Raw genomic sequence first — 49574 nt, 5'->3', positions numbered from 1 at the left:
TGCAAGTCTTTTTTACAGATTTTTTTAATTTATTTTTTAATTGATGTTTTTTACAACAGTTTATCTATTCCATACTTTAGAAACAAAAGCCATATCTCCAACGAAAAACATTGAATTATATGGCTTAAACTTTTTTATTTTCAATTAGTTATTCTTTAGGTAATCGTTTAATGGAAATTAATAAACCACCCCAAATGATCACAAGCGAGATAATCATCATAATGATTGCTGTCGTACTCATTCTGTGTCCTCCTCAAATTTTTCTTCATTTTTCCAAGGTAAATGTGTTAATAGGAAGGCGACTACCACCAATCCGAATGCCATTCCCCAACCGAATATATCTACAAACCAGTTTGGATAACCTTCATAACCTTCGCGGAACACTTTTGCACCTTCAGTAAATAGCATAAACGCTAAAATACCTGTTGTAACAACGATACACAAACGCCAAATAAAGCCAACTTTGAAAGAAGAGGTTTTGTTAAGATGGTTTCCTAACAATCCTAATTTTTCATTGGACACAATAATAACCAATGAACAAAACGCTACCGCAACAATACCGAAGTAGTTAACAAACTTATCCATCACATCCAACATTGGTAACCCTGTTGTTGTACCGAATAAAGAAACAGAAAGAACCATCATCGGAATACCTACAATGAAGGTTGAAACAACACGTCCAAGTTTTAATTTATCTTGCACTGACGCAATAATCACTTCAATAACTGAGATAAAAGAAGTCAATGCGGCAAAAGTAAGTGAACCAAAAAATAGCACACCTAGTATTGAACCAAATGGTGCATTATTAATAATCGTTGGGAACGCAAAAAATGCTAAACCAATTCCGCCTTTTGCTACTTCGTGCACTTGTTGTCCACTTGCTACAGCCATAAAACCTAAAGCTGCAAAAACACCAATTCCAGCCAATAATTCGAAACTACTATTTGCAAAGCCAACCACCAATCCAGAACTGGTTAAATCTGAATCTTTCTTCAAATAGGAAGAATAAGTAATCATAATGCCGAAACAGATAGATAAAGAAAAGAAAATTTGTCCGTAAGCTGCAATCCAGACACTCGGATCGGATAATTTATCCCAATTAGGAGTAAATAACGCATCCAAACCTTTACTAGCTCCCGGCAAGAAAAGCGCTGAAATAACCAAAATCACAAACATTACCACCAAAAGTGGCATTAAAATGCTGGATGATTTAGCTATACCTTTTTGCACACCCAATGCTAATACGGCTAACGCCACCAACCATACCGCAATTAAAGGACCAACAACCATACCAACAAATTCAAAACTGACGCCTTGTGTAATATCGCCCATTTTAAGGAACTCACCAATAAAGAAATCTATCGGCTTATCCCCCCAAGCACCATTTATAGAAAAATAGGTATAACACGCTGCCCAACCAAGTACTACCGCATAATAGATTCCAATGATGACATTAACTAATACCTGCCACCAACCAAAAATCTCAAAGTTCTTATGCAAACGTCTAAACGCTAATGGCGCAGAACCACGGTGTCTATGTCCGATGGCATAATCCAAAAAAAGTAAAGGAATCCCTGCCGTTAACAATGCGATAATATAAGGTACAATAAATGCACCACCTCCATTTTCATAAGCGGTATAAGGAAAACGCCAAATATTCCCCAATCCTACTGCCGAACCAATAGCCGCTAAAATAAACGCTTTACGCCCCGAGAAAGTTTCTCTTGTTGTTTTTGCTGTATTACTACTCATTCCGCCCTCCTAAAGGACTTATCTTTATTTTGTTATAGGAAACCTTAATATAATCGAATAGTTATATTAGTCAACGCTATTTATTTGATAATAAAAGTAAAATCTTAAATATGATTTAAATTTATCTAGTAGAAAACACTAAAATAAAGTGGTAATTTTAGTGAAATAAACTACAAGTAGTTTCAATTAAGAACATATCACTATTTAAACCTGCTCTTTTTAGTGAAAAAAACTAACATAAAGTTAATTTTTTTTTATAAAAAAGATCAAGATAATTGTATTACCTTGATCTTTAACAACGCTAAAATCAGTAATTTTATTTTGCTTTACGTTGTGCTCTTAAGCCTAATAATAATGTTAGTGAGAAAGTGATCACAAATGAAATCAACATACCAATACAATATACAGCGATACTATCTGGTTTAATTGAAATAATGCCGGGTAAACCAGCTGCACCTAATGCCTGTGCTTTCGCATTAAACAAAGCGATAAACGCACTGGAAACACCAGAACCTACCATTGCCGCAATAAAGGGGTAACGATATTTAAGATTCACTCCAAACATTGCCGGTTCAGTAATCCCTAATAAAGCACTGATCCCGGATGGTAATGCAATTCCCTTCACTTTTGCATCTTTAATTAAGAACATCACCCCTAAACAGGCAGCTCCTTGCGCTACATTTGACATTGCTGCAATAGGAAAAATAAAAGTACCACCGGTATGAGCCATATCCGCCAATAATTGGGTTTCAATTGCAATAAAAGTTTGATGCATACCGGTGATCACAATTGGCGCATAGAAAGCACCAAAAATAGCACCACCAATAAAACCAGTTGTGTCATATAACCAAGTTAAGCCATCTCCAATTAAAAAGCCAAGTTTATGTGTAATTGGTCCGACAAAAGTAAAGGTTAAAATGCCGGTGATAAACAAGGCTAATAGCGGTGTTAATAAATTATCCAATACGGATGGAATAATTTTACGGAAACCATTTTCCAATCTAGCCAAAATCCACGTTGCCGCCAACACCGGTAATACTGAGCCTTGGTATCCCACTTTTTCGATATGAAAGCCGAAAATATCCCAATACGGAATATCACCTGAAAGACTCGCCGCGCTAAAGCCCCAGCCATTTAATAGATCCGGATGAACCATCAACATTCCCAATGCCGCACCTAAAAACGGATTACCACCAAATTTTCTGCTAGCCGAAAATGCCAATAAAATTGGCAAATAGACAAACGGTGCATTGGCAAAGGTATTAATCATTGCCGCAAGATCCGCCAAATTCGGATAAGCATCAATTAAGGATTTATCATCAATAAATAAACCTTGTGCGGTAAAAACGTTCGCTAACCCCATTAGCAAACCGCCAGCCACAATAGCCGGAATAATTGGCACAAAAATATCCGCCAATCCTTTTACTAAACGCTGCAACAACCCCTGTTTTTCAGCACTTAAATTAGCGACATCACTTTTTGTCATATCGCCTAATCCTAAAATTTCTGTCATTGCGGCGTGAACTTTGTTCACCGTACCTGCACCAAAAATAATTTGGTATTGACCTGCTACGGCAAATTGACCTTTCACACCTTCAATTTGTTCAATGCCTTCCTTATCCGCCTTACTTTCATCATTAAGGACTAAGCGTAAACGAGTGGAGCAATGTGCCGCGCCACTGATATTCTCTTTTCCGCCCAACTTCTCAATGAGCTCTTTTGCAATTTTTGGAAAATCCATAGGTTTTCTCTCCGGGTAGATTGGTTAAGTAATCAACAGCACGCATTATAGCTAAAACGTTTTAGTAAAATCCATTTTATTCATAAACCAGTTTTCATTTTTGTGATCCAGTTAACACTTTTTAATAGAAATCAACAAATAGAATTGCTCAACTAAAACGGTTTAGCTACAATTTTACTGTTCAAAAAACAACAGAGGATTTTACCGATGAATAGAGTATGGGTTTTAGGCGATGCCGTTGTCGATTTATTACCGGATGGAGAACAACATTATTTACGCTGTCCAGGTGGTGCGCCAGCAAATGTTGCCGTTGCCATTGCACGTTTAGGTGGTAACAGTGCTTTTATTGGCAGAGTTGGAAATGATCCTTTAGGTCTATTTCTGAAAACTACTTTACAGCAAGAACAAGTAAATACTGATTTTATGCATCTCGATGATAATCATCGCACTTCAACCGTGATTGTTGATCTCGACGAAACCGGTGAAAGAACCTTTACTTTTATGGTCAATCCAAGTGCGGATCAATTCTTACAACAATCAGATCTTCCACATTTCTCTGCCGGTGAATGGCTACATTTCTGTTCCATAGCTTTAATCAACCAACCATCACGCCACACCACACAACAAGCAGCACAGCAAATTAAACAAGCCGGTGGATTTGTTTCTTTTGATCCAAATCTTCGCCCTAGTTTATGGCCTTCACAACAACAAATGATTGATGAAGTGAACAAAATGATTGCTATCGCCGATGTCATTAAATTTTCAGAAGAAGAAATTTGTCTACTAAGCGGTGAGCCTGATCTGGGCTTGGCTATCCGTAAAACCCGTCAACAGTATCCAGATAAATTAATTTTAGTTACTCTCGGAGCAGAGGGTGCATACTATTTTTATCAAGCTATTGAAGGAAAAGTTGCCGGAAATAAAGTAAAAGTGATCGACACCACTGGAGCCGGTGATGCTTTTGTCGGTGGTATGTTGCAGGCATTAGCTCGACATCAGCACTGGCAACAACAAAATATTTTTGTCCAGGCGATTCAACAAGCAAATCTTTGCGGTGGATTAGCCACTACCGCCAAAGGTGCAATGTCTGCATTGCCAACAAAAACACAGCTTCAATCACAATAACTTTCTATCATTCGGGGGAAGATGATGATTTTTAATCAAGGCAAATATCGCAATCTATATGCAGCTAAAGAAAATGAATTAACAACATTAGCATCACAAGTGCAATGTGATCATCACCATCGTCCACAATATCATCTTGCACCTCCGACCGGTTTATTAAATGATCCGAACGGATTGGTTTTTGACGGTGAAAATTATCATATTTTTTACCAATGGTATCCGTTCGGTGCGCTGCACGGAATGAAACATTGGCAACATTATCGCAGTAAAGATTTTATCCATTTTCAACAGGCAGAGTTGCTTATTCCGGATCAACTATTTGAATCACACGGCTGTTACTCCGGCGGCGCGATTCTCTATCAAGATCAAATTGTCGCTTTTTATACCGGAAACACACGCCGTCAATCGGATAATCAACGTATTCCATTTCAAAATATCGCTATTTTTACTAAACAGGGTAAATTACTCGAAAAACGTGTTTTACTGCACGAGCCACCAGTTGGTTATACTGAACATTGCCGCGATCCGAAACCGTTCCTTACTGATGAAGGCAAAATTCGTTTTATTTTAGGCGCGCAACGCCAAGATCTTTCCGGCACAGCATTATTATTTGAAATGGATAATCTGAATGACACGCCAAAATTATTAGGCGAATTAGCTCTTCATCCCTTTGATAATAAAAATATTTTTATGTGGGAATGTCCTGATCTTTCTAAATTAAAAGATAAAGATCTCTTTATTTGGTCACCGCAAGGAAAGCAGCAGGAACAAGCCCAATTTCAAAATAATTATCACGCTACTTATTCCCTTGGCAAATTACAACATCTTGATTTTCAAGTAGAAATATTTTCCGAGCTGGATCAAGGATTTGATTTTTATGCGCCGCAAACTTTTTCCGGCTTAAATGATGACAGTAAAATCCTATTCGCTTGGTGCGGTTTACCTGATTTGCAGTATCCTACCGATCAATATCAATGGCATTCAATGCTAACTTTGCCACGTAAACTTTGGTTGCAAAACAACCAAATCTATCAACGTCCTGTGGAGCAGGTTTATCAACAGATCGGAACAATACATCATCATCAACAAGGAAAGATTGAAATTCCTTATCTGTCACAAAGTTACTTAACACTTGAAATCAACAACCAATCATTTGACTTACAATTATTCAAAAACGAACTGAATCAATATCTTGAAATAAGTTATCACAACGGAATTTTCTGTTTAAACAGAGAACATAGTGAACAATCTGAATCTATGCGAAAATGGGGTACAAAACGTTATTGTCGAATTAAAAATCTACAAAAGATTGAAATTTTTATTGATCATTCTATTATTGAAATCTTTTTAAATGATGGCGAAAAAGCAATGACTTCCCGTTTCTTTATTGAAAAGAAACAACCTCTATTATGGATATCTCCTTTAATCAAAATAGCAAGTGCCAAAGTTTCGCCAATTTACTTCGATTAAGGATTGAGGTTAATGAATATCAACAATAAACGGCTTACTCTCGCAGATATTGCAGAATTAAGTGGTGTTTCAAAAACTACCGTAAGTATGGTGCTTAATGGACACGGAAATAACTTTAGAATTAAGCCAGAAACGCAAGAAAAAATTTTAGAAATTGCTAAAAAACATCACTATAAGGCCAATAGTGTAGCAAAGGCGTTACAGGCACAGCGTAGTAACACTATCGGTTTAGTCATTCCTGATTTTTCTAATTTAGGTTTTGCCACAACAACAAAAACCCTAGAAAAGTTGTGTCGTGATAATGGATTACAACTGATCATCGCCTGTACCGATGAGGACGCTAAACAGGAATTAATTGCAATTGAGCGTTTATTAGATCGCCAAATTGATCTTTTAATTACAACACCAATTAAATCAGATGCACATTATTATCGACAACTCAATATCAATGTTCCGGTCATTCAACTCGACCGTTTCACCCAAAATAGCCTAACACCTTATATTGTGACGGATGATGAAAGTGCCGTCATTGAATTAATTTATACCTTATGTCAACAATATCATTTAGATGAGATCTACTATCTAGGAGGACAAGCTGAATTACGCCCTAGTACAGCGCGTCTTTACGGCTTTAAACAAGGATTGCAACGTGCGAATTTACAGTTAAATCCGGATTGGATTATACAAACTTCCTACTATGCTGATAGTGCCTACTTTGCTTTTGATCAACTGTATCAACGCTTAGGGCGTTTACCACAAGCATTATTTACTGGTTCATACGCATTATTAGAAGGGGTTCTTCGATGGCTAAATGAAAAACAGTTATTACATCATCTGTCTGATGGAACAATGCACCTTTCCACTTTTGATGATTATGAGTTGCTGAATTGTCTACCGTTCAAAATCAATTCTATTCAACAAAATCACCAAAAAATTGCTCATCAGCTTTTTGCAATGGTACAAAGTTTATTAAAACAAGAACCGGTAAAAAATCAGATCATTCCAGCAACCATTATTTGGCGATAAAACTTAAGGGGTTCATCACGAACCCTTTACGAAACTCATTACTTTAGGTTAGTCGCTGTTCAATAATACCACCACCTAAACAAACCTCATCCAAATAGAAAACTGCCGATTGTCCAGGAGTCACCGCAATTTGTGGTTCATCAAAACTAACTTCAATCAAATCATCATTTAATGGAACAATTTGACAAGGCACATCCTGCTGGCGATAACGTGTTTTCACTGTACAACGCAAAGGTTGTTTTAAAGGCTTACGATCAACCCAATGTAATTGTCCGGCGATTAACCCTCTAGAGAATAGGCGCGGATGGTTATGACCTTGCGCCACAATCAACTCATTATGTTGCAAATCTTTATCTACCACATACCAAGCCTCGTCGCCGGCATTTTTCAATCCGCCGATACGCAAACCTTTACGCTGTCCAAGCGTGTGATACATTAACCCCTCGTGACGACCTATAACGTCACCATCTACCGTACGAATATCCCCCGGCTGTGCCGGTAAATAACGAGCTAAGAAGTCTTTGAATTTACGTTCTCCGATAAAACAAATACCGGTAGAATCTTTTTTCTTAGCAGTAACCAAACCTAAATCTTCTGCAATTTGACGCACTACTGGCTTTTCTAATTCGCCTACTGGAAATAAACTTTGTCCGACCTGTTTATGGCTCAATGTGTAAAGAAAGTAACTTTGATCTTTATTATCATCCAAACCGCGTAATAACTGTGCATTCTCATCATCGCCACGACGACGCACATAATGCCCTGTGGCGATGTAATCCGCCCCTAAATCTTCGGCGGCATATTCCAAAAAGGCTTTAAACTTGATTTCTTTGTTGCACAGAATATCAGGGTTTGGCGTTCTTCCCACTTTGTATTCTTGCAAAAAATGTTCAAATACATTGTCCCAATATTCCGCAGCAAAATTAATTTTATGTAGTTTTATACCTAATTTATCACATACTGCTTGTGCATCAGCTAAATCTGCCGCCGCCGTACAATAATCTGTATCATCATCTTCTTCCCAATTTTTCATAAACAAGCCGTCCACTTGGTAGCCTTGTTGCTGAAGAATATAGGCGGAAACGGATGAATCTACACCTCCTGACATTCCGACAATCACTTTTTTCTGTTGGTTTTCTGCAAATTGTTGTGGTGATATTGTCATTAGATCAGTAAATGTTTTTGAAATTAATGCCATTATTTTTCCTTTGTTTTATGCTTACAACTATAAATATGCTATGAAATCCGCTTATCTTAAGAACTCTCAAACAAAATAGCAAACAATCACAAACATTGTCGTTATCTTTGTGTTAACGTGCAAACTTATAATTGATTTATTAAAATTATTCCCAAAACAATACAAACCACACCTATAAAAATAGATGATTCCGAGAATTAATCTATTTTGTATTGATGTTTGGAACGAAACAATTAAAAAAGGATATGCATACCGAATTATACATATCCATTAAGGCATAATGGAAAGCAATATTCTTTCCTTAATGTTATCGATTCACAGAACAACGCTTAATAGCATTACCTTATGAATTAAATTATAAAATGCGACCGGCTTCTTGCAGTTTTGCTTGACGTTCTGCTTCTTTTGCCATTCTGGCTTTACGTGCGTCACAAGGTTCTGGACAATCGCATACCTTTTCTAAGCCGAGTGAAGAGATACCGCCGCAGCTGCCGCTGATAGTTTTACGTTTAATGATATAACCGATTGCCATTGCAAAAATTACAACTACAAAAAAACCGAATGTAATCAAAAATAATTTCATTACTTCTCTCCTTCTTTATTATTGTACAACAATTTTGCAAATGCTGATGACATTTTAACCTCAAATCCTTTTTCTGTTTTAACAATCAGATAAATTGCAAGATTATCTTTTTCAGCCAGTTGCAATGCCTTTTCTGCACCAAGAACATATAGACCGGTTGCATAGCCGTCAGCAATCATACAGCTTGGATCAACTACAGTGATTGAAGCTAAATTATGTTGTAACGGATAACCAGTTTTAGGATCGATTTCGTGAGAAAAACGTTTTCCATTTTCCTCAAAATAATTACGATAATCACCGGATGTCGCCATAGATAAATTGCTTAATCCAACAATCTGTTCTACCGCACGAGAGCCATCAAATTCAGGTTTTTCAATAGCAATTTGCCACGCCTGACCTTTTTCATTCACCCCTTTAGTATGAATTTCACCACCAATTTCAACTAAATAATCGCTGACACCGATACTTTCCAAATAAGAAGCAACTTTATCAACGCCAAACCCTTTTGCAATTGAGGATAAATCAACATAAAGTTCCGGTATTTTTTTAATGAGTACCGGTTTTCCATCTATTTCAGAAACAGATAATTTATCGATACCTATCCACGCCTTACGTTTTTCAATTTCTTCCGATGCTGGTTCTTTATCCAATCGTTTTTCCGGCCCGAAGCCCCATAAATTAACTAATGGTCCAACCGTAACATCCAATGCACCTTCCGTTTTCTGATGTAACTGAATCGCCGCCTGCACTACTTCAGCAAAATCCTTAGACACCTCAAAAGGTTTATTTATCTCTTTACTGCGATTAAAACGACTAAGTTCAGAATCTTTCTGATAAGTTGACATCTGATTATTGACCTCCTTAAGCAGTTGGTCAATTTGCTGATGGGTCATTTCCGGTCCGGTATTTATGCCCTTATCCAAATACTTAATATGATAAGTGGTCCCCATTGTTTTACCGCTTAAGGTAACAATTTCGGGATCTTTTTGGCAGGCGGTTAAGCTGCTCACCAAGAGTAAGGCGATGGCCCAGCAGTAAACCGTTTTGACTTTTCTTAACATAAATCTATCGCTAATTTTCTGTGGCTAAAAATGGCTAAAGCGGTCAGAAATCTGACCGCTCTTTTTCTTTATTTAACAGCGTCATCAACCGCCAAAGTCATCTAATAAGATGTTTTCGTCTTCAACACCTAAGTCTTTGAGCATTTTGATTACCGCTGCGTTCATCACTGGAGGTCCACACATATAGTATTCACAGTCTTCTGGTGCTTCGTGATTTTTCAGATAGTTTTCATAAAGCACATTGTGGATAAAGCCGGTGTAGCCGTCCCAATTATCTTCTGGCAATGGATCAGAAAGTGCCACGTGCCATTGGAAGTTATCATTTTCGGCTTGGAGGGTGTCAAAATCATCCACATAGAACATTTCACGTTTTGAACGCGCCCCATACCAGAACGACATTTTACGTTTAGATTTCAAACGTTTTAATTGGTCAAAAATATGCGAACGCATTGGCGCCATACCCGCACCACCTCCGATAAAGACCATTTCTGCATCAGTATCTTTCGCGAAGAATTCACCGAATGGGCCAGAAATAGTTACTTTATCACCCGGTTTTAATGACCAAATATAAGAGGACATTTGACCCGGTGGTGCATCTGGGTTGCTTGGTGGTGGCGTTGCGATACGCACGTTAAGCATAATGATGCCTTTCTCTTCTGGGTATGAAGCCATTGAGTAAGCACGCACGATTGGCTCATCCACTTTTGACACATAACGCCATAGATTATATTTATCCCAATCTTCGTGGTATTCTTGTGGAATATCGAAGTCTTTGTAATAAACCGTATGTGGCTCAGCTTCAATTTGGATATAGCCGCCCGCACGGAATGGCACTTCTTCCCCTTCAGGAATTTGAAGTTTGAGTTCTTTAATGAAGGTGGCTTTGTTGTCGTTAGAAATAACGGTACATTCCCATTTTTTCACGCCAAACACTTCTTCAGGCAATTCGATTTGCATATTGTTTTTTACGTTTACCTGACAAGCCAGACGATAACCTTCTTTGGCTTCACGTTTTGAAATGTGAGAAAGTTCTGTTGGCAGAATATCACCGCCACCCTCGGTTACTTTCACCACACATTGACCACAAGAGCCACCGCCGCCACAAGCAGAAGAAACGAAAATGCCTTTACTCGCTAATGCACCGAGTAATTTTCCGCCAGCTGGCAAATGAATGGCTTTGCTTGGGTCGTGATTGATTTCAATAGTAATGTCCCCTGAATTAACGAGCTTTGATTTAGCAAATAAAATGATTACCGCTAAAGCAAGCACTAGCACAGTGAACATTGCAATACCTAAAATAATTTCCATTTAGTATCCCCTTCTTATAACTGAATACCTGAAAATGACATAAAGCCAAGTGCCATTAGCCCTACAGTGATAAAGGTGATGCCTAAACCGCGTAAGCCTGCTGGAATATCAGCATATTTCATTTTTTCAGTTAAACCTGCAAGTGCCACGATAGCAAGCATCCAACCTGTTCCTGCACCGATACCATAAACCACCGACTCGGCAAAGTTGTATTCGCGTTGTACCATAAAAGATACGCCACCGAAAATCGCACAGTTTACCGTAATGAGTGGGAGGAAGATCCCGAGTGCGTTGTAAAGAGCTGGGAAGAATTTATCTAGCACCATTTCAAGGATTTGCACCAATGCCGCAATCACCCCGATGAAGATGATAAAACGAAGGAAACTTAAATCAATACCTTCCACCAATGCCCCATCTTTTAAGATATGGGTATAAACGAGTTGGTTAGCTGGCACGGCAATGCCTAATACCACGATTACCGCAATCCCTAAACCAAAGGCGGTTGAAACTTTCTTTGAAACCGCAAGGAATGTACACATACCAAGGAAGAAAGAAAGTGCCATATTTTCAATAAAAATGGACTTAACAAACAGACTTAAATAATGTTCCATTGCTTATTTCTCCACCTGTTCTGGTTTCCAAGTTCTCAAGCCCCAAATGAGGAAGCCGATAATAAAGAATGCACTTGGTGCTAAAAGGAATAAACCGTTTGCTTGATACCAACCGCCATCTTGGATGGTTTGGAACACGGTCATACCGAAAATTTTGCCTGAACCAATTAATTCACGCAAAAAGGCAACGATAATTAAGATTGCACCGTAGCCGATACCATTACCTAAACCATCAACAAAACTTGCCAATGGTGGCTCTTTCATTGCAAAGGCTTCTGCACGACCCATTACAATACAGTTGGTAATGATCAATCCAACGAATACGGAAAGTTGTTTAGATAACTCATAAGCATAGGCTTGCAACACTTGATCCACAAGGGTTACTAATGATGCAATGATCGCCATTTGCACAATGATACGGATACTATTTGGAATGTAGTTACGGATACAAGAAATAAAGAAACTTGAACACGCCGTTACTAAACTCACCGCAATCGCCATTACAACAGCGGTTTCTAATTTCGTTGTTACCGCTAACGCTGAACAAATACCCAAAATTTGCAACGCAATCGGGTTGTTGCTCACCACAGGAGATAACAATAATTTTTTCATATTTGCATTAGCCATTAGTTAGCCTCCGCTCTAAGTTTATCTAAATACGGCCCAAAACCATTACGTCCAAACCAGTAATCGAAAGAACCTTGAACCCCTTTCGTGGTTAATGTCGCACCAGAAAGCCCATCAATACCGTGTTCTTTGTCTGCTGACGCACCTTTACCAATTTTAATGGCCACTTGATCTTGTGCATTAAAGAGTTTTTTACCCACAAAATGTCTCTGCCAGTTTGGGTTAGCAATTTCGCCCCCTAACCCTGCCGTTTCACCTTGTTCATAATAGGTAATACCTTTAATGGTATTCGCATCAGGAGCAACAGACACAAAGCCATACATTACCGACCACAACCCTGTACCATAAATTGGTAACACGATTTGTGAGGTTTTGCCTTGAGCGTCTTTCACTAAATAAACCTCAGCATATTTTGCCCGCACTTTAATTCCCGCTTTATCGTCTGCAGGGTTAATTGCGATGCTTTCCGCAGGGTCTTTCGCTGCCACGCGTGCATTGAAATTAGTGATGTTATTTACATAATCACCCGTTGCGAGATCCACAATTTTCGGCTCAATGTTTTTCGCATAAAGGTCTTTAATTTCTGCTCCTTTTGCTTTTGCAGGTAATAAGCCCGCTACACTGAGGATATTTTTTTGTTTATCTAATAATTTTTGCTCATTTTGCGTCGGTTTCAATCCAACCGCAGCGGTTGCGACAATAATTGAGCAAACTAAGCTGACTAAAACAACAACAAGGATTGTTCCGCCAACACTATCTTTATTAAACTTAGCCATTGCGCGCTCTCCGACGTTTGATATTTGCTTGAACAACCAGATAGTCAAAAATTGGGGCAAATAAGTTAGCTAATAAAATGGCTAACATCATACCTTCAGGATAAGCAGGATTTACCACACGAATAAGTACTGCCATCGCACCAATTAATGCACCATACCACCATTTTCCTTTATTTGTGAATGAAGCGGATACTGGGTCTGTTGCCATAAACAACATACCTAACGCAAAGCCACCCAATACTAAATGCCAATGCCAAGGCATTGAGAAAAGTGGGTTGGTTTCTGAACCGATCACATTAAATAAGGTAGAGGTCGCGATCATACCGAGCATCACGCCCGCGATAATACGCCAAGAAGCAATGCGTGCGAACACAATCACCGCTGCACCAATTAACAACGCAAGGGTAGAAACTTCCCCGATTGACCCTGGGATATTCCCTAAGAATGCGTCCATCCATTGAATTGGCTGACCTGTGGTAACTTGTTTTAATGCACCTTGACCGCCCGTTGCCCATTGTGAAAGTGCGGTCGCACCAGAGAAGCCATCAGCGGCAATCCATACAGAATCCCCTGAGATTTGTGCAGGATAGGCAAAGAATAAAAACGCACGCCCTGCTAAGGCTGGGTTCATAAAGTTTTTACCTACACCACCAAACACTTCTTTGGCCACAACAACCCCAAACGTTGTCGCTAACGCCGCTTGCCATAATGGCAATGTTGGCGGAACGATAAGGGCTAATAAAATAGAGGTTACGAAGAAACCTTCGTTGATTTCGTGTTTACGCACTGTGGCAAATAACACTTCCCAGAAACCGCCCACAAGGAATACGGTTAAATAAATTGGTAGGAAGAAAATCGCACCTAATGCCATTTTTGCTAGCACGCCAGCATCTTGTGAAACTAACCCTAATGCATTGGCTAAAGCAAAATGCCAGTCATTCGCCACATTTTGTGCCAAGTTCTGTGCAAAATCGCCCACTTTTAATGCAAGAATAGATTGCTCACCCACATTAAACATACCGTAGAACATTGCTGGGAATAATGCCAACCACACTAATACCATCATACGTTTAGAATCCAACGCATCACGGACGTGAGAGGCCTTCGCTGTTACTGTACCCGGTGTATATAAAAAGGTTGCCGTTGCTTCATAAAGGGCATACCACTTCTCATATTTCCCACCCGGTAAAAAAGCAGGTTCCATTTTCTCTAAAAGATGTTTTAAACCCATTTTTAACCTTCCTTCTCGATCTTATCTAAGGCTGCACGCAGCATTGGACCGTAATCATTTTTACCCGGACAAACAAATGTACAAAGTGCTAAATCTTCTTCGTCTAACTCTAAGCAACCTAATGCTTGCGCACTGTCCGTATCGCCCGCACTTAAATCACGCAACAACAAAGTTGGGATAATGTCTAATGGCATTACACGCTCATAAGCACCGATTGGCACCATCGCACGGTGTCCACCATTAAGTGCGGTGGTAAAATTGAATAATTTGTGTCCGAAATGACCTAACACAGTACGGGTGATAGAGTATTTGTTCGCCCCTGGCATAATCCAACCTAGGAACTCTTTCTCACGACCTTCTGCAATCACGGAAACCTGCAACGCATAACGACCTAAATAGTCCACCGCGCCAGCCGCTTTATGACCGCTTAACACTGAGCCAGAAATGATACGGTTTTCACCCTCTTTCAATTCACCTTGCGTTAATTGACTTAAATTCGCCCCTAGTTGTGTACGAATTAAACGCGGATTTTTCACCTGTGGGCCAGCCAATGAGATCACGCGACCGTTGTAAAGCTCACCTGTGGTAAATAGGCGACCAAATGCGATCACATCTTGGTAATTTAGATACCACACAGTTTTCGTTGCACTCACAGGATCGATAAAGTGAATATGTGTACCGCTCAAACCCGCTGGGTGTGGACCGCCGAAATCGTGAATGGATAAATTCGGTAAATCCACCGTTGGGATATTGCTGTCGCCCGCTTTACATAAATGCAATTTGCCTTCGTGTAAACGGCTTAATACGGTTAAACCATTGGTGAAATCTTCCCAATGGGCTTTTAACACCACTTCAGGATCAGCGGCTAATGGATTGGTATCCATTGCATTAACAAAAATTGAAGATGGCACAGCATCAACCGCTGGCACTTTACTGAATGGACGGGTGCGAAGTGCTGTCCAAAGCCCTGAAGCTTGTAGGTTTTTACGAACTTGCTCGGAAGTTAAACTTTTAAGCTCATCGGCGGAATATTTGTTAAAGGTAACCTGATCATCACCTTCGATTTGAATCACTACTGATTGCAACACACGCTTAGCCCCGCGATTAATCGCAGTTACAGTACCACTTGCAGGGGCAGTGAATAATACGCCCGGGTTCTTTTTATCTTCAAAAAGCACCTGACCTTTTTTCACCACATCACCTTCACGCACCTTCATTGAAGGACGCATTCCCACATACTCTTCGCCAAGCAAGGCAACTTCAGTAACGGCATTACCGTTATGGATTACTTGTTCTGGCTTCCCAGCGATAGGAAGATCCAAGCCTTTTTTAATCGTAATCATATTGTTTGCACTACTTTTTCGTTGGGTTAAACACAACAATTACCGTAATAGAGTAGGCATTACGGTAATCTCTCGTTTGAGTAGTTTCAAGCGAATTATTATTCTTTAAGCGATATAAGTGCAGTCAAAACTTCTATAAAAACAAATAGATAATTTTCTCCAACACACCAAGATACATAATTACACTATCCACTTAATTTTAAAACTCAAATCTGTATACTCCTTGTTCAGGTTATAAATCATAACCAAAACAATGATTTAAATAATTAGTCATACTATTGAATTAGGAGTGAACAAGGATATTTAAAACGGCTTATTGTAACCAAAAGCCCCCCTTTAATTCCAGTAAATGACCGCTTATTTTAAAAAAAATGTGAAAATTTTGATATATTTCAATAAAAAATAACCGACTTTTTATTTATAAATCAAATAAATACCACCTTATAAGTATATTACTTACCAACACCCATACAATTTGGTGAATTTGGAACTTGTTGTAAAGATTTCCACTCATCTGGATCATACAAATGCAATGCTAAAGCGTGTACACCTGCCGCCAACTGCTGTGCCAATAGCTGATAAACCAAACGATGGCGCATTACCGCCCGCATTGCTTGAAAACGCTCACTGACAATAATTAATTTAAAATGTGATTCATCACCTTTTCCGGAACTATGCATATGGCTTTCATTAATAATTTCAAAATGAAGAGGGGATAATTCTTGTTGCAATAAAACTGTCATCTGTTGCTGTTTGTTCATAAAAACTCCTAAACGTAATGATCTTCTGCAAATTGTGGAAAACTTTTCGCTAAAATATGATTATTCTTTTTGCTGTAAGAGGATAATTTACTTTGACTATTGATGATTCTTGTATGAATATACACTATTTTATAGCGATGTTTTCAACTTCACAAACTGATAACTAATGAAATGGGGCTTTATTATGTATAAATCATTAAAACGTTTTGTATCTGCCTGCGTTATTATTGCAGGTTTTCTACTTACTGCTTGTCAAGCACCACAAAACACTATCACGTTCACAGCGCCGGCAGCAGTTGGACCGTTTAATGCTCAAAACCAAAATAGTAGCGTCAGCGTTACTTCTCGTGATCTTCGTGGCAACCAAACTGTTTCTCAATATACTTATGATGGTCAACTTTATCCGATCTTTGCTCAGCCAAGCATTGCTGAAGTGTTCCAACAAGCATTACAACAAGATCTGAACAGCAAAGGTTTCCGTATTCTGCCGAATAACGCCCCAGCTGTAGTAACAGTTAATGTGAAACAATTCTATGCTAATGTAAACCAAGGCAATCTTCGTTATAAAATTGACGCTTCCGTACAGCTAACTATTCAAGTACAAAGCGCAAAAGGCGAATATAGCAAAAATATTGAAACTCACCGTTCTCAAGAAGGTGCATTCGGAGCAAAAACACCTGAAATTCAAAAAGTGCTAACTCAAGCATTCACCGATGCAATTAATGGAATTTATCAAGATCAAGATGTTTCCAATGCCATTATTCGTCTATCTCACTAATAAAAAATTCCCTTATCCATACAGGATAAGGGAACCACTATAATTCAAAATAATCTATTAGCTTCTTAAACTTGTTACTAACTCAACCGCCTCTTTCGTTAACTGAGTTACTTTAGCCCAATCGCCTGCCTCAACAGCATCATTAGGAATCATCCAAGAACCACCTACTGTTTTAACACAATTCACAGCAACATAATTTGCAACATTTTTTGGTGATACTCCGCCGGTAGGGCAGAAACTTAATTGAGGTAATGCTGCAGAAATTGCTTTTAATGCTGCCGCACCACCATTAATTTCTGCTGGAAAAAATTTAACATAAGAATACCCCTGTTCTAATGCTTGCATCATTTCTGATGGCGTTGCCGTACCCGGAATTAGTGGTACTTCACGTTCAGCTGCGTGTTTTAATAGTGCTGGTGTTGCGCCCGGAGAAATCACAAATTTTGCGCCTGCCGTCACCGCCTGATCATATTGTTCAGCCGATAATACGGTTCCTGCACCAACCAATGCATCCGGAACTTCTTTACTCAATAATTTGATTGCGTCCAATGCAACCGCACTGCGTAATGTAATTTCAAAAACGTTAATACCACCCGCCTGCAATGCTTTTGCCATCGGTAATGCATCTTCCAGTTTCTTAATCACCATTACTGGAATAACAGGAGAAGCACTGAAAACATCTTTCGGATCTAAATTCCAATTCATTGTAAATTCCTTTTGTTGTGAAAAATAAAAAAGCGTTTCAAAATTAACACAAGGCAACAAAAATTTATACTAGAAAACCACTTTTTTTGAATTCAGGTCAAAAAATTACAATATAAAATAAACAGAAATTATTCTCATTAATATTGAGTTGTATTTTTCTTTTCGTTATACTCCGCCTCCAATTTATTTATCCTATTTATTATCACCAATTTAAAAAATTTTTTATGAAAAAAAAGACAATTTTCTTTTATATTTTAATATGTTTATCTTCACCCCATATTGTTATTGCAGATTCAGACTTTTCTGATAACACATTAGAACAGGTCGAGGTCATAACGGAATTGGAGCGTTATAAAGCGACAAATAAACTTAAATCGGATGTTAATCTCAGTTTACTTGGACAACAAACTGCATTTGCTACACCTATTTCAGTCATAAATTATAATCAACAGGCAATTGAACAAACTGAAGCTCGTAATATTGTTGATGCTATTGCAAAAATGGATGCTTCAGTGATGAACTTTGGCGGTGAAACCAACACACTGAGTGGAATTTATGTTAGAGGTTTACAACTTGATGCTCGTCAATTCAGCGTAAATGGGTTAACCGGTTTATACTCCAGCTACAATTCTCCTCTTTCCGCCGTTGCTTCCGCACAATTAATTAAAGGTGCATCAACTGCCACTGTAGGTATGGATCCAGAAGGTTCATCCGGTGCTTCAGTCAATATTCAAACAAAACGAGCGACTGATACGCCGATTAATATATTAGGTATGGCGTGGTATAGTAAAGATCGCACACAGCCTTATTTTGATTTTGGTCGTCGCTTCGGCAACAATAAACAATGGGGTATAAGAATTAGTGGTTTATATCGTGACGGCGATACAGCACGAAAACATTTTAATGAACGAAATAGTGAGATCGCCATAGGTGCAGATTATCGTGGTGATAAATTACGAACTGCTATTGATTATATGCATACCAAAAGAGCAACTAAAGGCGGGCGTGCTCGTATACAGGATATTCAAGATCTTGATTTTGTATTAGCCCCTGCTCCGGACGGAGAAATTAATCTAATTCCTCATTGGTCTGGTCAAACAACGGAAGATCAAACCATAATGGCGACATTCGAATATGACCTACCATATCATACGATGCTTTCAGGTGGTATCGGGCATATGTCATCAAAATATTACGGTGCATTCGGACAAATCAGAATGGCGACTCCGCAAACTTATAATATCCAATCAATGAGGGCAATGAATTATAAAATTAATACAACTAGCGCCAATTTAAAATTACATGGTGATTTTAACACTCATATAATCAGCCATAATTGGAATATCGCTTGGGATAGTGTTATCCGGACTCGGGATTTCAAACAAAGCCCAGTGATTGACTACAAAAAAGATAAAACATTCAGAAATATTAATCTTTATAATCCTGTGTTCCCAAATTCACCAACATATAAAGCTTTAGTCCAATCTACGAATGAAAAAGTTCAAGCACACAGCATCGCTTTTGCTGATACATTAGGTTTTTTTGAGGATGAACTACGTTTAACAGTAGGCGGACGATACCAATGGATCAAACAAACCGACTATCAAAGCGACACTAAAGCAGACAATCACCGCTTTAGTCCGATGTTAACACTTGCCTACCAACCTACTTCCAACTTAATTTGGTATGCTAATTACTTGGAAGATCTTGAACCTGGTGCAGTTGATGAAGATGGAGTAATGTCCAAGCCACTAGTCAGTAAACAGATTGAATTAGGTGTACGTAAAAATTGGGGGGAACAATACACTACCACACTCAGTATTTATCAACTCTCGCGACCGGGAACAATTACTAGTAAAGCAGCTAATAACTATCAGCGTAAAGCTGGAGAACAACAAGGAAAAGAACGCAATCGCGGTATTGAATTTAATCTTTATGCCAATTTGTTGAATGGTTACTTACGCTCCAATTTAGGTATCAGTTATAACAAAGGTGAATTGCTCGATTATGCCAACTGGGCAGGGCAGATTATTGATGGAACTCAAGTCGCCAGCCCACGCATTATCGCTAAAGTCGGTATTGAATGGGATACGCCGTTTATTCATGGTTTAACTCTTAATAGTGCGATCCAATATTACGGCTCATCTTATCAAGATTACACCAAAAAATATAAATTCCCATCCTATACTACTGTTGATATAGGTGCTAAATATGCTTTCAAACTTCAACAGCAACAATTTATCCTTAAATTAGGTGTTGAAAATCTATTCAACAAACATTACTGGCAAGTTCAACGTGGTCGGTATGATCGAAGCTTCGCCGTGCTTGGTATGCCGAGAACATATTGGGCAAACATTGAGCTTTCTTTCTAACTTATACTTATACAGGTAAAGCCCTTTCTGAAAAAGGAAGGGTACATAAAAAAATGAATTGGCAAACCGAATTAAATACAAGTTTATCTTGGTTAATCAATGCGTTATTTTGGGTCTGTCTAGGATTATTCTTTCTTTCCCTAATCCTAAGATATACTTCATTTGGCAAAAAATTTTATTTGATAAATCAAGATTGCATTAAAAATTCGAATCACTATAAAATCATTTTTATGCTGATTGTACTTATTACTTTTATCCTATTAGAGGTACGAATCAGTGTATTAAATAGTTTTTTTTACAATGGGTTATATAGTTCTCTTCAAAATAAACAGGCTCAAGCTTTCTGGTTTTTTGCTTCAATCAATGCCCTGTTAGTTTTTATTAATATTCTTCGTTCTATTGTTAACAATCTCATCCGACAGATATTTGAAATTCGTTGGCTAGAAAAACTGAATGCCTCAATGCTTGAACGTTGGCTATCCCATAAAAACTATTATCGTCTTAAGTATGAATCAGACTTGCCCGACAATATTGACCAACGAATAGAACAGGATGCTAGAGATTTTGTTACCTCTACAATTGATCTAGTACGAGGTACAATTAACTCCATTATATCCACCATAGAATTTACAATTATTTTGTGGGGGCTTTCCGGTTTATTAGCGCTATTCGGTTTAGAAATACCTAAAGGTGTTGTCTTCTTTATTTACCTTTTTATTCTTGTCGCCACTGCCATTTCCGTTTGGATTGGATTACCATTAGTAAAATTAAACTTTAACAAGGAAAAACTACAAGGAAACTATCGTTATTCTCTTATTCGTTTAAGAGATCACGCAGAAAGCATTGCCTTCTACCAAGGAGAAAAAAGAGAACACAATTTACTAAAGCAGAAATTCCAACAAATTATCCGGAATCGTTGGCGCATTGTTTTAAAAATGTTGGGATTAGATGGCTTTAATACCGGCGTATCAGAAACAGCTAAACTTTTACCTTTAATGCTACAAGCCCCTCGATTTTTTGCTGGTCAAGTAACCTTAGGAGATATGCATCAAACAGTACAAGCTTTTAATCGCTTAATGAGAGCGCTCTCATTTTTTCGCCTCTTTTATGAAGAATTTACATTATATCAAGCAAGGTTAAATCGTTTAGTTGGTTTTTTCAGTAAATTAGAACAATTGGAAGCACATTATCCTTTTTATCCTATTACCTATAGCAATCAACTTAAATTAACAAACTTCGGTTTAAAAAATAGTTATGGAGAAATTTTTCTTAAAAATATCAATATAACATTAAATATCGGTGATTCTTTATTGATTAAAGGTGCATCCGGAACAGGAAAAACCAGTTTATTAAAAGCAATTGTCGGCATCTATCCTTTTGAAACATTAGGAGAAATAGAAATTCCCGTCTCAGGAGAAAAACTATTCTTACCACAACGCCCCTATCTGCCACAAGGTACACTTTATCAAGCCATCTGTTATCCAAATATTCAAACATCAGTGGAGCAAGTATGCACAGCAATGAAACAATGTAAGATGGACAAATATTTAACTCATTTACATCGGGAACTTGATTGGCAAGCAATTCTCTCACCTGGTGAATTACAACGTATTGCTTTTATACGAATTTTACTCAGCAAACCGACAGTAATTTTTCTAGATGAATCTACATCTGCACTGGATGAGCCAACAGAGTATTCCCTTTATTCACTCATCAAACAACAACTGCCACAGGCAATCATTATAAGTATCGGACATAGAAACACATTACAACAATTTCACCGACAATGCCTAAACCTAAATTTGATATAAAAAATAAGAGGAAACAAATTCATACTCTGTTTCCTCATTATTCTTCTTTTTCAATAATTATACATTAAAGAATATTTTCAAATTCCTCGAAGACCTGTTGTGGCCATACACTTGATTGCACTTCACCAATATGCTTTTTGTGCAATAAAAACATTACCATACGAGATTGACCGATACCGCCACCAATTGTTTGCGGTAATTTCCCATTAATTAAATCCTGATGCCAAGAGAATCTTAAACGATCTTCGTCACCTGTAATCGCCAACTGGCGACGTAATGCCGTTTCATCCACACGAATCCCCATTGAAGAGAGTTCAAACGCAGAGCCTAATTCTTCATTCCAAACTAAAATATCACCGTTTAAGCCTTTGTAATCGCCTTCTGACACGGTTGTCCAGTCATCATAATCCGGCGCACGCACATCGTGTGGTTTGCCATCAGACAATTTTCCACCGATACCGATTAAAAATACTGCACCATATTCTTTGCAAATCGCATTCTCACGTTGTTTATCTGTCATTCCCGGATAACGTTGTACAAGATCTTCAGTATGAACAAAAGTAATCTCTTTCGGTAAAGTTGTAGCAATATGGAAATGTTTTTCTACTAAGGCTTCAGTTTCGCGGATTGCACGATAAATTGAGCGCACAGTATCTTTTAAATAATCCAACGTACGTAATCCCTCCGGAATAACGCGCTCCCAATCCCATTGATCAACATAAACAGAGTGAGTGCGATCCAATGAATCTTCATCCGGACGCAACGCTTTCATATGTACAAATAGCCCTTCACCCGGTTTAAAATCAAAACGACCTAATGTATGACGTTTCCATTTTGCTAATGAGTGAACAACTTCAAAAACTTCACCCTCGATCTGTTTTACTTTAACCTGTACCGCTTTCTCTTTTCCGGAAAGGTTATCCTGAATACCGTTTCCCACTTGGCTGAGAATCGGCCCTTGCACCTCAACCAAGCCTAAATGTTCCGCTAATTTTTCAGTAAAAGTGTTTTTAACAAAACTAATCTCTTGTTGTTGTAAAATAAATGACTTTTTCATAATAGATTCTCTTTCTTCTTTTTATCCCATACACACATAATACAAAGCATTACACTTTAATGCTGTGTATTATTCAATAAATAACAAATTTAGCAAAAACATTATTGTATTTGAGATAATTTAATTAGAATTTATTTAAAAAATTAAGATTTTTTTAGATCTTTTCTAACTTAGAGCTTTTCAGCGTGATGGATAAGGACAAATCGCTCCCACAATTCATCTTGAGATTCTCTATGATCAGGATCAGAAATAATACAACTATTGATTGGGCACACTTTTTGGCAGGTTGGTGTTTCATAATGCCCTACACATTCTGTACATAGCGCCGGATCAATCACATAAATCTCTTCACCAACAGAAATTGCATTGTTCGGGCACTCCGGTTCACACATATCACAGTTTGTGCATTTATCCGTAATTAATAATGCCATAAATTCGACAAACTCCCCCTTTCACTTTCGTTCAAAAATTGATTATTGTACACTGTTCGTCCATATTTTTATAACCGCTTTTTAAACGATTTATTTTATTCACAAAAATAAATCAAATATTACTCAAATAATTTTGATCTAACCCACACTTTTATCACAATGAGCTGTTATAATAATCGCACTATTTGAATTCAGAAATCACTCCTATTTAACTTTATAAGAGGGCTTAAAATGTCAGTAATTAAAATGACCGATCTCGATCTTGCAGGTAAACGTGTTCTTATCCGTGCGGATTTAAATGTTCCTGTTAAAGATGGCAAAATCACCTCTGATGCACGTATTAAAGCATCATTACCAACAATTAAATTAGCATTGGAACAAGGTGCGAAGGTGATGGTAACTTCTCACTTTGGTCGTCCTACCGAAGGTGAATACAATGCTGAATTTTCATTACAACCAGTTGTTGACTATTTGAACAATCTTTTAGATGTTCCTGTTCGTTTGGCAAAAGATTATCTTGATGGTGTTGAAGTTGCTCCAAATGAATTGGTTGTTTTAGAAAATGTACGCTTCAACAAAGGTGAAAAGAAAGATGCTGACGATTTAGCACAAAAATATGCAGCACTCTGTGATGTATTTGTAATGGATGCTTTCGGCACCGCACATCGTGCACAGGCCTCTACTCACGGTGTAGCAAAATTTGCACCTATTGCCTGTGCCGGTCCATTGCTCTCAAATGAGTTAGACGCTTTAGGTAAAGCATTGAAAAATCCACAACGTCCAATGGTAGCAATTGTTGGTGGTTCTAAAGTTTCGACTAAATTAACTGTGTTAGATTCTCTTTCAAAAATCGCAGATCAGCTTGTTGTCGGTGGTGGTATTTCTAACACCTTTATCGCAGCACAAGGTAATAATGTCGGTTTATCACTTTACGAAAAAGATTTAATCCCTGAAGCACAACGTTTAATGGCAAGCTGCAATATCCCTGTTGCTACTGATGTTCGCGTTGGTAAAGAGTTCTCTGAAACTGCAACTGCGACTGTAAAACCAGCAACAGAAGTACAAGATGATGAAGAAATTATGGATTTAGGTGATGAATCCGCACAACAACTTGCAGAAATCATTCGTAATGCAAAAACTATCCTTTGGAATGGTCCTGTAGGTGTATTTGAATTTCCTAACTTCCGTAAAGGAACTGAAATCGTAGCACGTGCTATTGCCGAAAGTGATGCCTTTTCCATTGCGGGTGGTGGTGATACTTTGGCAGCGATTGATATGTTCAATATTGCCGATCAAATCTCTTATATTTCCACTGGTGGTGGTGCTTTCCTTGAATTTGTTGAAGGTAAAGTATTACCGGCTGTAGAAATTCTTGAACAAAGAGCAAAAGGTTAATTATCGTTTTTTAGAAGGGGGGATATCCCCTTTCTTCTTCACTAAAAATAGGAAAATACTATGTCTAAAATTTTTGATTTCGTAAAACCTGGTGTATTAACTGGTGATGAAGTACAAAAAGTCTTTGCTTTCGCCAAAGAAAATAACTTTGCTATCCCAGCAGTAAACTGTGTTAACTCTGATTCTATAAACGCTGTATTAGAAACTGCTGCTCGTGTTAAAGCACCGGTAATTATTCAATTCTCCAACGGTGGTGCTTCATTCTATGCTGGTAAAGGTATCAAATTAGCTGAAGGACAACGTGCTGATGTGCTTGGTGCTATCGCCGGTGCAAAACACGTTCACGCATTAGCTGAACATTATGGTGTTCCTGTTATTCTACATACCGACCACGCAGCGAAAAAATTACTTCCGTGGATTGATGGATTGCTTGAAGCTGGTGAAAAACATTTTGCTGAAACAGGAAAACCTTTATTCTCTTCTCATATGTTAGACCTTTCAGAAGAACCATTAGAAGAAAATATCGAAATCTGCAAAAAATATCTTACCCGTATGGACAAAATCGGAATGACCCTTGAAATGGAACTTGGTATTACCGGTGGAGAAGAAGACGGTGTTGACAACTCTGATCGCGATCCTATGGATCTTTATTCTAAACCAGAAGAAATTGACCTAGTTTACACTGAATTATCAAAAATCAGCTCTCGTTTTACTATTGCAGCGGCATTCGGTAATGTACACGGTGTATATAAACCAGGTAATGTAAAATTAACTCCGGTCATCTTGAAAAAAGGTCAGGACTATATCAAAGCTAAACACGGTTTAAGCACAGATAAGCCAGTTTCTTATGTATTCCACGGTGGTTCAGGTTCAAGCCACGCTGAAATTCAAGAAGCAGTTTCTTATGGCGTGGTTAAAATGAATATCGACACAGATACTCAATGGGCAACTTGGCACGGTATTTTAGAATATTACAAGAAAAATGAAGCTTATTTACAAGGTCAATTAGGTAACCCTGAAGGTCCTGATGCACCTAACAAAAAATTCTATGATCCACGTGTTTGGTTACGTAAAGGCGAAGAGTCAATGTCAAAACGCTTAGAACAAGCATTTGATGACTTAAATTGCCGCGATGTACTATAAGTGTATAAGCTATAAAAATAATAACGTTATATATATTCCTCAACTTAAATTTTGCCCCTGATTTTCAGGGGCATTTTTTGTTATACATATGAATCACTCAAAAGCAACATTAAAGCGAATTACATTTACCTTTTTATTAATAGCATTTTTAACTGGTATTGGATCAGCATTTCAATTGCCAGTAATGAGCTTATTTTTAACAAAAGAGGTGCAAGTCTCCCCTTTTGCTGTAGGCTGTTTTTTTGCAGTAAATGCTTTTATCAGTATTATTCTTGGGCAAATTATTGGCTATTTTTCAGATCGCATAAAAGATAGGCGTTTGCTTATTTTTGGTTGCAGTTTAATGGCTAGCGTCGGATATGTTATTGTTGCATTCAGTCGTAATTATTGGGTGTTACTTACATTAGCAGTAACACTTTTTGGATTAGGTTCTGCCTCTAATCCACAAATTTTCGCCTTTGCCCGTGAATACGCCAACCGCAAACAACGACAAGCAATTATGTTTATGACAATAATGCGTGCACAAATTTCTCTCGCTTGGATTATCGGGCCTCCTCTCGCTTTTTGGCTAGCAATTAATAAAGGTTTCACTTTTTTATTTTTAATTGGTGCCACAGTATTTTTATTAAGTGCTTGTTGTGGACGCTTTTTTCTGCCCAAAATTCGCCACAAAGAAAAAAATATTACTATGCCAACAAACATTGAAGCATCTCCAGAGAATCGAACCGATATCATTTACCTTTCTGCAGTGTTAGTTATTATTTTTAGCTGTAATAGTATGTATTTAATTAATATGCCACTTTACATTACCAATCAATTACACTTACCTGAAAATTTAGCAGGAATTTTAATGGGAACTGCTGCCGGGTTAGAAATTCCAATTATGTTGCTTGCAGGATGGATGAATAAATATATTGATAAAAAACATTTAATGATGATAGCTATTTTATGCGGTGTAATTTTTTATCCATCACTTTTAGTTGTCACTTCCGACTGGGGATTATTGTTATTACAATGCTTAAACGCCGGATTAATCGGCATTGTTGCTACAATAGGAATGGCATATTTTCAAGATTTAATGCCAACAAAACTCGGTACAGCAACAACATTATTTACTAACAGTGCTAAAAGTAGTTGGATTTTAGGTGGTCCATTGGCAGGTACTATTGGCGGATTTTATAGTTATTACGATACATTTTATGTCTGTTCAGGGTTCATTTTCATCGCTTTGTTCTGTTTATATAAAGTACGAAATGCTTAAAAAAAGAGGTTGCTATTGCAACCTCATAATCCTTATTTATCCACAAATCGTTCTATTCTTGCACCTAACGCTCTTAGTTTTTCTTCAATATGTTCATAACCGCGATCAATGTGATAAATTCGATCAATAATGGTTTCGCCCTGTGCAATACAACCTGCAATCACTAAACTTGCCGATGCTCGCAAATCTGTCGCCATTACTTCGGCACCAGATAAATGATCCACACCGTGACATATTGCTGTATTTCCTTCTATTTCAGCTTTAGCCCCCATCCGAATCAACTCTGGAATGTGCATAAAACGATTTTCAAAAATCGTTTCTGTAATAATCCCAGTTCCATTAGCCACCATATTTAATAAGGTAAACTGAGCTTGCATATCAGTTGGGAATCCCGGATGTGGAGCTGTTCTAATATTGACTGCTTTAGGACGCTGCCCTAACATATCCAACGTAATGCTGTTTTCCGTAACATCAACTTGAGCCCCAGCTTCACGTAATTTTTCAATGACTACTTCTAAAGTATCCGCTCTTGCTCCCAGACACTCAACTCGACCTCCAGATACTGCTGCTGCCACCAAAAATGTTCCGGTTTCAATACGATCAGGTATTACCGTATGTTCACCACCGGCAAGACGCTCTACTCCTTCAATAGTAATCATATCGGTACCAGCACCTTGAATATTAGCACCCATCTTATTCAAAAATTCAGCAGTATCGACAATTTCTGGTTCCCGAGCAGCATTTTCAATTACCGTTTTTCCTTTTGCTAAGACAGCTGCAGTCATAATCGAAATTGTTGCTCCGACACTGACTTTATCAATAACAATTCTCGCCCCTTGTAAACGAGAAGGAACAAACGATTTTACATAACCATCTTCAAGTAAAATTTTCGCACCCAATTTTTCTAATCCAGAAATATGGAGATCAACTGGTCTTGCTCCAATAGAACAACCACCCGGTAAAGACACTTGCCCCTGATTAAAACGTGCCGTTAATGGTGCTAATGCCCAAATAGATGCCCTCATCGTTTTAACAAGCTCATATGGAGCAACAAAATTGTCCACATTACTCGCATCAATACAAATAGTCTGCTCACCACACCAATCAGCTTTAATACCTAATTTACGCAAAATCTGTAAAGTAGTTTCTATATCACGTAGCCTTGGTACATTATGCAAAGTAATAGGTTCTTCCGCTAAAATAGAAGCAAATAAAATAGGTAATGCTGCATTTTTAGCACCCGAAATTTTCACCGAACCTTTCAGACAAGATCGCCCGTGTACACGAAACTTTTCCATAATAAATCCTATCTATAAATAAAAAATATAATCGATAATATGAGCTACAATTATATACATTTCTATCTATAATTGCTGAACCAGTGACTAATTAGTTTTCAAAAGATGCCAATACTTTTCGTAAATATCGATTGCATCTCCAACATCCTCCTGTAAAACACCTTTTTCTATCTGATCCTGAGGAGGAAATAGTGTTATATCATTAGCATCTACAGGATTCAATAATACTTTTACGCCCTCATTAGGCATAGAAAACCCCATTGTCTCAATAACCTCTTTAGCACTTTCTGGGCGTAACATAAAATCAATAAACTTATAGGCTGCCTCTTTATGTTCCGCATTTTTAGGAATAGCATAATTATCCATCCAAATAATGACGCCTTCTTGTGGATAAATAAATTGAATATCAGGATTTTCCTTATGTGCACGAAAAGCTGATCCATTCCAAATCATTCCTAATGAGACCTCTCCTTGTACATAAGGCACATCAGGAGAATCAGAATTAAACGATTGTACATTTGGCATTAATTTCTGCAACAAACGATAAGCTGATTCAATTTCTTTATTTTCCTTTGTATTTGGTGAAAATCCCTTCAATAACAAAGCAATATGAAAAACTTCTCTAGAATCTGCCGTTAATAAGATCTTCCCTTTGTATTTTGGATCCCATAAATCAGCCCAACTTGTAACTGATTTCGGATCAACCTCAGCACTATTTATGCCAATTCCCGTTAAGCCATAAACATAGGGTAATGAATATTGATTTTCCGGATCAAAATTTTTATTCAATAGGCTTGATGTTATTTGTGCAAAATTAACTAATTTTGACTTATCCAATTTTGCTAACATACCCTCTTTGGCCATTTTCCCAATGTAATAACTAGATGGAAAGATGAGATCATACCCTCCACCATTAGTTAATTTCATCTTCGAGTACATTTCTTCATTACTCTCAAAAGTCGAATAGACAACCTCAATACCTGTCTCTTTAGTAAACTCCTGTAATAGAGAATTAGGAATGTATTCTGTCCAGTTATAAATATAAAGCTTCTCTGCAAATATCGAAGAGCTAAAAAAAATAAGAGAGGAAATTAAGATTGTTTTCAATAACTTAGAAAAAGATAAAAATTTCAATTTTTAGGTTCTCCAAAGCCTGAGGGGTGTTATGGAATATGATTAAATAAATTTCAGAATTAATCAATGGAAACAATAAAACCAGATATAAAAAAACTGCATCTAAAAGATGCAGTTTTTTTTAATCAATCTAAATTGAATTATTCAGCCACTACAGCTGCTTCTTCAGCAACTTGGCGATCTACTAACTCAATATACGCCATTGGCGCATTATCACCTGGGCGGAATCCACATTTTAAAATACGAGTGTAACCACCCGCACGTTGGGCAAAACGTGGACCTAATTCATTAAATAGTTTTGCAACAACTGCGTTGTCGCGAACACGAGCGAAAGCTAAACGGCGGTTTGCAACGCTGTCTACTTTAGCTAAAGTAATTAACGGCTCAACTACACGACGTAATTCTTTTGCTTTTGGCAATGTAGTCTTGATAATCTCATGACTAACCAAAGAACTTGCCATATTACGAAACATCGCTTGGCGATGACTGCTATTACGGTTTAGTTGACGACCACTCTTACGATGGCGCATGACCTTATCCTTCTCAGAAAAATCTTTAACCTATGACCAAACTAGTCTTCAGCAATACTTGCTGGTGGCCAATTCTCAAGGCGCATACCTAGTGATAGTCCACGTGAAGCTAATACATCCTTAATTTCAGTAAGAGATTTCTTACCAAGATTAGGAGTTTTAAGTAACTCAACTTCTGTACGTTGAACTAAATCACCGATATAGTGAATTGTTTCTGCTTTCAAACAGTTAGCAGAACGAACTGTCAACTCTAAGTCATCTACTGGACGAAGTAGAATCGGATCAAATTCCGGTTTTTCTTCTTTGACTTCTGGTTGACGAACATCACGCAAATCAACGAATGCATCAAGCTGTTCTGCTAAAATAGTTGCTGCACGACGAATCGCCTCTTCTGGATCTAATGTTCCATTAGTTTCCATCTCAATAACTAACTTATCTAAGTCAGTACGCTGTTCAACACGTGCTGCTTCAACATTATAAGCAATACGATCAACAGGACTATAGCATGCATCTACCAACAAACGACCTATAGGGCGTTCTTCATCATGTGAGCGCGAAGACGCAGGAACGTATCCTCTGCCACGCTGCACACGAATGCGCATATTAATAGAGGCATTTTCATCTGTCAAATAACAAATGATATGATCTGGATTAACGATTTCAACATCACCATCATGAGTGATATCTGCGGCAACAACAGGGCCAATTCCAGATTTTGACAGTGTCAGAAATACGTCATCTTTATTCTGCACTTTAACCGCTAGACCTTTTAAGTTTAAAAGAACTTCAAGAATATCTTCTTGAACCCCTTCTTTACTACTGTACTCATGCAATACACCGTCAATCTCTACTTCAGTCACTGCGCAACCTGGCATAGATGACAAAAGAATGCGACGTAAAGCATTACCTAATGTGTGGCCAAAGCCTCGTTCTAACGGCTCCAAGGTCACTTTAGCGTGAGTAGGGCTAATTTGCTCAATATCAACTAAGTGTGGCTTTAAAAATTCTGTAACAGAACCCTGCATTTTATCCTCTCTTTGCTGTTAAGCTCTATTATTTAGAATAAAGCTCAACGATCAGATGTTCGTTAATGTCTGCTGATAAATCAGAACGTTCCGGAACACGTTTGAAAACACCTTCCATTTTAGCAGCATCGACTTCTAACCAAGTTGGTTTTTCTTTTTGTTCTGCTAATTCTAATGACGCTTTAATACGTGCTTGCTTTTTAGATTTTTCACGTACTGCAATAATATCATCAACAGAAACCTGGAAAGAAGGAATATTTACTACACGTCCATTAACAATAATAGCCTTATGGCTAACTAATTGACGAGCTTCTGCACGTGTTGCTGCAAATCCCATACGATACACAACATTATCTAAACGTCCTTCTAATAACACTAATAAGTTTTCCCCAGTGTTACCTTTCAAACGGTTAGCTTCTTTGTAATAGTTACGGAACTGACGTTCTAAAATTCCGTACATACGACGAACTTTTTGTTTCTCACGTAATTGACTACCATAGTCAGATAAACGTGGCTTACGTGCACCGTGTTGACCTGGTGCAGTATCAATCTTACATTTAGACTCAATCGCACGAACACCAGACTTCAAAAATAAGTCTGTGCCCTCACGACGGCTTAGTTTGAGCTTAGGCCCCAAATATCTTGCCATTTTCTTTCTCCAACTATCCTAATACGTCTTATACACGACGTTTTTTCGGTGGACGACAACCGTTATGAGGAATCGGAGTCACATCAGTAATATTAGTGATGCGAAATCCTGCAGCATTTAATGCGCGGATTGTTGACTCACGACCAGGACCAGGTCCCTTTACCATAACTTCCAAGTTCTTTAAGCCGAATTCTTTAACCATTTCGGCACAACGTTCTGCAGCAACCTGTGCCGCAAACGGAGTAGATTTACGAGAACCACGGAAACCTGATCCACCTGCAGTAGCCCAAGCTAGGGCGTTTCCTTGGCGATCAGTGATTGTAACAATAGTATTGTTGAAAGAAGCATGAATATGAGCCACGCCATCTACAACTTGTTTTTTTACACGCTTACGTGCACGAACTGGTGTTTTAGCCATTATCATTTACCCCGATTATTTCTTGATCGGTTTGCGTGGTCCCTTACGGGTACGCGCGTTAGTTTTAGTACGTTGACCACGTACCGGTAAGCTACGACGATGACGTAAACCACGGTAGCATCCTAAGTCTAAAAGACGTTTGATGTTTAGTGTTACCTCACGGCGTAAATCACCTTCAACAGTAAATTTACCAACTTCGTCACGCAGTTTATCAATCTGCTCTTCAGACAATTCGCTGATCTTAACGCTTCCTGCAATACCCACTGCATCACAAATATGTTGAGCACGGGTTTTACCGATACCATAGATTGCTGTTAAAGCAATTACAGCGTGCTTATGATCAGGAATGTTAATGCCTGCAATACGGGCCACTATGCACTCCTATTATTTAACTAATCTGGTATGTTGATCTGAAAAGCCCGTTTCAGGATACTCAAACAACATACCAATACACTATACAAAAGAGTTGAGCAGTATACCCACTCAACCGATTCTTTTCAAGAAAAATATATCAAATTAACCTTGACGTTGTTTATGTTTAGGATCGCTGCAAAGCACACGAACTACGCCTTCACGTTTAACAATCTTACAGTTACGACATAATTTCTTTACGGACGCACGAACTTTCATTGCTTATCCTTTTTCTAAATTAAAGACAATTTTATTGTCTTGACCCTTTAAGGTTTGCTTTTTTCAACACCGATTCATATTGACTTGACATCAAATGACTTTGAACCTGAGCGATGAAATCCATAATTACTACTACAACAATCAATAGGGATGTTCCACCGAAGTAAAACTGAACATTCCAAGCTGATGTCATAATATACGGAACTAAACACACAAAAGTAACATAAAGACCGCCGATCAAAGCTAAACGAGTCATTATCTTATCAATATAACGTGATGTTTGTTCCCCCGGTCTAATCCCTGGCAAAAATGCACCAGATTTTTTCAAATTATCTGCTGTATCTCTTGGATTATATTGCATTGCAGAATAGAAGAAGCTAAAAAATATGATCGCAACTGCATATAAAATCAAATATAAAGGCTGTCCAGGATGTAATAACATTGATAAGTCATTTAACCAGTCCAACCCTTGTCCTTGACCAAACCATTGTGTAATTGTAGCTGGGAATAAAATAATACTCGAAGCAAAGATAGCTGGGATAACACCTGCCATATTCACTTTAAGTGGCAAATGAGAACTTTGTGCTGCTAACATATGGCGCCCTTGTTGCCGCTTAGCATAATTAACAACTAGTCTTCTTTGCCCACGTTCTACAAATACAACAAAATAAGTTACTGCAAATACAACAACAGCAATCAATAAGAGAACCAACAGATGCATCTGACCTTGACGCGCTTGTTCAATTGTATGCGCAATTGCTGATGGTAATCCCGCAACAATCCCAGCAAAGATAATTAAAGAAATACCGTTTCCGACCCCTCTTTCTGTAATTTGTTCACCTAACCACATTAAGAACATTGTTCCAGTTACTAAACTAATTACAGCAGTAAAATAAAACCCAAATCCTAAATTAGGTACTAATCCAGGGAGCATATTAGGTAATCCTGTTGAAATACCTATTGCCTGAATTGTTGCTAACGCTAATGTAGAATAACGAGTATATTTACTGATTTTCCGGCGACCAGCTTCACCTTCTTTCTTCAATTCTGCTAATGCAGGATAAACAGACGTCAATAGCTGAATAATGATCGATGCCGAAATATAAGGCATGATCCCTAAAGCAAATACTGATGCACGGCTTAAGGCACCACCGGAGAACATATTAAACATATCTACGATTGTGCCTTTTTGTTGTTCAATAACTTGTGCCAATACAGCAGAGTCAATGCCAGGAACCGGGATGAAAGAACCAATACGGAAAACAATTAACGCTCCCAAAACAAATAGTAAGCGCCGCTTTAATTCACTCGTACCGCTCTGAGTACTTCTATTTTGATACCCCGGTTGTTTAGCCATCTGTTAATTATTCCTCGATTGAACCACCAGCAGCTTCAATTGCTGCTTTAGCACCTTTAGTTACGCGTAATCCACGAATAACTACGCCAGACTTGACTTCACCTGAAAGAATGATTTTTACAAATTGAATATCTGATGAAATAACTTTTGCATCTTTGAGAGTTTCTAAAGTAATTTCATTTCCAGAAACTTTTGCTAAATCACTTAAACGAACTTCAGCAGTAACTGCTGCTTTCACTGAAGTGAAACCAAATTTAGGTAGACGACGGTATAAAGGCATTTGACCACCTTCAAATCCACGTCTTACACCACCGCCAGTGCGTGATTTTTGACCTTTATGTCCACGACCACCAGTTTTACCTAAACCAGAACCAATACCACGCCCAAGACGTTTAGCACTGTGTTTAGCACCTTCAGCCGGAGATAGAGTATTTAAACGCATTTATTACTCCTCCACTTTAACCATGTATGATACTTGATTGATCATACCTCGTACTGCTGCAGTATCAACTAATTCAACAGTGTGGTTAAGATGACGAAGACCTAAACCACGTAAAGTAGCTTTATGTTTTGGTAAACGACCAATTGAACTACGAGTTTGTGTTACTTTAATAGTTTTTGTCATGATCAATTACCCCAAGATTTCATCAACGGTTTTACCACGTTTAGCTGCAACCATTTCTGGTGATTTCATATTAGCTAATGCATCAATCGTAGCACGAACCACGTTGATTGGGTTTGTCGAACCGTATGCTTTTGACAATACGTTACGAATACCTGCAACTTCCAATACTGCACGCATTGCACCACCTGCGATGATACCTGTACCTTCGCTTGCTGGTTGCATAAATACACGAGAACCAGTATGAGTCCCTTTTATAGGGTGTTGTAGTGTACCTTCTTTCAAAGCTACATTAATCATATTGCGACGTGCTTTTTCCATCGCTTTTTGGATTGCTGCCGGAACTTCACGAGCTTTACCGTAACCAAAACCAACGCGACCGTTTCCATCACCTACTACTGTTAAAGCAGTAAAGCTCATAATACGACCACCTTTTACTGTTTTAGATACACGGTTTACCGCGATTAGCTTCTCTTGCAGTTCACCAGTTTGTTTTTCGATGTTTGCCATCTCAAATTACCTCTATTAGAACTGTAGACCAGCTTCACGAGCAGCGTCTGCCAACGACTGCACACGGCCATGATATTTAAAACCAGAACGGTCAAAAGCAACTTCTTTAATACCTTTTCCTAAAGCGCGTTCAGCAACTAATTTACCAACTACTGCTGCAGCTTCTTTATTTCCAGTATATTTAACTTGCTCACGAATCGCCTTCTCAAGAGTAGAAGCTGTAGCAAGCACTTCTGAACCGTTAGGTGCAATTACTTGAGCATAAATATGACGTGGAGTACGATGTACTACCAAACGTGTTGCACCTTGCTCTTTAATCATACGACGCGCACGGGTTGCACGACGAATACGAGCCAATTTTTTATCCATAGTGTTACCCTACTTATTTCTTCTTAGCCTCTTTAGTACGTACCACTTCATCAGCGTAACGTACCCCTTTACCTTTATAAGGTTCAGGACGGCGGTAAGCACGAATATCTGCAGCAACCTGCCCGATTAATTGCTTATCTGCGCCTTTTAAAACAATTTCTGTTTGAGAAGGACATTCTGCTAAAATACCTGCCGGTAATGTGTGTTCAATTGGATGAGAATAACCCAAGTTCAACGCTAATACATTACCTTTAAGTTGTGCTCTATAACCAACACCAACTAATTGTAATTTCTTAGTAAATCCTTCTGTAACACCAATAACCATTGCATTTACTAATGCTCTGGCTGTACCAGATTGTGCATTAGATCCATCAATTTCTACACGTGGAGAAAAATGTAATGCGTTATTTTCAATAGTTACTTCAACTGCTTTGTTAATTTCGCGAGTTAACTCGCCATTCTTACCTTTAACTGTTAATAGCTGTCCGTCGAGTTTTATCTCTACGCCGGCAGGAATATTAACAGGTGCTTTTGCGACACGAGACATCTTCCTACCTCTCTATTAAGCTACGTAACAAATAATTTCACCGCCCAAGCCTGCTTGACGCGCAGCTCGATCGGTCATTACACCTTTAGATGTAGAAACAACAGCAATACCTAAACCACCAAGAACCTTTGGTAATTCATCTTTACGTTTATAAATACGTAAACCTGGACGGCTTACACGCTGAATACTTTCTACAACTGGTTTTCCTTGGAAATATTTTAAAGTAATTTCCAATTCAGGTTTAACACCTTCAACAACTTTGAAGCTCTCAATATAACCTTCTTTAGCTAGAACGTCGGCAATTGCCACTTTTAGCTTGGATGAAGGCATGTTGATCGCTACCTTATTTGCAGCTTGACCGTTACGAATACGGGTCAACATATCTGCGATTGGATCTTGCATGCTCATGTGTATTTACTCCCATGATTCCAAAATAAAGTGGTATATTACCAACTCGCTTTTCTAAGGCCTGGAATTTCACCGCGCATTGCAGCTTCACGAACCTTAATACGGCTTAAACCAAACTTACGTAACACACCGTGTGGACGACCTGTCTGACGGCAACGGTTACGTTGACGAATTGGGCTTGAATCGCGTGGTAAAGTTTGTAACTTTAACACTGCATTCCAACGCTCTTCATCAGAAGAATTAGCATCAGAGATGATTTTCTTTAATTCTTGACGTTTCGCGTAGTATTTTTCAGCTAATTCAACACGTTTTGCATCACGTGCTTTCATTGATTGTTTTGCCATTGTAACCTGCCTTATTTACGGAATGGGAAGTCAAAGGCAGCAAGTAGTGCTTGACCTTCTTCATCTGTTTTCGCTGTAGTGGTAATAGTAATATCTAAACCACGTACACGATCCACTTTATCATAATCGATTTCAGGGAAGATGATTTGTTCACGCACACCCATGCTGTAATTACCACGACCATCGAAAGACTTCGCATTTAAACCACGAAAGTCACGGATACGTGGAACAGCAATAGAAATTAATCGTTCAAAGAATTCCCACATACGCTCACCGCGTAGGGTTACTTTACAACCGATCGGATATCCCTGACGAATCTTAAAGCCAGCAACAGATTTGCGAGCTTTAGTGATTAAAGGTTTTTGACCGCTAATTGCTGTTAGATCTGCTACTGCGTTATCTAACAATTTTTTGTCGGTCAATGCTTCACCCACACCCATATTTAGGGTTATCTTCTCGATTCGTGGGACTTGCATGACAGATTTGTAGCCGAATTTTGCTTTTAATTCGTTTACTACTTGATCTCTGTAGTAATCATGCAGTTTCGCCATCGCATTACTCCAGTTTATTTAATTGTTTCACCAGTAGATTTGAAGAAACGAACTTTCTTACCATCTTCAAATCTGAAACCTACTCGGTCAGCTTTATTTGTAGAAGGATTGAAAATTGCCACGTTAGAAACATCAATTGGTGCTTCTTTGCGCACGATACCACCTTGTTTTCCTAGTGCAGGAACTGGTTTTTCGTGTTTAGCAATCATATTTAAACCTTCAACGATCACTTTACCGTTAGGTAATACCTTTGTTACTTTACCGCGTTTGCCTTTACCTTTGGCAACGCTACCAGTGATCATTATCACTTCATCATTTTGACGGATTTTTGCAGCCATTTCTCACTTCTCCTTACAGTACTTCTGGAGCCAAAGAGATAATCTTCATAAACTTCTCAGAGCGAAGTTCACGAGTTACCGGTCCGAAAATACGTGTACCGATTGGTTGCTCACTATTATTGTTTAAAATAACGCAAGCATTACCATCGAAGCGAATAACTGACCCGTCTGGGCGACGAACACCCTTCTTGGTGCGCACAACAACTGCTTTAAGCACATCACCTTTTTTCACCTTACCGCGTGGAATTGCTTCTTTCACAGTAACTTTGATGATATCACCAACAGCAGCATAACGACGGTGTGAGCCACCTAGAACCTTGATACACATTACGCTACGAGCGCCTGAATTATCAGCAACGTCTAGCATAGTCTGTTCTTGGATCATGTTAGTACTCCGCTAAAATTAAAAAAACCCTTTCGGGACGAATTTACCTCTATCTCACCCATAGGGCGGATAGGTTGCGGATTCTAGCACAACGGACAGACAAAAAGCAACCTAAATCACACTATTTAATAACAAAAAATACTTTGTAAAATCACTCAATCAATTTATTTTGCTTATGTTAACTTAAACAACTTTTACATCAAAAAATAAAAAAGCCCTTAAGATACTAAGGGCTTAAATCATTTTATTTTTTAATTTAACAGCAATAAATTAGCTTACTGCTTTTTCAACAACACGAACTAAAGTCCAAGATTTTGTTTTAGAGATTGGACGACATTCACGAATCTCTACAATATCACCAACTTTTGCTTCGTTGTTTTCATCGTGTACGTGAAGTTTAGTAGTACGACGGATAAACTTACCATAAATTGGGTGTTTAACCATACGTTCGATAGCGATAGTGAAAGATTTTTCCATTTTATCGCTAATTACTTTACCTTGTACTGTACGAATTTTATCAGTCATTACTCACCCGCCTTCTCAGTTAGAATAGTCTTAACAACTGCAATTTGACGACGCACTTGTTTTAACTGATGAGTTTGTTGAAGCTGACCGGTGGCTGCTTGCATACGCAACTTGAATTGCTCACCTAACAAGTTAACCAATTCAGCATTCAGCTCTTCAACACTTTTTGTACGTAGTTCTTGAGCTTTCATTACATCACCGTCTTAGTTACGAAAGTGGTCTTAATAGGCAATTTAGCCGCTGCTAATGCAAACGCTTCTCTTGCGATCTCTTCAGACACACCATCCATTTCATATAGAACTTTACCCGGTTGGATTAAGGCTACCCAGTACTCAACGTTACCTTTACCTTTACCCATACGGACTTCTAATGGTTTTTCAGTAATTGGTTTATCTGGGAAAACACGAATCCAGATTTTACCTTGACGTTTAACCGCACGAGTCATCGCACGACGAGCTGCCTCGATTTGGCGAGCAGTTAAACGACCACGTCCAATTGCTTTCAAACCAAAGGTACCGAAACTTACATCAGTACCTGCCGCAATACCACGGTTACGACCTTTGTGGATTTTACGGAATTTAGTACGTTTTGGTTGCAACATTTAGCGAATCTCCTTACTTACGACCTTTACGCGGAGCTTTTTTAGGCTTATCCGCAGGTTGTTGTTGTTCTGATTGCATAACTGCAGCCATTCCACCAAGAATCTCACCTTTGAAGATCCATACTTTGACGCCGATAACGCCATAAGTAGTATTAGCTTCAGCAGTATTGTAATCGATATCCGCACGTAAAGTATGCAATGGTACACGGCCTTCACGATACCATTCAGAACGAGCGATTTCCGCACCGCCTAAACGACCGCTAACTTCAACTTTGATACCTTTTGCTCCTAAACGCATTGCATTTTGTACAGCACGTTTCATTGCACGGCGGAACATTACACGGCGTTCTAATTGAGAGGCAATGCTCTCCGCAACTAATTTTGCATCTAATTCAGGTTTTTTAACTTCCGCGATATTGATTTGCGCTGGAACACCTGCAATAGCTGCAACTGCATTGCGTAATTTTTCAACATCCTCACCTTTCTTACCGATAACGATACCTGGGCGAGCAGTATGAATAGTTACACGAATACTTTTTGCTGGACGTTCAATAGTGATACGTGAAACAGATGCATTCGCTAACTCTTTAGTTAAAAATTTACGTACTTTAAAGTCGCCGTCTAAATTATCGGCGAAATCTTGTGTATTCGCGTACCAAGTAGATGACCAAGGTTTTACAATACCTAGGCGAATACCATGTGGATGAACTTTTTGACCCATTGCTATTCTCCTACTGATTAACGATCTGACACTACCACAGTAATGTGGCTAGTACGTTTTAAAATACGATCTGCGCGACCTTTAGCACGTGGTATTACGCGTTTCATGCTAGGACCTTCATCAACGAAGATTTTCGCGACTTTAAGATCATCGATATCTGCACCGTCATTGTGCTCTGCATTTGCGATAGCTGACTCAAGCACTTTCTTCACTAAAGCTGCTGCTTTTTTATTAGTGTATGTAAGAATTTCTAATGCTTGTGCTACTTTTTTACCGCGAATTAAATCAGCAACTAAGCGAGCTTTTTGTGCTGAGGTGCGAGCGAAACGATGTTTTGCAATAGTTTCCATCTTTTACCCCTTACTTCTTAGCTTTCTTATCTGCGGCGTGACCGCGGTAAGTACGAGTCGGTGCAAATTCACCTAATTTATGACCGATCATTTCATCAGTAACATAAACAGGAACGTGCTGACGACCATTATGGACTGCGATGGTCAAACCAATCATACTTGGGATGATCATTGAACGACGGGACCAAGTTTTAATTGGTTTTTTATCCCCGCTTTCCACCGCTTTCTCTACCTTCTTCAACAAGTGTAGGTCAAGGAAAGGACCCTTCTTGAGAGAACGTGGCATGGCTTATCCTCTTTACTTAATTAATATTATTTACCACGACGACGTACGATATATTTATCAGTACGTTTGTTATGGCGAGTTTTCTTACCTTTAGTTTGAACGCCCCAAGGAGTTACTGGGTGTTTACCAAAGTTACGACCTTCACCACCACCGTGTGGGTGATCTACTGGGTTCATTGCAGTACCACGAACAGTTGGACGAATACCTCTCCAACGGTTAGCACCTGCTTTACCTAATACGCGTAACATATGTTCAGAGTTACCCACTTCACCAATGGTTGCGTGGCACTCAGCTAATACTTTACGCATTTCACCAGAACGAAGACGAAGTGTTACATAATTACCTTCACGAGCAATGATTTGTACATATGCTCCTGCAGAACGGGCAATTTGACCGCCTTTACCTGGTTTTAATTCCACGTTGTGTACAGTTGTACCAACTGGAATACTACGCATTGGTAATGAATTACCAACTTTGATTGCTGCTGTTGCACCTGCTTGGATTTGATCTCCAACAGACAATCCTTTAGGCGCTAAAATATAACGACGTTCACCGTCTTTATATAATACTAATGCAATATTAGCAGAACGATTTGGATCATATTCTAAACGCTCTACCACCGCTGGGATATCTAACTTGTTACGTTTGAAATCAATTAAACGGTAATGTTGTTTATGACCACCACCGATATGGCGAGTAGTAATACGACCTAAATTGTTACGACCACCAGTTTTAGCATTTTTTTCTAAAAGTGGTGCATAAGGTTTACCCTTATATAATTCAGGATTGACAACTTTTACAACGTGACGACGACCAGCGGAGGTCGGCTTACATTTAACGATAGCCATTGATTATCTCCTCTGATTACTCTGCACTTTCTACAAGGTCTAAGCTTTGACCTTCAGCAAGTGTTACATAAGCTTTTTTCCAGTCACTGCGACGTCCGATTCTTGCACCGTGGCGTTTAGTTTTACCTTTTACTACCACTGTACGTACAGAATCCACTTTCACTTCAAATAATTCTGCTACTGCTTGAGCAATCTCTGCTTTATTTGCATCTAATGCAACTTTGAAAACGATAGTGTTTGACTTCTCAGTATTATTTGTTGCTTTCTCAGAGATATGTGGTGCTTTAAGCACTTTTAGCAAACGTTCTTGACTCATGCTAACATCTCCTCAATTTGCTTAACTGCATCTACAGTCATAACTACTTTTTCAAAAGCAATTAGGCTGACTGGATCGATACCTTGAACATCACGTACATCTACTTTATATAAATTACGTGCAGCTAAATATAGATTTTCATCTACATTTGCTGTGATGATTAATGCATCATCAAGTGCCATTTGTTTTAATTTTTGAACTAAAACTTTAGTTTTCGGTGCTTCAACTTCGAATTTTTCGACAACAACTAAACGATCTTGACGAACTAATTCAGAAAGAATGCTTTTGATTGCACCGCGATACATTTTTTTGTTCACTTTTTGGCTGTGATCTTGTGGTTTAGCTGCGAAAGTTACACCACCAGAACGCCAAATTGGGCTTTTAATGTCACCGGAACGGGCACGACCTGTTCCTTTTTGACGCCATGGTTTTTTACCTGAACCAGACACTTCAGCACGAGATTTTTGTGCACGAGAACCTTGGCGAGCACCTGCTGCATAAGCAACAACAACTTGGTGAACCAACGCTTCGTTAAACTCACGTCCGAAGGTAGTTTCAGAAACAGTTAATGCACTTTGTGCATCTTTAGTTACTAATTCCATTCCTATCTCCTAGACTTATGCTTTCACTGCTGGTTTAACGATTAAATCACCACCAGTTGCACCAGGAACAGCGCCTTTAACTAATAGTAATTTACGTTCAGCATCAACACGAACCACTTCTAAAGATTGAACGGTTACACGTTCATTCCCTAAGTGACCAGACATTTTTTTACCTTTGAATACGCGACCCGGAGTTTGGTTTTGACCAATTGATCCCGGAACACGGTGAGACAAAGAGTTACCGTGTGTAGCATCTTGAGTACGGAAGTTCCAACGTTTTACTGTACCGGCATAGCCTTTACCTTTTGAAGTACCAGTAACGTCAACTTTCTTCACGTCTGCGAAGATATCAACATTAATTTCTTGACCTAAAGTGAATTCTTCACCTTCAGCCACACGGAATTCCCATAAACCGCGACCTGCTTCAACACCTGCTTTAACGAAATGACCTGCTTCAGGTTTAGTTACGTGACTTGCTTTTTTTGAGCCAGTTGTAACTTGAACTGCACAGTAGCCATCTGTTTCAAGGGTTTTCACTTGAGTAACGCGGTTGGCTTCGATTTCGATAACAGTAACTGGGATAGACACGCCGTCTTCATTGAAGATACGAGTCATACCAACTTTACGACCGATTAAACCAATCATTGTAATAACCTCTTAAATTAACCTAGGCTGATCTGCACATCAACACCGGCAGCCAGATCCAAACGCATTAAAGCGTCAACAGTTTTTTCAGTAGGCTCAACGATATCAACCAAACGTTTATGAGTACGGATTTCATATTGATCACGCGCATCTTTATTTACGTGTGGAGAAATCAATACTGTGAAACGTTCTTTACGGGTTGGTAGTGGAATTGGACCACGAACTTGAGCACCTGTACGTTTTGCCGTTTCTACGATTTCCGCTGTAGATTGATCAATTAAACGATGATCAAATGCTTTTAAGCGGATACGGATTCTTTGGTTCTGCATGAGACCAGAGCTCCATTTTCAAAAAATAATTAATAAAAAATTCACACCTCAAGTTCCAACTGCATAATGGAAAGAAGTGCGACTAACCTATTTTAGTTTCCCAATCGGAAACATTTTGTTATGACAAAAATTATTGCCATCATTTGATAAATGATTACATCAAATGGCTTAAAAAAGCCTGTGTATTTTATACGACATTAATAAAATAGCAAGGATTTTTTGTGTTATTTTTCTGCACCAATCTGAGTAATCGTCCATTTGTATAGATTACTGATAGAAAAAATTAAAAAGGAAGTTTGCCTATAAAAAATAAAGCCAGTTTTCTTTACCGGCTTTATATATCTCTTATCTGTATCGCAATGTTTATGTGTACTAAATCACCAGCCTGCCGGCAATAGTGACAACTTAGCTAGCACTGCATACACTGCACTGGCGCTATACATAATGAAAATAGTGATATAGATAACAGGCGAAGTGAGTACTTTCGGGCATTGCCATTCTGGTTCTTTATTACCAGATTTTCTTACGCCTTTAACAATAAGATAAGGCACAATACTCAATACCACTCCACTGAATACACCAGCAAAATAGAGCGCATCCACAAAACCAATCATTCCACTATAAGCCAACCACAGCGGTGGTACTGCAACCAACGCAACTACACCGGTACGAACCAAGCGATTACTATCCACAGGAAGATCAAAACGATCCGCAATATTAGTTAAGAAGCTACCGCCAATTCCCCAATAAGAGGTTAACATCGCAAATAAAGCAAAGCCGTTAGCCATAAAAAATGCCCAACTTCCCAATGCTTCTCCCCAACTAATTGTTGCGACCTGGCTAATATTTTCTAGTCCATTAAGAGAAATGACAGATAACGGTACCAAAGCAATTAAAACGAAAGTAATAAACATCCCAGTAATAATTGCTCGAGGAAGCAACTGTGGTTTGTGCGCTAAACCTCGCGCCATTTCTGGAACAATATATTGTGCACAATAAATAAACACAACTAAATTAAATACCGGAATCATATAATGCCAGCTGCCGTCAAAAATTCGACTAAAATCAGTAGTTGGGAATGCGAATGTTGCGCCAATAAGCACAACCAACATTAATACCATTAATGAAGTAATAACTTTTTCACTTCGCCCCAAAGCTTTTAAGCCAAGATATAAAATTAAGGTTGCCGGTATAAAGAAAATAATACTACCTAATTTTTTATTAATGCCGAATAATGAGTGCAATAAATCGCCGCTACCATTCATGTAAGCAATTAACGCACCAAGCGCATTAATCGTTACTGAGGCAAACATTAAACACGCTCCCATTTTACCAATATAACGGTGTGCTAATCCGGTTAACTGCTCGTGCTGTTGGGTTCATAATGTTGCTTCGGCTACATACAACATTGTGATAGTAGTAATGATGCCAACGACAATCAACCAAAAGAGTAATGGCATATAACCTGCTTTACGTGCGGCATATGAAACCGATAAAATACCGGCACCAATATTGGTACCTACAATCATAGCTATCCCTTCGGCAAAGGTAATTTTTGCCGTTTTTAAGCCATTAGACATAGCTTGCCTCCTGTATATAAAGATAAATTAAAGGCGTGTTTTAATAAAAATGTTGTGTTTGCATAAAATAATAGTAAGAAAAACACGCCTCAATTTTTATGATTATTCACTTAAATCAACGCATAGATATTTCAACTCAAGATACTCGTCTGCTCCGTATTTACTACCTTCGCGCCCAATACCGCTCGCTTTTACGCCACCAAATGGCGCAACTTCATTACTGATTAAGCCAGTATTAATACCAACCATACCGTATTCCAATGCTTCGGATACTCGCCATTGTCTTGTAGTATCTTGTGTATACAAGTAACTAGCCAAACCAAATTCGGTATCATTAGCATAAGAAATCACTTCTTTTTCATCAGTAAATTTAAAAACAGGGCAAAGCGGACCAAAAGTTTCTTCCTTGGCAACAACCATCTGCTGAGTCACATTTGACAACACTGTCGGCTCAAAAAAACTAAAACCTAATTCACTACGCTTACCTCCAATAAGGCAAACTGCACCTTTTGATACAGCATCAGCAATATGTTCTTCTACTTTTCTTACAGCTTTAGCGTCAATGAGAGGACCTTGATTAACACCCTCTTCCAAACCGTTACCTAATTTAAGTTCAGCTACTTTAGCCACTAAACGATGACAAAATTCATCGTAAACACCAGCTTGAACATAAGTACGGTTAGTACATACACAGGTTTGCCCACTATTTCTAAATTTACTTGCAATTAAACCATCAACGGCTTTATCCAAATTAGCATCATCAAACACGATAAACGGTGCATTGCCACCAAGTTCAAGGCTGAGTTTCTTAATATCTTTCGCACTGCTGCTGAAGATTTTTGATCCCACTTCAGTTGAACCGGTAAAGCTGATTTTTCTCACGATCGAATTATTAGCAAATGTATTGCTAATCTCGCTGGCATTACCATTTACGATTACGAACAGATCTTCCGGTACGCCCGCCTGATAAGCCAATAAAGCTTGAGCATACGCACTTAATGGGGTTTGGCTTGCCGGTTTAACCAACATTGCACAGCCTACCGCTAATGCCGGCGCGGCTTTACGGGTAATCATTGCAGCCGGGAAGTTCCAAGGCGTAATTGCCGCAGTCACCCCGATAGGTTGTTTAATCACCAATAATTTTTGTGATACTTTAGTGCTGGTTAAAATATCACCATCAATACGGCGTGCTTCTTCCGCAAACCAACGAATAAAGGAAGCAGCATAGTCGATTTCCCCACGTGATTCGGTTAAGCTCTTACCTTGTTCCATTGTCATAATTTTTGCCAATGCTTCTTTGTTTTGTTTTACTAAGTAATACCATTGCCAAAGAATATCAGCACGTTCCAATGCTGTTTTTGCAGCCCATTTTTTCTGAGCAATAGCAGCTTTCTCGATCAGCGCATTAACCTGATCAGCTGACGTTTTCTTCACATATGCTAATACATCACCATTTGCAGGATTAGTAACTTCAATCCAATCAGGCTGCTGAGTAAAACTCACATCCTTATGTTGTAACAATGCTTGAAGTGATTTCATCTTTTTCTCCTTTATAGAAAGTGATTAAGCAAGTTCCTTTCTAGCTTGTTCAATCGCATTTTTGAGAATTGACAATGCACGATCAAACAACTCATCCTCAATAGTAATTGGATAAAGGAAACGAATAACATTACCGTGCACACCACAAGTAAGCAGTACTAAGTTATTTTCCATTGCAATTTTTTGTACTTTGCTTGCGAATGCACTGTTTGGATTCTCATCATCACCAAATTCAACTGCAACCATTGAACCAAGACCGCGAATATCGGTAACTTCAGGTGCATTAAGATCAGCAAGGAACTTACGAAGACGATCACCTAATAGTTGAGAGCGTTCTAAGATTTTTTCTTCCTGAATAACATCTAATACCGCTAAAGCCGCAGTAACACCTAAAGGGTTACCTGCATAAGTACCGCCTAAACCACCACGACGAGCCGCATCAAGAATTTCAGCTTTACCTGCAATGCCACTAAGCACAAAACCACCGGCCAAACTTTTCGCCATAGTCATTACATCCGGTTTTACATCAAAATGTTCCATTGCAAAGAGTTTACCGCTTCTTGCAAATCCTGATTGAACCTCATCTGCAATCATTACAATGCCGTGTTCATCACAAATTTCGCGAACTTTACGCATAAATTCCGGAGGACATACATTGAAACCGCCTTCGCCTTGAACCGGTTCAAGAATGATTGCTGCTACATCTGTCGGTGCAATATCGCTTTTGAAAATACGTTTAATACTCTTAATCGCATCATCAACGCTAATATTTTGTGTTTTTGATGGATAAAGTGCGTGATAAATACCGGCTGGCATAGCACCGAAATCTGCTTGATATGGATTAACTTTACCGGTTAAAGCCAATGTTAATAGAGTACGTCCGTGGAACGCACCACCAAAAGCAATAACACCATTACGTTTTGTGTAGGCTCTTGCTACTTTCACTGCATTTTCAACGGCTTCCGCACCAGTAGAGAAGAACTGGCTTTTCACTTTTCCATCAATAGGAACTAACGCATTAATACGTTCTGCAAGTTCAATATAGCTAGTATAAGGAACGATTTGGAATGAAGTGTGTGAAAAATGATCTAATTGTGCACGTACTGCCGCCATAACTTTTGGATGACAGTGACCAATATTTAATACACCTATACCACCATAAAAATCTATCATTTCTCTTCCATCTGTTGTTTTGATAATTGCATTGGATGCAGAATCTACAAACCAATCGCACATTACGCTGACACCATTTGGAATTGCATCTCTCATTCGAGTAATTAAGTCGTTCATTTCAACACTCCTGTCTGTCTATTAGAATAAATTTGCTTTTTTTGCCCTTTTATATGATAATTATTCAGAATACTGAATAATAATTTCATATTATGAATATGATAATAACGACAACTCGTAAAAAAAGTCAACAATTTGTTAATAAAATGGAAAAAGAAAATAAAAACAGCCTTGTTCCGGCACTACAAAAAGCAATTCAAATTTTAAATTTTTTAAGTGAACAAACACAGCCGATCTCCGCTGCGGAAGTGAGTAAATTATTAAATTTGCCAAGAAGTTCTGTACATAATCTTCTCCATACAATGTTGGATAATGGCGTTGTACAAAAAAATGAAAATCAGCAATTTATGTTGGGGACGAAAATTCTTCAATGGGCAAACGCCCTTGTTGCAGAACAGAATATGATCAATAAATTTTATCAAGCCATTAAACAATTTCCTGAATTAGAACCCTATACATTAACGCTCTCCACACTTAATCAAGATCAAGTTATCTATCTTGCTTGTAAAAATAGTTCTTTACCTTTGGGGATTACTTTCAAAATAGGAATGCATTTCCCGGCAATATTTACAGCTACTGGGAAAGCAATTTTAAGTACATTTACTGATGCACAATTAGCTTCATTATTAGAAAATTTACCTAAACCTTTTACTGATACAGGTGTAACCAGTATTGAACAAATTCAACAAGAAATGAGCCAAATAAGAAAACAAGGATATGCCATAGATAATGGGCAATTAAGAAAAGGGATGTATTGCTATGGCATTGCTTTACCTAGTAATTTTGGATCAGCTAAATTTGGACTGGCCGCAAGTTTATTAGAATATGAGACACAGGATCAAACTGTAATAGATCAATTATTAACTGCATTAAAACAATTAGCTGAAGAATTAAGACCTACTATTTTTACCCAATCTAATTAATTCTCTTTATATAAAATAAATAGTATGCTAATTACAATGAATAAGCGTATTGGTTTTCTCCACTCTTCTTACTTAAAAAATATAAACATAATTTTACGAGGAGTTTGCCAAGCAATTATGCACGCAAGTTTCTGCCTCAAAAATGTTTTATGCATTATTGAACAAAATTTCATCACTTAGAATACATCTATACCAATCCTATTTATGAAGAAACTTTCTATGAAATCCAAAATAAAACAAGATAAAAGAACTTTCCGTAAATTCATTCTTTCACCTCTCTCAAAGCAAGCCTTTAATGTAAAACAACATAAAAAAAACGCTAACCTCTCGGTTAGCGT

General features: G+C 38.4%; 58 protein-coding genes and 1 pseudogene. 10 read left to right on the top strand and 49 right to left on the bottom strand.

Annotated features, from left to right (window positions below):
* Positions 1 to 148: 148 nt before the first annotated feature.
* From QV04_RS11270 to QV04_RS03215, 3 genes are all read right to left on the bottom strand, one after another.
* Positions 149 to 241, bottom strand: coding sequence for a methionine/alanine import family NSS transporter small subunit (locus QV04_RS11270; protein ID WP_039088854.1), 93 nt, complete (start codon positions 239 to 241; stop codon positions 149 to 151).
* Positions 238 to 1752, bottom strand: coding sequence for a sodium-dependent transporter (locus tag QV04_RS03220; protein WP_039135698.1), 1515 nt, complete (start codon positions 1750 to 1752; stop codon positions 238 to 240). Before QV04_RS03220 ends, QV04_RS11270 begins: the two co-directional genes overlap by 4 nt.
* Positions 1753 to 2068: 316 nt before the next feature.
* Positions 2069 to 3493: a sucrose-specific PTS transporter subunit IIBC gene (locus QV04_RS03215; RefSeq protein WP_065231500.1), complete on the bottom strand. Its 1425-nt coding sequence runs from the start codon at positions 3491 to 3493 to the stop codon at positions 2069 to 2071.
* Between the two features lie 207 nt (positions 3494 to 3700).
* On the opposite strand from QV04_RS03215, the gene QV04_RS03210 reads away from it, so the two are divergent.
* From QV04_RS03210 to QV04_RS03200, 3 genes are read left to right on the top strand one after another with little or no spacing between them, the layout of a single operon-like run.
* Complete coding sequence (locus QV04_RS03210; protein WP_065231499.1) at positions 3701 to 4618, top strand: aminoimidazole riboside kinase; 918 nt, start codon at positions 3701 to 3703, stop codon at positions 4616 to 4618.
* A 21-nt stretch (positions 4619 to 4639) separates the two neighbouring features.
* Complete coding sequence (locus QV04_RS03205; RefSeq protein ID WP_065231498.1) at positions 4640 to 6088, top strand: glycoside hydrolase family 32 protein; 1449 nt, start codon at positions 4640 to 4642, stop codon at positions 6086 to 6088.
* Between the two features lie 12 nt (positions 6089 to 6100).
* Positions 6101 to 7114, top strand: coding sequence for a LacI family DNA-binding transcriptional regulator (locus QV04_RS03200; protein ID WP_065231497.1), 1014 nt, complete (start codon positions 6101 to 6103; stop codon positions 7112 to 7114).
* A 43-nt stretch (positions 7115 to 7157) separates the two neighbouring features.
* Here the strand turns inward: QV04_RS03200 and mnmA are convergent, their stop codons facing one another.
* The 10 genes from mnmA to QV04_RS03150 all read right to left on the bottom strand — a co-directional run bounded on the left by mnmA (position 7158) and on the right by QV04_RS03150 (position 16613).
* Entirely contained in the window at positions 7158 to 8312 is a 1155-nt protein-coding gene (gene mnmA / locus QV04_RS03195; RefSeq protein ID WP_039086711.1) for a tRNA 2-thiouridine(34) synthase MnmA, read from the bottom strand.
* Positions 8313 to 8667: 355 nt separating this feature from the next.
* A complete protein-coding gene (nqrM, locus tag QV04_RS03190) occupies positions 8668 to 8895 on the bottom strand; it encodes a (Na+)-NQR maturation NqrM (RefSeq protein ID WP_013745912.1) in 228 nt (75 codons plus the stop codon).
* A complete protein-coding gene (locus QV04_RS03185; RefSeq protein ID WP_065231496.1) occupies positions 8895 to 9956 on the bottom strand; it encodes an FAD:protein FMN transferase in 1062 nt (353 codons plus the stop codon). Before QV04_RS03185 ends, nqrM begins: the two co-directional genes overlap by 1 nt.
* Positions 9957 to 10040: 84 nt before the next feature.
* Complete coding sequence (gene nqrF / locus QV04_RS03180; protein WP_065231495.1) at positions 10041 to 11264, bottom strand: NADH:ubiquinone reductase (Na(+)-transporting) subunit F; 1224 nt, start codon at positions 11262 to 11264, stop codon at positions 10041 to 10043.
* 14 nt (positions 11265 to 11278) lie between these two features.
* Positions 11279 to 11875, bottom strand: a complete 597-nt coding sequence (gene nqrE, locus QV04_RS03175; RefSeq protein WP_017805503.1) for an NADH:ubiquinone reductase (Na(+)-transporting) subunit E — start codon at positions 11873 to 11875, stop codon at positions 11279 to 11281.
* A gap of 3 nt (positions 11876 to 11878) precedes the next feature.
* Entirely contained in the window at positions 11879 to 12502 is a 624-nt protein-coding gene (locus tag QV04_RS03170; protein ID WP_017805504.1) for an NADH:ubiquinone reductase (Na(+)-transporting) subunit D, read from the bottom strand.
* On the bottom strand, positions 12502 to 13278 hold the full coding sequence (locus QV04_RS03165; RefSeq protein ID WP_017805505.1) for a Na(+)-translocating NADH-quinone reductase subunit C: 777 nt from the start codon (positions 13276 to 13278) through the stop codon (positions 12502 to 12504). Before QV04_RS03165 ends, QV04_RS03170 begins: the two co-directional genes overlap by 1 nt.
* Positions 13271 to 14509 (bottom strand): NADH:ubiquinone reductase (Na(+)-transporting) subunit B, encoded by a 1239-nt coding sequence (locus tag QV04_RS03160; RefSeq protein WP_065231494.1) that lies wholly within the window; start codon positions 14507 to 14509, stop codon positions 13271 to 13273. Before QV04_RS03160 ends, QV04_RS03165 begins: the two co-directional genes overlap by 8 nt.
* A gap of 2 nt (positions 14510 to 14511) precedes the next feature.
* Entirely contained in the window at positions 14512 to 15852 is a 1341-nt protein-coding gene (locus tag QV04_RS03155; protein ID WP_065231493.1) for a Na(+)-translocating NADH-quinone reductase subunit A, read from the bottom strand.
* Positions 15853 to 16304: 452 nt separating this feature from the next.
* Complete coding sequence (locus tag QV04_RS03150) at positions 16305 to 16613, bottom strand: BolA family protein (protein ID WP_065231492.1); 309 nt, start codon at positions 16611 to 16613, stop codon at positions 16305 to 16307.
* Between the two features lie 184 nt (positions 16614 to 16797).
* Here QV04_RS03150 and QV04_RS03145 point away from each other — a divergent pair, with 184 nt between their 5' ends.
* Positions 16798 to 17391, top strand: a complete 594-nt coding sequence (locus QV04_RS03145) for a YajG family lipoprotein (RefSeq protein ID WP_065231491.1) — start codon at positions 16798 to 16800, stop codon at positions 17389 to 17391.
* Between the two features lie 57 nt (positions 17392 to 17448).
* On the opposite strand, the gene QV04_RS03140 is transcribed toward QV04_RS03145, so the two are convergent.
* The gene (locus QV04_RS03140; RefSeq protein WP_065231490.1) at positions 17449 to 18096 is read right to left on the bottom strand and encodes a bifunctional 4-hydroxy-2-oxoglutarate aldolase/2-dehydro-3-deoxy-phosphogluconate aldolase; all 648 of its coding nucleotides are present in this window, start codon (positions 18094 to 18096) and stop codon (positions 17449 to 17451) included.
* 224 nt (positions 18097 to 18320) lie between these two features.
* Between QV04_RS03140 and QV04_RS03135 the strand changes: the two genes are divergently transcribed.
* Entirely contained in the window at positions 18321 to 20468 is a 2148-nt protein-coding gene (locus tag QV04_RS03135) for a TonB-dependent siderophore receptor (protein ID WP_065233151.1), read from the top strand.
* A 53-nt stretch (positions 20469 to 20521) separates the two neighbouring features.
* The gene (locus QV04_RS03130) at positions 20522 to 22279 is read left to right on the top strand and encodes an ABC transporter ATP-binding protein/permease (protein WP_065233150.1); all 1758 of its coding nucleotides are present in this window, start codon (positions 20522 to 20524) and stop codon (positions 22277 to 22279) included.
* 64 nt (positions 22280 to 22343) lie between these two features.
* On the opposite strand, the gene asnA is transcribed toward QV04_RS03130, so the two are convergent.
* Both asnA and QV04_RS03120 read right to left on the bottom strand, forming a co-directional pair.
* A complete protein-coding gene (gene asnA / locus QV04_RS03125) occupies positions 22344 to 23336 on the bottom strand; it encodes an aspartate--ammonia ligase (protein ID WP_065231487.1) in 993 nt (330 codons plus the stop codon).
* Positions 23337 to 23506: 170 nt separating this feature from the next.
* The gene (locus QV04_RS03120; protein ID WP_039172292.1) at positions 23507 to 23767 is read right to left on the bottom strand and encodes a YfhL family 4Fe-4S dicluster ferredoxin; all 261 of its coding nucleotides are present in this window, start codon (positions 23765 to 23767) and stop codon (positions 23507 to 23509) included.
* Positions 23768 to 23998: 231 nt separating this feature from the next.
* Here QV04_RS03120 and pgk point away from each other — a divergent pair, with 231 nt between their 5' ends.
* The 3 genes from pgk to QV04_RS03105 all read left to right on the top strand — a co-directional run bounded on the left by pgk (position 23999) and on the right by QV04_RS03105 (position 27566).
* Positions 23999 to 25162: a phosphoglycerate kinase gene (pgk, locus tag QV04_RS03115; protein ID WP_065233149.1), complete on the top strand. Its 1164-nt coding sequence runs from the start codon at positions 23999 to 24001 to the stop codon at positions 25160 to 25162.
* 60 nt (positions 25163 to 25222) lie between these two features.
* Positions 25223 to 26305, top strand: coding sequence for a class II fructose-bisphosphate aldolase (gene fbaA / locus QV04_RS03110; protein WP_039172287.1), 1083 nt, complete (start codon positions 25223 to 25225; stop codon positions 26303 to 26305).
* Between the two features lie 88 nt (positions 26306 to 26393).
* Positions 26394 to 27566: a sugar efflux transporter gene (locus QV04_RS03105; protein ID WP_065231485.1), complete on the top strand. Its 1173-nt coding sequence runs from the start codon at positions 26394 to 26396 to the stop codon at positions 27564 to 27566.
* 32 nt (positions 27567 to 27598) lie between these two features.
* On the opposite strand, the gene murA is transcribed toward QV04_RS03105, so the two are convergent.
* The 33 genes and pseudogenes from murA to gabT all read right to left on the bottom strand — a co-directional run bounded on the left by murA (position 27599) and on the right by gabT (position 48313).
* A complete protein-coding gene (gene murA, locus QV04_RS03100) occupies positions 27599 to 28864 on the bottom strand; it encodes a UDP-N-acetylglucosamine 1-carboxyvinyltransferase (RefSeq protein ID WP_065231484.1) in 1266 nt (421 codons plus the stop codon).
* An 87-nt stretch (positions 28865 to 28951) separates the two neighbouring features.
* Positions 28952 to 29998 (bottom strand): extracellular solute-binding protein, encoded by a 1047-nt coding sequence (locus QV04_RS03095; RefSeq protein WP_065231483.1) that lies wholly within the window; start codon positions 29996 to 29998, stop codon positions 28952 to 28954.
* Positions 29999 to 30138: 140 nt separating this feature from the next.
* Complete coding sequence (gene rplQ, locus QV04_RS03090; protein WP_065231482.1) at positions 30139 to 30528, bottom strand: 50S ribosomal protein L17; 390 nt, start codon at positions 30526 to 30528, stop codon at positions 30139 to 30141.
* 41 nt (positions 30529 to 30569) lie between these two features.
* On the bottom strand, positions 30570 to 31553 hold the full coding sequence (locus QV04_RS03085) for a DNA-directed RNA polymerase subunit alpha (protein ID WP_065231481.1): 984 nt from the start codon (positions 31551 to 31553) through the stop codon (positions 30570 to 30572).
* Positions 31554 to 31581: 28 nt separating this feature from the next.
* The gene (rpsD, locus tag QV04_RS03080; RefSeq protein ID WP_065231480.1) at positions 31582 to 32202 is read right to left on the bottom strand and encodes a 30S ribosomal protein S4; all 621 of its coding nucleotides are present in this window, start codon (positions 32200 to 32202) and stop codon (positions 31582 to 31584) included.
* Between the two features lie 28 nt (positions 32203 to 32230).
* Positions 32231 to 32620 carry a 30S ribosomal protein S11 gene (gene rpsK, locus QV04_RS03075; RefSeq protein WP_012072238.1) on the bottom strand — a complete coding sequence of 130 codons (390 nt, stop codon included), beginning with the start codon at positions 32618 to 32620 and terminating at the stop codon, positions 32231 to 32233.
* Between the two features lie 15 nt (positions 32621 to 32635).
* A complete protein-coding gene (gene rpsM, locus QV04_RS03070) occupies positions 32636 to 32992 on the bottom strand; it encodes a 30S ribosomal protein S13 (protein ID WP_013745942.1) in 357 nt (118 codons plus the stop codon).
* A gap of 144 nt (positions 32993 to 33136) precedes the next feature.
* On the bottom strand, positions 33137 to 33250 hold the full coding sequence (rpmJ, locus tag QV04_RS03065) for a 50S ribosomal protein L36 (protein ID WP_005548767.1): 114 nt from the start codon (positions 33248 to 33250) through the stop codon (positions 33137 to 33139).
* 31 nt (positions 33251 to 33281) lie between these two features.
* Positions 33282 to 34607, bottom strand: coding sequence for a preprotein translocase subunit SecY (secY, locus tag QV04_RS03060; RefSeq protein ID WP_013745943.1), 1326 nt, complete (start codon positions 34605 to 34607; stop codon positions 33282 to 33284).
* A 7-nt stretch (positions 34608 to 34614) separates the two neighbouring features.
* Positions 34615 to 35049, bottom strand: coding sequence for a 50S ribosomal protein L15 (gene rplO / locus QV04_RS03055; RefSeq protein ID WP_039137109.1), 435 nt, complete (start codon positions 35047 to 35049; stop codon positions 34615 to 34617).
* Between the two features lie 3 nt (positions 35050 to 35052).
* On the bottom strand, positions 35053 to 35232 hold the full coding sequence (rpmD, locus tag QV04_RS03050) for a 50S ribosomal protein L30 (RefSeq protein WP_039172277.1): 180 nt from the start codon (positions 35230 to 35232) through the stop codon (positions 35053 to 35055).
* 6 nt (positions 35233 to 35238) lie between these two features.
* Positions 35239 to 35739, bottom strand: coding sequence for a 30S ribosomal protein S5 (rpsE, locus tag QV04_RS03045; RefSeq protein ID WP_065231479.1), 501 nt, complete (start codon positions 35737 to 35739; stop codon positions 35239 to 35241).
* 15 nt (positions 35740 to 35754) lie between these two features.
* A complete protein-coding gene (gene rplR / locus QV04_RS03040) occupies positions 35755 to 36108 on the bottom strand; it encodes a 50S ribosomal protein L18 (RefSeq protein WP_065231478.1) in 354 nt (117 codons plus the stop codon).
* Between the two features lie 13 nt (positions 36109 to 36121).
* A complete protein-coding gene (rplF, locus tag QV04_RS03035; RefSeq protein ID WP_039137111.1) occupies positions 36122 to 36655 on the bottom strand; it encodes a 50S ribosomal protein L6 in 534 nt (177 codons plus the stop codon).
* A gap of 15 nt (positions 36656 to 36670) precedes the next feature.
* Positions 36671 to 37063 (bottom strand): 30S ribosomal protein S8, encoded by a 393-nt coding sequence (rpsH, locus tag QV04_RS03030; RefSeq protein WP_018346238.1) that lies wholly within the window; start codon positions 37061 to 37063, stop codon positions 36671 to 36673.
* 38 nt (positions 37064 to 37101) lie between these two features.
* On the bottom strand, positions 37102 to 37407 hold the full coding sequence (rpsN, locus tag QV04_RS03025; RefSeq protein ID WP_039137113.1) for a 30S ribosomal protein S14: 306 nt from the start codon (positions 37405 to 37407) through the stop codon (positions 37102 to 37104).
* An 11-nt stretch (positions 37408 to 37418) separates the two neighbouring features.
* Positions 37419 to 37958: a 50S ribosomal protein L5 gene (rplE, locus tag QV04_RS03020; RefSeq protein WP_013745951.1), complete on the bottom strand. Its 540-nt coding sequence runs from the start codon at positions 37956 to 37958 to the stop codon at positions 37419 to 37421.
* A gap of 14 nt (positions 37959 to 37972) precedes the next feature.
* Positions 37973 to 38296, bottom strand: coding sequence for a 50S ribosomal protein L24 (gene rplX, locus QV04_RS03015; RefSeq protein ID WP_013745952.1), 324 nt, complete (start codon positions 38294 to 38296; stop codon positions 37973 to 37975).
* Between the two features lie 13 nt (positions 38297 to 38309).
* Positions 38310 to 38681, bottom strand: coding sequence for a 50S ribosomal protein L14 (gene rplN / locus QV04_RS03010; protein ID WP_013745953.1), 372 nt, complete (start codon positions 38679 to 38681; stop codon positions 38310 to 38312).
* 270 nt (positions 38682 to 38951) lie between these two features.
* A complete protein-coding gene (gene rpsQ, locus QV04_RS03005; RefSeq protein ID WP_039137116.1) occupies positions 38952 to 39206 on the bottom strand; it encodes a 30S ribosomal protein S17 in 255 nt (84 codons plus the stop codon).
* Entirely contained in the window at positions 39206 to 39397 is a 192-nt protein-coding gene (rpmC, locus tag QV04_RS03000) for a 50S ribosomal protein L29 (RefSeq protein ID WP_013745955.1), read from the bottom strand. The genes rpsQ and rpmC overlap by 1 nt, the downstream gene beginning before the upstream one ends.
* On the bottom strand, positions 39397 to 39807 hold the full coding sequence (gene rplP / locus QV04_RS02995; RefSeq protein ID WP_013745956.1) for a 50S ribosomal protein L16: 411 nt from the start codon (positions 39805 to 39807) through the stop codon (positions 39397 to 39399). The genes rpmC and rplP overlap by 1 nt, the downstream gene beginning before the upstream one ends.
* Before the next feature lie 13 nt (positions 39808 to 39820).
* Positions 39821 to 40528: a 30S ribosomal protein S3 gene (rpsC, locus tag QV04_RS02990; protein ID WP_013745957.1), complete on the bottom strand. Its 708-nt coding sequence runs from the start codon at positions 40526 to 40528 to the stop codon at positions 39821 to 39823.
* 17 nt (positions 40529 to 40545) lie between these two features.
* Positions 40546 to 40878, bottom strand: coding sequence for a 50S ribosomal protein L22 (gene rplV / locus QV04_RS02985; protein ID WP_065231477.1), 333 nt, complete (start codon positions 40876 to 40878; stop codon positions 40546 to 40548).
* Positions 40879 to 40888: 10 nt separating this feature from the next.
* Positions 40889 to 41164 carry a 30S ribosomal protein S19 gene (gene rpsS, locus QV04_RS02980; protein ID WP_013745959.1) on the bottom strand — a complete coding sequence of 92 codons (276 nt, stop codon included), beginning with the start codon at positions 41162 to 41164 and terminating at the stop codon, positions 40889 to 40891.
* A gap of 26 nt (positions 41165 to 41190) precedes the next feature.
* Positions 41191 to 42012 carry a 50S ribosomal protein L2 gene (rplB, locus tag QV04_RS02975; protein ID WP_018346240.1) on the bottom strand — a complete coding sequence of 274 codons (822 nt, stop codon included), beginning with the start codon at positions 42010 to 42012 and terminating at the stop codon, positions 41191 to 41193.
* A gap of 16 nt (positions 42013 to 42028) precedes the next feature.
* Complete coding sequence (gene rplW, locus QV04_RS02970; RefSeq protein WP_013745961.1) at positions 42029 to 42328, bottom strand: 50S ribosomal protein L23; 300 nt, start codon at positions 42326 to 42328, stop codon at positions 42029 to 42031.
* A complete protein-coding gene (gene rplD, locus QV04_RS02965; protein WP_013745962.1) occupies positions 42325 to 42930 on the bottom strand; it encodes a 50S ribosomal protein L4 in 606 nt (201 codons plus the stop codon). Before rplD ends, rplW begins: the two co-directional genes overlap by 4 nt.
* A gap of 15 nt (positions 42931 to 42945) precedes the next feature.
* Positions 42946 to 43575, bottom strand: coding sequence for a 50S ribosomal protein L3 (gene rplC, locus QV04_RS02960; protein ID WP_013745963.1), 630 nt, complete (start codon positions 43573 to 43575; stop codon positions 42946 to 42948).
* Between the two features lie 17 nt (positions 43576 to 43592).
* Entirely contained in the window at positions 43593 to 43904 is a 312-nt protein-coding gene (gene rpsJ / locus QV04_RS02955; RefSeq protein WP_001181005.1) for a 30S ribosomal protein S10, read from the bottom strand.
* Positions 43905 to 44281: 377 nt separating this feature from the next.
* A pseudogene (locus tag QV04_RS02950) lies at positions 44282 to 45484 on the bottom strand (aromatic amino acid transport family protein).
* Between the two features lie 102 nt (positions 45485 to 45586).
* Positions 45587 to 47023 carry an NAD-dependent succinate-semialdehyde dehydrogenase gene (locus QV04_RS02945; protein WP_065231476.1) on the bottom strand — a complete coding sequence of 479 codons (1437 nt, stop codon included), beginning with the start codon at positions 47021 to 47023 and terminating at the stop codon, positions 45587 to 45589.
* A 24-nt stretch (positions 47024 to 47047) separates the two neighbouring features.
* Entirely contained in the window at positions 47048 to 48313 is a 1266-nt protein-coding gene (gene gabT, locus QV04_RS02940) for a 4-aminobutyrate--2-oxoglutarate transaminase (protein WP_065231475.1), read from the bottom strand.
* Between the two features lie 92 nt (positions 48314 to 48405).
* Between gabT and QV04_RS02935 the strand changes: the two genes are divergently transcribed.
* Positions 48406 to 49236 carry an IclR family transcriptional regulator gene (locus QV04_RS02935; RefSeq protein ID WP_231924184.1) on the top strand — a complete coding sequence of 277 codons (831 nt, stop codon included), beginning with the start codon at positions 48406 to 48408 and terminating at the stop codon, positions 49234 to 49236.
* Positions 49237 to 49574: the final 338 nt, after the last annotated feature.

It is taken from the genome of Gallibacterium genomosp. 1 (assembly GCF_001678575.1).
In the GTDB taxonomy this organism is placed as follows: Bacteria; Pseudomonadota; Gammaproteobacteria; order Enterobacterales; family Pasteurellaceae; genus Gallibacterium.
This window is presented reverse-complemented; position numbering and strand designations above follow the sequence as displayed.

What these genes read in the sequence shown, in the direction of transcription:
- nqrF (WP_065231495.1), bottom strand. Translation starts at nt 11,264, where the DNA reads ATGGAAATTATTTTAGGTATTGCAATGTTCACTGTGCTAGTGCTTGCT.
- rplO (WP_039137109.1), bottom strand. Translation starts at nt 35,049, where the DNA reads ATGCGTTTAAATACTCTATCTCCGGCTGAAGGTGCTAAACACAGTGCT.
- rplF (WP_039137111.1), bottom strand. Translation starts at nt 36,655, where the DNA reads ATGTCTCGTGTCGCAAAAGCACCTGTTAATATTCCTGCCGGCGTAGAG.
- rpsN (WP_039137113.1), bottom strand. Translation starts at nt 37,407, where the DNA reads ATGGCAAAACAATCAATGAAAGCACGTGATGCAAAACGTGTTGAATTA.
- rpsK (WP_012072238.1), bottom strand. Translation starts at nt 32,620, where the DNA reads ATGGCTAAAACACCAGTTCGTGCACGTAAGCGTGTAAAAAAACAAGTT.
- rpsC (WP_013745957.1), bottom strand. Translation starts at nt 40,528, where the DNA reads ATGGGTCAAAAAGTTCATCCACATGGTATTCGCCTAGGTATTGTAAAA.
- murA (WP_065231484.1), bottom strand. Translation starts at nt 28,864, where the DNA reads ATGGAAAAGTTTCGTGTACACGGGCGATCTTGTCTGAAAGGTTCGGTG.
- rplQ (WP_065231482.1), bottom strand. Translation starts at nt 30,528, where the DNA reads ATGCGCCATCGTAAGAGTGGTCGTCAACTAAACCGTAATAGCAGTCAT.
- QV04_RS03145 (WP_065231491.1), top strand. Translation starts at nt 16,798, where the DNA reads ATGTATAAATCATTAAAACGTTTTGTATCTGCCTGCGTTATTATTGCA.
- rplC (WP_013745963.1), bottom strand. Translation starts at nt 43,575, where the DNA reads ATGATTGGTTTAATCGGTCGTAAAGTTGGTATGACTCGTATCTTCAAT.
- QV04_RS11270 (WP_039088854.1), bottom strand. Translation starts at nt 241, where the DNA reads ATGAGTACGACAGCAATCATTATGATGATTATCTCGCTTGTGATCATT.
- QV04_RS03085 (WP_065231481.1), bottom strand. Translation starts at nt 31,553, where the DNA reads ATGCAGGGTTCTGTTACAGAATTTTTAAAGCCACACTTAGTTGATATT.
- rpmC (WP_013745955.1), bottom strand. Translation starts at nt 39,397, where the DNA reads ATGAAAGCTCAAGAACTACGTACAAAAAGTGTTGAAGAGCTGAATGCT.
- rpsS (WP_013745959.1), bottom strand. Translation starts at nt 41,164, where the DNA reads ATGCCACGTTCTCTCAAGAAGGGTCCTTTCCTTGACCTACACTTGTTG.
- rplB (WP_018346240.1), bottom strand. Translation starts at nt 42,012, where the DNA reads ATGGCTATCGTTAAATGTAAGCCGACCTCCGCTGGTCGTCGTCACGTT.
- QV04_RS03105 (WP_065231485.1), top strand. Translation starts at nt 26,394, where the DNA reads ATGAATCACTCAAAAGCAACATTAAAGCGAATTACATTTACCTTTTTA.
- QV04_RS03130 (WP_065233150.1), top strand. Translation starts at nt 20,522, where the DNA reads ATGAATTGGCAAACCGAATTAAATACAAGTTTATCTTGGTTAATCAAT.
- QV04_RS03120 (WP_039172292.1), bottom strand. Translation starts at nt 23,767, where the DNA reads ATGGCATTATTAATTACGGATAAATGCACAAACTGTGATATGTGTGAA.
- gabT (WP_065231475.1), bottom strand. Translation starts at nt 48,313, where the DNA reads ATGAACGACTTAATTACTCGAATGAGAGATGCAATTCCAAATGGTGTC.
- nqrM (WP_013745912.1), bottom strand. Translation starts at nt 8,895, where the DNA reads ATGAAATTATTTTTGATTACATTCGGTTTTTTTGTAGTTGTAATTTTT.
- QV04_RS02935 (WP_231924184.1), top strand. Translation starts at nt 48,406, where the DNA reads ATGAATATGATAATAACGACAACTCGTAAAAAAAGTCAACAATTTGTT.
- rplW (WP_013745961.1), bottom strand. Translation starts at nt 42,328, where the DNA reads ATGAGTCAAGAACGTTTGCTAAAAGTGCTTAAAGCACCACATATCTCT.
- QV04_RS03170 (WP_017805504.1), bottom strand. Translation starts at nt 12,502, where the DNA reads ATGGCTAATGCAAATATGAAAAAATTATTGTTATCTCCTGTGGTGAGC.
- rplD (WP_013745962.1), bottom strand. Translation starts at nt 42,930, where the DNA reads ATGGAATTAGTAACTAAAGATGCACAAAGTGCATTAACTGTTTCTGAA.
- pgk (WP_065233149.1), top strand. Translation starts at nt 23,999, where the DNA reads ATGTCAGTAATTAAAATGACCGATCTCGATCTTGCAGGTAAACGTGTT.
- secY (WP_013745943.1), bottom strand. Translation starts at nt 34,607, where the DNA reads ATGGCTAAACAACCGGGGTATCAAAATAGAAGTACTCAGAGCGGTACG.
- QV04_RS03210 (WP_065231499.1), top strand. Translation starts at nt 3,701, where the DNA reads ATGAATAGAGTATGGGTTTTAGGCGATGCCGTTGTCGATTTATTACCG.
- QV04_RS03165 (WP_017805505.1), bottom strand. Translation starts at nt 13,278, where the DNA reads ATGGCTAAGTTTAATAAAGATAGTGTTGGCGGAACAATCCTTGTTGTT.
- rpsH (WP_018346238.1), bottom strand. Translation starts at nt 37,063, where the DNA reads ATGAGCATGCAAGATCCAATCGCAGATATGTTGACCCGTATTCGTAAC.
- asnA (WP_065231487.1), bottom strand. Translation starts at nt 23,336, where the DNA reads ATGAAAAAGTCATTTATTTTACAACAACAAGAGATTAGTTTTGTTAAA.
- fbaA (WP_039172287.1), top strand. Translation starts at nt 25,223, where the DNA reads ATGTCTAAAATTTTTGATTTCGTAAAACCTGGTGTATTAACTGGTGAT.
- rplE (WP_013745951.1), bottom strand. Translation starts at nt 37,958, where the DNA reads ATGGCGAAACTGCATGATTACTACAGAGATCAAGTAGTAAACGAATTA.
- mnmA (WP_039086711.1), bottom strand. Translation starts at nt 8,312, where the DNA reads ATGGCATTAATTTCAAAAACATTTACTGATCTAATGACAATATCACCA.
- QV04_RS03150 (WP_065231492.1), bottom strand. Translation starts at nt 16,613, where the DNA reads ATGAACAAACAGCAACAGATGACAGTTTTATTGCAACAAGAATTATCC.
- rpsQ (WP_039137116.1), bottom strand. Translation starts at nt 39,206, where the DNA reads ATGACTGATAAAATTCGTACAGTACAAGGTAAAGTAATTAGCGATAAA.
- rplN (WP_013745953.1), bottom strand. Translation starts at nt 38,681, where the DNA reads ATGATCCAAGAACAGACTATGCTAGACGTTGCTGATAATTCAGGCGCT.
- QV04_RS03215 (WP_065231500.1), bottom strand. Translation starts at nt 3,493, where the DNA reads ATGGATTTTCCAAAAATTGCAAAAGAGCTCATTGAGAAGTTGGGCGGA.
- QV04_RS03135 (WP_065233151.1), top strand. Translation starts at nt 18,321, where the DNA reads ATGAAAAAAAAGACAATTTTCTTTTATATTTTAATATGTTTATCTTCA.
- QV04_RS03160 (WP_065231494.1), bottom strand. Translation starts at nt 14,509, where the DNA reads ATGGGTTTAAAACATCTTTTAGAGAAAATGGAACCTGCTTTTTTACCG.
- rplX (WP_013745952.1), bottom strand. Translation starts at nt 38,296, where the DNA reads ATGGCTGCAAAAATCCGTCAAAATGATGAAGTGATAATGATCACTGGT.
- QV04_RS03200 (WP_065231497.1), top strand. Translation starts at nt 6,101, where the DNA reads ATGAATATCAACAATAAACGGCTTACTCTCGCAGATATTGCAGAATTA.
- QV04_RS03155 (WP_065231493.1), bottom strand. Translation starts at nt 15,852, where the DNA reads ATGATTACGATTAAAAAAGGCTTGGATCTTCCTATCGCTGGGAAGCCA.
- QV04_RS02945 (WP_065231476.1), bottom strand. Translation starts at nt 47,023, where the DNA reads ATGAAATCACTTCAAGCATTGTTACAACATAAGGATGTGAGTTTTACT.
- QV04_RS03185 (WP_065231496.1), bottom strand. Translation starts at nt 9,956, where the DNA reads ATGTTAAGAAAAGTCAAAACGGTTTACTGCTGGGCCATCGCCTTACTC.
- nqrE (WP_017805503.1), bottom strand. Translation starts at nt 11,875, where the DNA reads ATGGAACATTATTTAAGTCTGTTTGTTAAGTCCATTTTTATTGAAAAT.
- QV04_RS03220 (WP_039135698.1), bottom strand. Translation starts at nt 1,752, where the DNA reads ATGAGTAGTAATACAGCAAAAACAACAAGAGAAACTTTCTCGGGGCGT.
- rpsJ (WP_001181005.1), bottom strand. Translation starts at nt 43,904, where the DNA reads ATGCAGAACCAAAGAATCCGTATCCGCTTAAAAGCATTTGATCATCGT.
- rpmJ (WP_005548767.1), bottom strand. Translation starts at nt 33,250, where the DNA reads ATGAAAGTTCGTGCGTCCGTAAAGAAATTATGTCGTAACTGTAAGATT.
- rplP (WP_013745956.1), bottom strand. Translation starts at nt 39,807, where the DNA reads ATGTTGCAACCAAAACGTACTAAATTCCGTAAAATCCACAAAGGTCGT.
- rpsD (WP_065231480.1), bottom strand. Translation starts at nt 32,202, where the DNA reads ATGGCAAGATATTTGGGGCCTAAGCTCAAACTAAGCCGTCGTGAGGGC.
- rpmD (WP_039172277.1), bottom strand. Translation starts at nt 35,232, where the DNA reads ATGACAAAAACTATTAAAGTAACACAAACTCGTAGTTCAATTGGTCGT.
- QV04_RS03140 (WP_065231490.1), bottom strand. Translation starts at nt 18,096, where the DNA reads ATGAATTGGAATTTAGATCCGAAAGATGTTTTCAGTGCTTCTCCTGTT.
- rplR (WP_065231478.1), bottom strand. Translation starts at nt 36,108, where the DNA reads ATGGATAAAAAATTGGCTCGTATTCGTCGTGCAACCCGTGCGCGTCGT.
- rplV (WP_065231477.1), bottom strand. Translation starts at nt 40,878, where the DNA reads ATGGAAACTATTGCAAAACATCGTTTCGCTCGCACCTCAGCACAAAAA.
- QV04_RS03205 (WP_065231498.1), top strand. Translation starts at nt 4,640, where the DNA reads ATGATGATTTTTAATCAAGGCAAATATCGCAATCTATATGCAGCTAAA.
- rpsE (WP_065231479.1), bottom strand. Translation starts at nt 35,739, where the DNA reads ATGGCAAACATCGAAAAACAAACTGGTGAACTGCAAGAGAAGCTAATC.